This window comes from Agrococcus sp. SGAir0287 (assembly GCF_005484985.1).
Taxonomy (GTDB): Bacteria; Actinomycetota; Actinomycetes; order Actinomycetales; family Microbacteriaceae; genus Agrococcus.
In genome coordinates this window covers 1,397,216-1,452,408 of sequence record NZ_CP027942.1, presented here as the reverse complement: position 1 = coordinate 1,452,408, position 55,193 = coordinate 1,397,216, and the positions used below count along the sequence as shown (strand labels likewise).

Annotated in this window: 58 protein-coding genes and 4 pseudogenes (2 of these 62 running past the window's edge); 37 read left to right on the top strand and 25 right to left on the bottom strand. The window is 70.5% G+C overall.

The window, feature by feature from the left end:
- Positions 1-121, bottom strand: a pseudogene (locus tag C1N71_RS06975) (SPFH domain-containing protein) (its annotated part extends 782 nt beyond the left edge of the window); the annotation flags it as partial.
- A 39-nt stretch (positions 122-160) separates the two neighbouring features.
- On the bottom strand, positions 161-619 hold the full coding sequence (locus C1N71_RS06970) for an NfeD family protein (protein WP_137755732.1): 459 nt from the start codon (positions 617-619) through the stop codon (positions 161-163).
- 139 nt (positions 620-758) lie between these two features.
- Here C1N71_RS06970 and C1N71_RS06965 point away from each other — a divergent pair, with 139 nt between their 5' ends.
- Both C1N71_RS06965 and C1N71_RS06960 read left to right on the top strand, forming a co-directional pair.
- A complete protein-coding gene (locus tag C1N71_RS06965; RefSeq protein WP_137755731.1) occupies positions 759-1,523 on the top strand; it encodes an SDR family oxidoreductase in 765 nt (254 codons plus the stop codon).
- Entirely contained in the window at positions 1,523-3,508 is a 1,986-nt protein-coding gene (locus tag C1N71_RS06960; RefSeq protein WP_137755730.1) for a S9 family peptidase, read from the top strand. Before C1N71_RS06965 ends, C1N71_RS06960 begins: the two co-directional genes overlap by 1 nt.
- Before the next feature lie 59 nt (positions 3,509-3,567).
- Here the strand turns inward: C1N71_RS06960 and C1N71_RS06955 are convergent, their stop codons facing one another.
- Positions 3,568-4,923 carry an MFS transporter gene (locus tag C1N71_RS06955; RefSeq protein WP_175414136.1) on the bottom strand — a complete coding sequence of 452 codons (1,356 nt, stop codon included), beginning with the start codon at positions 4,921-4,923 and terminating at the stop codon, positions 3,568-3,570.
- Between the two features lie 114 nt (positions 4,924-5,037).
- Between C1N71_RS06955 and C1N71_RS06950 the strand changes: the two genes are divergently transcribed.
- The 5 genes from C1N71_RS06950 to C1N71_RS15435 are packed head-to-tail and all read left to right on the top strand — an operon-like array spanning position 5,038 to position 9,319.
- A complete protein-coding gene (locus C1N71_RS06950; protein ID WP_137755729.1) occupies positions 5,038-5,706 on the top strand; it encodes a response regulator transcription factor in 669 nt (222 codons plus the stop codon).
- Complete coding sequence (locus tag C1N71_RS06945; RefSeq protein ID WP_137755728.1) at positions 5,703-7,094, top strand: sensor histidine kinase; 1,392 nt, start codon at positions 5,703-5,705, stop codon at positions 7,092-7,094. The genes C1N71_RS06950 and C1N71_RS06945 overlap by 4 nt, the downstream gene beginning before the upstream one ends.
- Positions 7,091-8,032, top strand: a complete 942-nt coding sequence (locus tag C1N71_RS06940) for a TAXI family TRAP transporter solute-binding subunit (protein ID WP_137755727.1) — start codon at positions 7,091-7,093, stop codon at positions 8,030-8,032. The genes C1N71_RS06945 and C1N71_RS06940 overlap by 4 nt, the downstream gene beginning before the upstream one ends.
- A gap of 47 nt (positions 8,033-8,079) precedes the next feature.
- On the top strand, positions 8,080-8,289 hold the full coding sequence (locus C1N71_RS06935) for an LPXTG cell wall anchor domain-containing protein (protein WP_137755726.1): 210 nt from the start codon (positions 8,080-8,082) through the stop codon (positions 8,287-8,289).
- Positions 8,282-9,319: an NUDIX domain-containing protein gene (locus C1N71_RS15435; RefSeq protein ID WP_137755725.1), complete on the top strand. Its 1,038-nt coding sequence runs from the start codon at positions 8,282-8,284 to the stop codon at positions 9,317-9,319. The genes C1N71_RS06935 and C1N71_RS15435 overlap by 8 nt, the downstream gene beginning before the upstream one ends.
- Here the strand turns inward: C1N71_RS15435 and C1N71_RS06925 are convergent.
- The gene (locus C1N71_RS06925; protein WP_175414135.1) at positions 9,316-10,416 is read right to left on the bottom strand and encodes a phosphatase domain-containing protein; all 1,101 of its coding nucleotides are present in this window, start codon (positions 10,414-10,416) and stop codon (positions 9,316-9,318) included. The genes C1N71_RS15435 and C1N71_RS06925 overlap by 4 nt on opposite strands.
- A complete protein-coding gene (locus C1N71_RS06920; protein WP_175414134.1) occupies positions 10,413-11,303 on the bottom strand; it encodes a diacylglycerol/lipid kinase family protein in 891 nt (296 codons plus the stop codon). Before C1N71_RS06920 ends, C1N71_RS06925 begins: the two co-directional genes overlap by 4 nt.
- A gap of 100 nt (positions 11,304-11,403) precedes the next feature.
- On the opposite strand from C1N71_RS06920, the gene C1N71_RS06915 reads away from it, so the two are divergent.
- From C1N71_RS06915 to C1N71_RS06880, 8 genes and pseudogenes are all read left to right on the top strand, one after another.
- Positions 11,404-12,462: a trans-sulfuration enzyme family protein gene (locus tag C1N71_RS06915; RefSeq protein ID WP_137755722.1), complete on the top strand. Its 1,059-nt coding sequence runs from the start codon at positions 11,404-11,406 to the stop codon at positions 12,460-12,462.
- Positions 12,463-12,559: 97 nt separating this feature from the next.
- Positions 12,560-14,923 carry an ATP-binding cassette domain-containing protein gene (locus tag C1N71_RS06910; RefSeq protein WP_137755721.1) on the top strand — a complete coding sequence of 788 codons (2,364 nt, stop codon included), beginning with the start codon at positions 12,560-12,562 and terminating at the stop codon, positions 14,921-14,923.
- 35 nt (positions 14,924-14,958) lie between these two features.
- On the top strand, positions 14,959-15,165 hold the full coding sequence (locus C1N71_RS14935; RefSeq protein ID WP_175414133.1) for a hypothetical protein: 207 nt from the start codon (positions 14,959-14,961) through the stop codon (positions 15,163-15,165).
- A complete protein-coding gene (locus tag C1N71_RS06900) occupies positions 15,165-15,500 on the top strand; it encodes a hypothetical protein (protein ID WP_137755720.1) in 336 nt (111 codons plus the stop codon). The genes C1N71_RS14935 and C1N71_RS06900 overlap by 1 nt, the downstream gene beginning before the upstream one ends.
- A gap of 162 nt (positions 15,501-15,662) precedes the next feature.
- Positions 15,663-15,890, top strand: a complete 228-nt coding sequence (locus C1N71_RS06895) for a helix-turn-helix domain-containing protein (RefSeq protein ID WP_175414132.1) — start codon at positions 15,663-15,665, stop codon at positions 15,888-15,890.
- Between the two features lie 240 nt (positions 15,891-16,130).
- The gene (locus C1N71_RS06890; RefSeq protein ID WP_137755718.1) at positions 16,131-16,724 is read left to right on the top strand and encodes an SLATT domain-containing protein; all 594 of its coding nucleotides are present in this window, start codon (positions 16,131-16,133) and stop codon (positions 16,722-16,724) included.
- Between the two features lie 50 nt (positions 16,725-16,774).
- Positions 16,775-17,992, top strand: coding sequence for a nucleotide-binding domain-containing protein (locus C1N71_RS06885; RefSeq protein ID WP_217496046.1), 1,218 nt, complete (start codon positions 16,775-16,777; stop codon positions 17,990-17,992).
- A 186-nt stretch (positions 17,993-18,178) separates the two neighbouring features.
- Positions 18,179-18,982: pseudogene (locus tag C1N71_RS06880) on the top strand (hypothetical protein).
- On the opposite strand, the gene C1N71_RS06875 reads toward C1N71_RS06880, so the two are convergent.
- From C1N71_RS06875 to C1N71_RS06840, 8 genes and pseudogenes are all read right to left on the bottom strand, one after another.
- A complete protein-coding gene (locus C1N71_RS06875) occupies positions 18,933-19,412 on the bottom strand; it encodes a COG4315 family predicted lipoprotein (RefSeq protein WP_137755717.1) in 480 nt (159 codons plus the stop codon). The pseudogene C1N71_RS06880 and the gene C1N71_RS06875 sit on opposite strands and share 50 nt — an antisense overlap.
- A 79-nt stretch (positions 19,413-19,491) precedes the next feature.
- Positions 19,492-20,163: an anti-sigma factor family protein gene (locus tag C1N71_RS06870; RefSeq protein WP_137755716.1), complete on the bottom strand. Its 672-nt coding sequence runs from the start codon at positions 20,161-20,163 to the stop codon at positions 19,492-19,494.
- The gene (locus tag C1N71_RS06865) at positions 20,160-20,708 is read right to left on the bottom strand and encodes a sigma-70 family RNA polymerase sigma factor (protein ID WP_137755715.1); all 549 of its coding nucleotides are present in this window, start codon (positions 20,706-20,708) and stop codon (positions 20,160-20,162) included. Before C1N71_RS06865 ends, C1N71_RS06870 begins: the two co-directional genes overlap by 4 nt.
- Before the next feature lie 162 nt (positions 20,709-20,870).
- The gene (locus C1N71_RS06860) at positions 20,871-21,263 is read right to left on the bottom strand and encodes a fluoride efflux transporter FluC (protein WP_137755714.1); all 393 of its coding nucleotides are present in this window, start codon (positions 21,261-21,263) and stop codon (positions 20,871-20,873) included.
- Complete coding sequence (locus C1N71_RS06855; protein WP_137755713.1) at positions 21,260-21,712, bottom strand: fluoride efflux transporter FluC; 453 nt, start codon at positions 21,710-21,712, stop codon at positions 21,260-21,262. The genes C1N71_RS06860 and C1N71_RS06855 overlap by 4 nt, the downstream gene beginning before the upstream one ends.
- 192 nt (positions 21,713-21,904) lie before the next feature.
- Positions 21,905-22,078, bottom strand: a pseudogene (locus C1N71_RS15315) (cytochrome ubiquinol oxidase subunit I); the annotation flags it as partial.
- Complete coding sequence (locus tag C1N71_RS06845; RefSeq protein WP_137755712.1) at positions 22,078-22,662, bottom strand: uracil-DNA glycosylase family protein; 585 nt, start codon at positions 22,660-22,662, stop codon at positions 22,078-22,080. The pseudogene C1N71_RS15315 and the gene C1N71_RS06845, both read right to left, overlap by 1 nt.
- Complete coding sequence (locus C1N71_RS06840) at positions 22,659-23,837, bottom strand: TDT family transporter (RefSeq protein ID WP_254678132.1); 1,179 nt, start codon at positions 23,835-23,837, stop codon at positions 22,659-22,661. The genes C1N71_RS06845 and C1N71_RS06840 overlap by 4 nt, the downstream gene beginning before the upstream one ends.
- Positions 23,838-23,907: 70 nt before the next feature.
- On the opposite strand from C1N71_RS06840, the gene C1N71_RS06835 reads away from it, so the two are divergent.
- Complete coding sequence (locus C1N71_RS06835) at positions 23,908-24,813, top strand: LysR family transcriptional regulator (protein WP_137755711.1); 906 nt, start codon at positions 23,908-23,910, stop codon at positions 24,811-24,813.
- Positions 24,814-25,184: 371 nt separating this feature from the next.
- Here C1N71_RS06835 and C1N71_RS06830 read toward each other — a convergent pair whose 3' ends face one another.
- On the bottom strand, positions 25,185-25,925 hold the full coding sequence (locus tag C1N71_RS06830) for a hypothetical protein (protein ID WP_137755710.1): 741 nt from the start codon (positions 25,923-25,925) through the stop codon (positions 25,185-25,187).
- Between the two features lie 314 nt (positions 25,926-26,239).
- On the opposite strand from C1N71_RS06830, the gene cmtR reads away from it, so the two are divergent.
- The 3 genes from cmtR (at position 26,240) to C1N71_RS06815 (ending at position 28,177) form a co-directional block, all read left to right on the top strand.
- On the top strand, positions 26,240-26,593 hold the full coding sequence (gene cmtR / locus C1N71_RS06825; RefSeq protein ID WP_137755709.1) for a Cd(II)/Pb(II)-sensing metalloregulatory transcriptional regulator CmtR: 354 nt from the start codon (positions 26,240-26,242) through the stop codon (positions 26,591-26,593).
- Complete coding sequence (locus tag C1N71_RS06820) at positions 26,590-27,243, top strand: cation transporter (protein ID WP_035253547.1); 654 nt, start codon at positions 26,590-26,592, stop codon at positions 27,241-27,243. Before cmtR ends, C1N71_RS06820 begins: the two co-directional genes overlap by 4 nt.
- An 87-nt stretch (positions 27,244-27,330) precedes the next feature.
- Positions 27,331-28,177, top strand: a protein-coding gene (locus C1N71_RS06815) for an IS5 family transposase (protein WP_441297175.1) whose coding sequence is annotated in 2 segments (ribosomal slippage) — positions 27,331-27,636 and positions 27,638-28,177 — 846 coding nt in all. Because the reading frame shifts where the segments join, the coding sequence is not laid out codon by codon here.
- Here the strand turns inward: C1N71_RS06815 and C1N71_RS06810 are convergent.
- Positions 28,158-28,547: a hypothetical protein gene (locus C1N71_RS06810; RefSeq protein ID WP_368074142.1), complete on the bottom strand. Its 390-nt coding sequence runs from the start codon at positions 28,545-28,547 to the stop codon at positions 28,158-28,160. The two genes, C1N71_RS06815 and C1N71_RS06810, sit on opposite strands and share 20 nt — an antisense overlap.
- Positions 28,548-28,554: 7 nt before the next feature.
- Between C1N71_RS06810 and C1N71_RS06805 the strand changes: the two genes are divergently transcribed.
- Both C1N71_RS06805 and C1N71_RS06800 read left to right on the top strand, forming a co-directional pair.
- Positions 28,555-29,163: a cadmium resistance transporter gene (locus tag C1N71_RS06805; RefSeq protein WP_137755707.1), complete on the top strand. Its 609-nt coding sequence runs from the start codon at positions 28,555-28,557 to the stop codon at positions 29,161-29,163.
- A 98-nt stretch (positions 29,164-29,261) separates the two neighbouring features.
- Positions 29,262-29,723 (top strand): signal peptidase II, encoded by a 462-nt coding sequence (locus C1N71_RS06800; RefSeq protein ID WP_254678130.1) that lies wholly within the window; start codon positions 29,262-29,264, stop codon positions 29,721-29,723.
- 221 nt (positions 29,724-29,944) lie between these two features.
- Here C1N71_RS06800 and C1N71_RS06795 read toward each other — a convergent pair whose 3' ends face one another.
- Entirely contained in the window at positions 29,945-30,289 is a 345-nt protein-coding gene (locus C1N71_RS06795) for an ArsR/SmtB family transcription factor (protein ID WP_137755705.1), read from the bottom strand.
- A gap of 77 nt (positions 30,290-30,366) precedes the next feature.
- On the opposite strand from C1N71_RS06795, the gene C1N71_RS06790 reads away from it, so the two are divergent.
- The 5 genes from C1N71_RS06790 to C1N71_RS06770 all read left to right on the top strand — a co-directional run bounded on the left by C1N71_RS06790 (position 30,367) and on the right by C1N71_RS06770 (position 35,222).
- Positions 30,367-31,668, top strand: a complete 1,302-nt coding sequence (locus C1N71_RS06790; protein WP_137755704.1) for an NAD(P)-binding domain-containing protein — start codon at positions 30,367-30,369, stop codon at positions 31,666-31,668.
- A gap of 67 nt (positions 31,669-31,735) precedes the next feature.
- On the top strand, positions 31,736-32,695 hold the full coding sequence (trxB, locus tag C1N71_RS06785; RefSeq protein ID WP_374222103.1) for a thioredoxin-disulfide reductase: 960 nt from the start codon (positions 31,736-31,738) through the stop codon (positions 32,693-32,695).
- On the top strand, positions 32,692-33,813 hold the full coding sequence (gene arsB / locus C1N71_RS06780) for an ACR3 family arsenite efflux transporter (protein ID WP_302630605.1): 1,122 nt from the start codon (positions 32,692-32,694) through the stop codon (positions 33,811-33,813). Before trxB ends, arsB begins: the two co-directional genes overlap by 4 nt.
- Positions 33,810-34,796: a metalloregulator ArsR/SmtB family transcription factor gene (locus tag C1N71_RS06775; protein ID WP_026374374.1), complete on the top strand. Its 987-nt coding sequence runs from the start codon at positions 33,810-33,812 to the stop codon at positions 34,794-34,796. The genes arsB and C1N71_RS06775 overlap by 4 nt, the downstream gene beginning before the upstream one ends.
- A gap of 12 nt (positions 34,797-34,808) precedes the next feature.
- The gene (locus C1N71_RS06770) at positions 34,809-35,222 is read left to right on the top strand and encodes an arsenate reductase ArsC (RefSeq protein WP_137755703.1); all 414 of its coding nucleotides are present in this window, start codon (positions 34,809-34,811) and stop codon (positions 35,220-35,222) included.
- A gap of 690 nt (positions 35,223-35,912) precedes the next feature.
- On the opposite strand, the gene C1N71_RS06760 is transcribed toward C1N71_RS06770, so the two are convergent.
- The 3 genes from C1N71_RS06760 to C1N71_RS06750 all read right to left on the bottom strand — a co-directional run bounded on the left by C1N71_RS06760 (position 35,913) and on the right by C1N71_RS06750 (position 38,353).
- Positions 35,913-36,722: a M23 family metallopeptidase gene (locus C1N71_RS06760; RefSeq protein ID WP_137755701.1), complete on the bottom strand. Its 810-nt coding sequence runs from the start codon at positions 36,720-36,722 to the stop codon at positions 35,913-35,915.
- Between the two features lie 206 nt (positions 36,723-36,928).
- Positions 36,929-37,813, bottom strand: coding sequence for a hypothetical protein (locus C1N71_RS06755; protein ID WP_137755700.1), 885 nt, complete (start codon positions 37,811-37,813; stop codon positions 36,929-36,931).
- Between the two features lie 78 nt (positions 37,814-37,891).
- Positions 37,892-38,353, bottom strand: a complete 462-nt coding sequence (locus tag C1N71_RS06750; RefSeq protein ID WP_137755699.1) for a DUF6153 family protein — start codon at positions 38,351-38,353, stop codon at positions 37,892-37,894.
- 152 nt (positions 38,354-38,505) lie between these two features.
- On the opposite strand from C1N71_RS06750, the gene C1N71_RS06745 reads away from it, so the two are divergent.
- The 9 genes from C1N71_RS06745 to C1N71_RS06705 all read left to right on the top strand — a co-directional run bounded on the left by C1N71_RS06745 (position 38,506) and on the right by C1N71_RS06705 (position 46,544).
- On the top strand, positions 38,506-38,718 hold the full coding sequence (locus C1N71_RS06745) for a heavy-metal-associated domain-containing protein (RefSeq protein WP_137755698.1): 213 nt from the start codon (positions 38,506-38,508) through the stop codon (positions 38,716-38,718).
- Positions 38,715-39,620 (top strand): heavy-metal-associated domain-containing protein, encoded by a 906-nt coding sequence (locus C1N71_RS06740; RefSeq protein ID WP_137755697.1) that lies wholly within the window; start codon positions 38,715-38,717, stop codon positions 39,618-39,620. The genes C1N71_RS06745 and C1N71_RS06740 overlap by 4 nt, the downstream gene beginning before the upstream one ends.
- 12 nt (positions 39,621-39,632) lie before the next feature.
- Entirely contained in the window at positions 39,633-41,912 is a 2,280-nt protein-coding gene (locus C1N71_RS06735; RefSeq protein WP_137755696.1) for a heavy metal translocating P-type ATPase, read from the top strand.
- Positions 41,909-42,130: a YHS domain-containing protein gene (locus C1N71_RS06730; protein WP_137755695.1), complete on the top strand. Its 222-nt coding sequence runs from the start codon at positions 41,909-41,911 to the stop codon at positions 42,128-42,130. The genes C1N71_RS06735 and C1N71_RS06730 overlap by 4 nt, the downstream gene beginning before the upstream one ends.
- Before the next feature lie 22 nt (positions 42,131-42,152).
- Complete coding sequence (locus C1N71_RS06725) at positions 42,153-44,315, top strand: heavy metal translocating P-type ATPase (protein ID WP_137755694.1); 2,163 nt, start codon at positions 42,153-42,155, stop codon at positions 44,313-44,315.
- A complete protein-coding gene (locus tag C1N71_RS06720; RefSeq protein ID WP_137755693.1) occupies positions 44,312-44,614 on the top strand; it encodes a metal-sensitive transcriptional regulator in 303 nt (100 codons plus the stop codon). Before C1N71_RS06725 ends, C1N71_RS06720 begins: the two co-directional genes overlap by 4 nt.
- A 4-nt stretch (positions 44,615-44,618) precedes the next feature.
- Positions 44,619-45,050 carry a DUF6153 family protein gene (locus C1N71_RS06715; RefSeq protein WP_137755692.1) on the top strand — a complete coding sequence of 144 codons (432 nt, stop codon included), beginning with the start codon at positions 44,619-44,621 and terminating at the stop codon, positions 45,048-45,050.
- Between the two features lie 74 nt (positions 45,051-45,124).
- Positions 45,125-45,715, top strand: a complete 591-nt coding sequence (locus C1N71_RS06710; protein WP_175414271.1) for a DUF305 domain-containing protein — start codon at positions 45,125-45,127, stop codon at positions 45,713-45,715.
- A gap of 130 nt (positions 45,716-45,845) precedes the next feature.
- A complete protein-coding gene (locus C1N71_RS06705; protein WP_137755691.1) occupies positions 45,846-46,544 on the top strand; it encodes a CAP domain-containing protein in 699 nt (232 codons plus the stop codon).
- A gap of 192 nt (positions 46,545-46,736) precedes the next feature.
- Here C1N71_RS06705 and C1N71_RS06700 read toward each other — a convergent pair whose 3' ends face one another.
- From C1N71_RS06700 to C1N71_RS06680, 6 genes and pseudogenes are all read right to left on the bottom strand, one after another.
- Positions 46,737-47,051 carry a DUF4913 domain-containing protein gene (locus C1N71_RS06700; RefSeq protein WP_217496045.1) on the bottom strand — a complete coding sequence of 105 codons (315 nt, stop codon included), beginning with the start codon at positions 47,049-47,051 and terminating at the stop codon, positions 46,737-46,739.
- Positions 47,048-48,829 carry a type IV secretory system conjugative DNA transfer family protein gene (locus tag C1N71_RS06695; RefSeq protein ID WP_137755690.1) on the bottom strand — a complete coding sequence of 594 codons (1,782 nt, stop codon included), beginning with the start codon at positions 48,827-48,829 and terminating at the stop codon, positions 47,048-47,050. The genes C1N71_RS06700 and C1N71_RS06695 overlap by 4 nt, the downstream gene beginning before the upstream one ends.
- Positions 48,826-50,343 carry an ATP/GTP-binding protein gene (locus C1N71_RS06690; protein WP_137755689.1) on the bottom strand — a complete coding sequence of 506 codons (1,518 nt, stop codon included), beginning with the start codon at positions 50,341-50,343 and terminating at the stop codon, positions 48,826-48,828. The genes C1N71_RS06695 and C1N71_RS06690 overlap by 4 nt, the downstream gene beginning before the upstream one ends.
- The gene (locus tag C1N71_RS15305) at positions 50,343-50,756 is read right to left on the bottom strand and encodes an SCO6880 family protein (RefSeq protein ID WP_254678129.1); all 414 of its coding nucleotides are present in this window, start codon (positions 50,754-50,756) and stop codon (positions 50,343-50,345) included. Before C1N71_RS15305 ends, C1N71_RS06690 begins: the two co-directional genes overlap by 1 nt.
- Positions 50,757-50,820: 64 nt before the next feature.
- Positions 50,821-51,834 (bottom strand): annotated as a pseudogene (locus C1N71_RS15495) (SCO6880 family protein); the annotation flags it as partial.
- Between the two features lie 3 nt (positions 51,835-51,837).
- A complete protein-coding gene (locus tag C1N71_RS06680; RefSeq protein ID WP_137755688.1) occupies positions 51,838-52,812 on the bottom strand; it encodes a hypothetical protein in 975 nt (324 codons plus the stop codon).
- Between the two features lie 405 nt (positions 52,813-53,217).
- Here C1N71_RS06680 and C1N71_RS06675 point away from each other — a divergent pair, with 405 nt between their 5' ends.
- Positions 53,218-54,096 carry a UbiA family prenyltransferase gene (locus tag C1N71_RS06675; RefSeq protein ID WP_137755687.1) on the top strand — a complete coding sequence of 293 codons (879 nt, stop codon included), beginning with the start codon at positions 53,218-53,220 and terminating at the stop codon, positions 54,094-54,096.
- Positions 54,093-55,193, top strand: partial view of a phytoene desaturase family protein gene (locus C1N71_RS06670; protein ID WP_137755686.1) — the 5' portion only. 321 nt of this gene lie beyond the right edge of the window; the window shows 1,101 of its 1,422 coding nt (coding positions 1-1,101); the start codon lies at positions 54,093-54,095; the stop codon falls past the right edge of the window. The genes C1N71_RS06675 and C1N71_RS06670 overlap by 4 nt, the downstream gene beginning before the upstream one ends.

The following is a 55,193-nucleotide window of genomic DNA, read 5'->3' as shown; positions in this document are numbered from 1 at the left end:
GGCGCTCCACGATGCCCGTGAATCCCTGCTTGATGATGCGGATCGACCTGGCGATGATCACGACGACGACGATGACGACGATCGCGACGATGATCAGCAGGACTGGGCCGATGAGGTCCATGTCGTGCGCTCCTAGCGGTTGGGGATCGGGTTCTTGGGGTCAGCGCTCGGCGGGCACGACGACGACCGTCGCGCCCTCGACGGCGGTGACGACGACGCGCTCGCCGACGTCGAGGTCGCGCGGGCGGGTCGCGGGGGAGAGGCGAGCCGTCCAGGTCTCGCCGTTCGTGAGCGTCACCTCGCCGACGAGGCGCACGAACTGCCGCGTCACCTCGCCGCCGAGGCCCGTGATGGCGTCGACGTTCGTGCGGGCGCCCTGGCCCGAGCGATGCAGTCGCTCGAGCAGCGAGGGACGGACGAGGAAGAGCAGCGCGGCGGCTGCGACGGCGGCGATGAGCACCTGGGCCCACAGCGGCAGGCCCGTGAGGCTCGCGACCATGCCGACGAGCGAGCCGCCGCCGAGCATGAGGAACGTCAGCTCGAGCGTCAGCAGCTCGATGACGAGGCAGATGAGCGCGATCGCGAGCCAGCCGACCCACGCCCACATCCAGATGTCCATCCACCCTCCTCGCCGCCCATCGTAGGGGTCGCATCCCTGCCTTCCCTGGGTGCGTGCAGCATGGCGGGACGCGCCACCGGATGCCCGGGCCCGGGGTACCCGCGAAGGTAGGGTCGAGGGTCGAGAAGAAGGAGCACTCGTGGACAATCCGCTGCAGCCGGGATCGCTGGCAGGCAAGGCCGCGCTCGTGACGGGATCGAGTCGCGGCATCGGCGCCGCGACCATCGGCTACCTCGCCGGCGCCGGCGCCGACGTCGTCGTGAACTACCGCAACAAGGCGCCGCGCGCCGAGAAGGTCGCGGCCGCGGCACGCGAGGTCGGCGTGCAGGCGCTCGTCGTGCAGGCCGACCTCACGGACGCCGCGAGCGTCGAGGCGATGTTCCAGGCCGCGAAGGACGCCTACGGCGGGCTCGACGTGCTCGTGATGAACGCCTCGGGCGGCATGGAGGCCGGCCTGGGCGAGGACTACGCGATGCGCCTCAACCGCGACGCGCAGGTCGCGCTGCTCGACGCCGCGATCCCCGTGCTGCGCCAGGGCGCACGCGTCGTGTTCGTCACGAGCCACCAGGCGCACTTCATCCGCACGACCCCGACGATGCCCGAGTACGAGGCCGTCGCCCTCTCGAAGCGCGCGGGCGAGGACGCGCTGCGCGAGCGCATCGTCGAGCTCGAGGCGCGCGGCATCGAGCTCGTCGTGGTCTCGGGCGACATGATCGAGGGCACGATCACCGCGACGCTGCTCGAGCGCGCCAACCCCGGCGCCATCGCGGGCCGCCGCGAGGACGCCGGGCGCCTGTACGACGTCGACGAGTTCGCCGCCGAGGTCGCCTCGGCCGTCGTCGACCCCGTGCCGCACGACCACACGCGCCTCGTCGGCGACGTGTCGAGCTTCCAGGGCCGCTGATGCGCGCGGAGCACATCGAGCACCTCGTCGAGCTCTCGCGGCCGGCCGTCCACCCCGACGGGTGGGCGGTCGTCGCCGCATCCCGGCCGGACGTCGACGCCAACCGCACCGTGGGGCAGCTGTGGCGCGTCTCGCTCGCCGACGGCGGCCGCACGCGCATCACGCAGGGCGTGTCGGACTCCTCGCCCCAGCTCACGCCCGACGGCACCCGCATCCTGTTCGTGCGCGCCGACGCGAAGGGCCGCCCGCAGGTGTGGGTCATGCCCGCCGACGGCGGCGAGCCGGTGCAGACGACGGACGCGCCAGGAGGCGTGACGGGCTTCCGCATCTCGCCGGACGGCGCGCGGCTCGCGCTCACCGTGCGCGAGGTCGAGCCCGGCCGCGGCTCCACCGTGGAGGGCCTGACGCCCGAGGCGCAGTCGCCGCGACGCATCGTCGACCTGCACGCGCAGCGCAACGGCGTCGGCTACCGCATCGACGCGCGCAGCCGCGTCGCGGTCGCCGACATCCTCGACCCCGGCCTCGAGCCGGACTACGAGCGCGCGCCCGCGCCCGGCGACGCGGGCGCCGAGCACCCGCCGACGCCCACCTCGCGCATCCCCGAGGCCGCGACGCTCACGTCGGGGGACGTCGAGCACGTCGGCGCCGTCTGGAGCGCCGACGGCACCGAGGTGCTCGCGATCCGCGTGGACTCGGACGCTCGCACGGATCTGCGGAACCCGATCGTCGCCATCCGGGTGGACGGCGGCGAGGAGCGCGAGCTGCTCGGCATCGACGCGAACCTCTCGGTCGCGCAGATCGTGGCGGACGCGCACGGCGTGTGGGCCATCGCGCAGGACGTGGGGGAGTCCGGCATCGACTTCGTCGCGCGGAACGCCGGCCTCTACCGCCTCGTCGGGTCGACGCTCGAGCGTCGCACCGACGAGGAGACCATCGACCTCGCGGCCGGCGACCTCACGCTCGTCGACGACGGCGTGCTCGTGCAGGACACGCACCGCGGACGCGTGCACGTGCTGCACGTCGGCGTCGACGGCGTCACGCGACTGACGGGCGACGCGACCGAGGCGACGGGCGTCGCCGTCCACGGCGATCGCATCGTCGTGACGGTGCAGACGCCGACCTCCTTCGGCGAGCTCGGCCTCGTCGAGCCGGGCGAGGACGGCCCGGGCGGCGTGCGCATCCTCACCGACTTCGGCGCGGCGCTGCAGGCGGCGGGCGTGACGGTGCCGACGGAGCACGACCTCGTCGCGCGCGACGGCTCGCGCGTGCACGGCTGGGTGTGGCTGCCCGAGGGCGAGGGTCCGCATCCCGTCCTGCTCAACATCCACGGCGGACCGTTCGCGCAGTACGGCGTGCACGTGTTCGACGAGGCGCAGGTCGCCGTCGATGCCGGCTACGCCGTCGTGCAGTGCAACCCGCGCGGGTCGGCGGGCTACGGGCGCGCCCACGGCCTGGCGATCCGGCAGCGGATGGGCACGGTCGACCTGCACGACGTGCTCGACTTCCTCGACGGCGCGCTCGCGGCGCATCCGAGCCTCGACGGCGACCGCGTCGGCATCATGGGCGGCTCGTACGGCGGCTATCTCACGGCGTGGACGATCGCTCACGAGCACCGCTTCCGCGCCGCCATCGTCGAGCGCGGGTTCCTCGACCCGGAGTCGTTCGTCGGCACGAGCGACATCGGCTCGTTCTTCGGCGACGAGTACGTCGGCACCGACCCCGAGCGCGTGCGCGCGCAGAGCCCCATGGCGGTCGTCTCGCAGGTGCGCACGCCGACGCTCGTCGTGCACGCCGAGCGCGACCTGCGCTGCCCGCTCGAGCAGGCGCAGCGGTACTTCGCCGCCCTGCACCGGCAGGGCACCGAGGCCGAGCTGCTCGTCTTCCCCGGCGAGGACCACGAGCTCACGCGATCGGGCCAGCCACGGCACCGCATCGAGCGCTTCGCAGCGGTGCTCGACTGGTTCGGCAGGCACATCCCGGCCTGACGCAGTCCGCACGACGAGGCCCCGCACGCGCATCGCGTGCGGGGCCTCGTCGCGTCGGGTCAGCGCTCGACGCCGACGCGCTCGGCGATGCGCTCGCGCATGCCGTGCTCGTCGTCGAGCCAGTTCTGCCCCTTGTTGCGGAGGAAGACGACGTAGACGACGAGGGACGCGGCGATCACGACCGTGACGTAGCCGATGAACAGCGGCACCTGGTCGGCGCCGTTCGCCGCCTGGAAGAGCAGCGGCGCGGTGCCACCGAACATCGAGTTCGCCAGCGCGTAGCCGAAGCCGACGCCGAGCGCGCGGATGTGCGTCGGGAAGAGCTCCGCCTTCACCACCGCGTTGATCGACGTGTAGCCGGTGAGGATGACGAAGCCGCCGACGAGGATCGCGAACGCCGCGACGGCGCTCGTCTGCTGCGGCAGCCACGTGATGAGGAACCACGTGTAGAGGACGCCGCCGATGCCGAAGAAGACGAGCAGCGTCTTGCGGCCGACGATGTCGGAGAGCCAGCCGCCCAGCGGCTGCAGCAGCATGAGGATCGTGAGGGCGACGAGGTTGATGACGGTGCCGGTCACGACGTCGTCTCCTGCGAAGGCGCCCTTGACGATGCTCGGACCGTTGACGGAGTACGTGTAGAACGCGACCGTGCCGCCCATCGTGACGAGGAAGCACAGCAGCAGCGGGCGCCACTGGTGCGTGAGCAGCTCGCGCATCGAGCCCGATTCGCGCGACTCGCCGCTGCGCGCGGCCTCGATGGTCTCGGTCGTGAGCGACTCGTCCATCGTGCGGCGCAGCCAGAACACGACGATCGCCGCGACGCCGCCGATGCCGAACGCGACGCGCCAGCCCCACTCGGAGATCGCCGACGCGTCGAGCGTCAGCACCATGACGAGCAGCGTGGCCTGCGCGAGCACGTGGCCGCCGACGAGCGTCACGTAGTGGAACGACGAGAGGAAGCCGCGCCGACCGGGGATCGCGGCCTCCGACATGTAGGTCGCCGACGTGCCGTACTCGCCGCCCGTCGCGAAGCCCTGCGCGAGGCGGCAGAGGACGAGGATGACGGCGGCGCCGACGCCGATCGTCGCGGCGGTGGGCGTGATGGCGATGACGAACGAGCACGCCGCCATGACGGAGACGGAGACCGTGAGGGCGAGGCGCCTGCCGTGCCGGTCGGCGAAGCGACCGAAGAACCAGGAGCCGATGGGCCGCATGAGGAACGTGACCGCGAAGATCGCCCACACGTACAGCGTCGAGTTCTGATCGTCGTCCGCGAAGAACTGCGACTCGAAGTACGAGGCGAACACGGAGTAGACGTAGACGTCGTACCACTCGACGAGGTTGCCCGCCGAGCCCTTCAACGTGTTGGAGACGGATCTGCGGAGGCTCACGGGAGCGTGGGTCGTCGTCGACATGCGCCCCATCCTGGGGGTGCGGCGCGCATCCGTCGCCACCCTGGCGCGGATCCTTACGCGACCTTTACGTTCCGCCTGCACGGGCGCCGGCGAGCGACGTGCCTACCATGCAGGGTGCGTGTGCTCATCGCGGAGGACGACGCCTCGGTCGCCGGGGCGCTCGCCGCCGTGCTCGCACGCGCAGGCCACGAGACCGTCGGCGTCGCACGCGGGGGCGACGTGCTGCTGCGGCACCGCGACGCCGACCTCGTGCTGCTCGACCTGGGCCTCGAGGACATGGACGGGCTCGAGGCGCTGCGCCGCCTGCGCGCCGTGAGCGACCTGCCCGCGATCGTCGTCACCGCTCGCGGCGACGAGCGCTCGACGGTGCGGGCGCTGCGGCTCGGCGCCGACGACTACCTCGTGAAGCCCGTGCGGATGCACGAGCTGCTCGCGCGCATCGAGGCCGTCGCACGCAGGCGTCGCGGCCCGGACGCGGAGCCCGCCGACGTCGTGACCGTCGGCGACGTGCGGATCGACCTCGCCGCACATCGGGTGACGACGCCGTCGGGCGAGGTCGCGCTGACGCCGACGGAGCATGCGCTCGTCGCGGTCCTCGCGCGCCGCGTGGGCGTCGCGGTGAGCAGGCAGCAGATCCTCGACGAGGTGTGGGGCGACGCGTACGCGGCGCGGTCGCGCTCGTACGACGTGCACCTGGCGCAGGTGCGCCAGAAGCTGCCCGGGCTCACGATCACGACGATCCGAGGCTTCGGCTGCCGACTCGAGGACGGGAGCGGTGGATGAGGCTGCGGGTGCTGCTGCCGCTGCTCGTGCTCGGGCTGCTCGCCGTGTGCGCCGTCGTCGTGCCGGTCGCCGAAGGCATCGCCGTGTCTCGCACCCAGCAGCTCGTGCTCCAGCGCGCGAGCGCGATGGATCAGATCGTGCAGCGTGCCGCGACCGCCGTGCGGAGCGACGACGTCGACGGCCTCGCGCGCTACGTCGATCGCATGCACGCCACGTACGGCGAGGCCGTGCTGGTCGTCGACGCCGGTGGCGACGTGCTGGCGTCGACGGGCGTGATCGAGCGGGGCGGCGAGCTCGATCGGCTCCTGCTCACGGCGTCCCGCGCCGTCCCGCAGTGGTCGCTGCCGACCGTCGTGCCGTGGAGCCGGGACGTCGCGCTCGTCGCGGAGCCCGTGCTCGCCGACGGCGACGTGCCGGTGGCCGCCGTCGTGCTCGCCGTCGACCTCTCCGCCGCGCGCTCCGACGTCGCGGGCGCCTGGACGCTCGTCGGCCTCGCCGGGATGCTGCTGCTCGCGACGCTGCTCGTCGCGTCGCTGCAGTGGACGCGATGGGTGCTGCGGCCGGTCCGCGCGCTCGACGCCGCAGCCACGGCGCTCGCCGAGCACCGCGATCCCGACCTGCGCGCGGCGTCCGGCCCGCCGGAGCTCCGCCACCTCACCGACTCCTTCCGACGCATGGCCACGAGCGTCGAGGACGCGCTCGAGCAGCAGCGGGGCTTCGTCGCCGACGCGTCGCATCAGCTCCGCAATCCTCTTGCCGCCGTGCGGCTCCGGCTCGACGCGTCGCCGAGCGGCGCGCTCGAGCCGGAGACGCTCGCGGCCCTCGACCACGACCTCGATCGTCTCGAGCGCACGGTCGACCGCATGCTCGAGCTCGCCGATGCCGAGCATCGCGCCACGGCGGAGGCGAGCGGGCGGCGCTCGGGCTTCGCGGAGGCGTCGCCGCGCACCAACGTCACCTCGGCGGCCGCCCTCGCCGAGCCGTGGATCGGCAGGCTCGCCGACGCGGGCCAGCATCTCGTCGTCGAGGGCGACGCGAGCGTCGAGGTCGCCTGTCGTCGCAGCGACCTCGAGGAGATGGTCGAGATCGCGCTCGACAACGCGCGCAAGTACGCAGGTGCCGGCGCCACCGTCCGCCTCGCGCTCGCGCGCGTCGACGATCGCGTCGTGGTGTCGATCGCCGACGACGGGCCGGGGCTCGCTCCCGAGGAGCGCGCGCTCGCAGGGACGAGGTTCTGGCGCGCATCGGCGCACGGCGGCGTGTCGGGCACCGGTCTCGGCCTCGCCATCCTCCGTGAGCTCGCTCGCGCGAACGACGTCGCCGTCGCCGTCGATCGCGCCACCGAGGGCGGCCTGCGCGTCGCGCTGACCATGGGCACGGCACCGTGACCCCCGGCGCACCCCTCACGCGACGCGCCGTGCTCGCAGCGGCCGTCGGAGCAGCCGTCTCGACGCTCGCCGGATGCACGCTCGGGCAGTCGCCGCCGAGGCTCGCCATGGCCTGCGGCGAGCGCGGCGGCACGTACGTGCAGTTCGGCGACCTGCTGCGTGCCGTGCTCGCGCGCAGGGGCGCGGCATCGCTCGCGGTGCTGGAGTCCGGCGGCAGCATCGACAACCTCGCGATGCTGGGATCGCGCGAGGCCGACCTCGCCATCGCCCTCGCGGACGCCGTGACGGGGCACGAGGGCGAGGTCGTCGCGATCGGCCGGATCTACCAGAACTACCTCCAGTGCGTCGTGCGCGCCGACGGCGACGTCCGAGCGCTCGAGGACCTCGCCGGTCGCGTCGTCGCGGCCGGCGCGCCCGGATCGGGTGCCGCGCTCACGGCCTCCCGCGTGCTCGACGCGGCGGGGCTGCGCACGGGCCCGGCCGCCGTCGGATCCGTCGCCCTGCTGCTGCCCGACGCGATCGCGGCGCTCGCCGACGGCACGATCGATGCGTTCTTCTGGTCCGGGGGCGTGCCGATCCCGGAGGTCGAGCGCCGTCGCGGGACGCTCGCCGTGCGGCTCCTCGACCTCACGCCGACGCTGCCGACCCTGAGCGCCGAGCACCCGGGCGTCTACGCGTCGACGTCGGTGCCGAGCGGCGTCTACGACGCGCCGGCACCGGTCCCGGCGATCGGCGTCTCGAACCTCCTGCTCGCGAGTCCCGATCTCCCCGACGCGACGGCCGCGGGCCTCGTCGACGCCCTCGTCGAGGACGCGCAGGCGCTCGTGCCGGACGACTCGGTGGGGGTCCAGTACCTCTCCGCCCCGAGCCTCATCGACACCGATCCCGTCCCGCTGCACGACGCCGCCCGACGTCGGTACCGCGAACGCTACGGCTGAGCCGGACGCGCTCGGTCGCGGCGGCCGATCGTCCTAGGATCGTGATCGTGGACGCCCTCGCCGTGGATCGACTGCCCGTGACCGCCACCGAGATCGCCTCCTGGGCGATCGCGCTCATCGCCGTCGCCATCGTGGTGATCGGCGGCATCGTGCTGCTCGTGTCGCGCCGTCGCAAGGCCGCGCGCGCCGAGCAGGCAGCGACCGCCGACGGCGCCGACGCGCCCTCCACGGGGTCCGACGGCCCCGCGGATGCCTGAGCCGCGCGCCGACGAGACCCGGGGCGTGCGCCGCACGGCGCGCGTCCTGTGCCTCGACGAGACGGGAGCCGCACTGCTGCTGCGCACCCGCTGGGACGGCGACGTCGCGCCGCCGCGCTGGCTCACGCCCGGCGGCGGCATCGAGGCGGGCGAGACCGAGCGCGAGGCGGCGGTGCGCGAGCTCTTCGAGGAGACCGGCCGCCGCGTCGCGCCGAGCGAGCTCGTCGGTCCCATCGGCCATGCGCGCGTGCCGCATCCCGACGGCCACCCGTACGCCGCGACGGACGCCGTCACGTTCCTGTGGCGCACGACGCGCTTCGCGCCGGGCGACGAGCATCGGATGCCCGACGAGCTGGACGACATCCTCGAGCACCGCTGGTGGAGCGCCGCCGAGATCCGCGCCTCCGGCGAGGAGTTCAGCGCCGAGGACGTGCTCGCGGCGCTCGACAGGCTCGCAGGCGGCGCGCCGCATCCGGGCGACGCCGTGCGCGTCGAGGGCGCGAAGTGGAACGGCAAGCCCCACTGGCGCTACGACGCGCGCGTGCTCGGCACCGACGAGCACGGCCTGTGGATCGGCGTCGACGCCGGTACGACGGTGCAGAAGGGGTGGCGCAAGGAGTACCTGACTGGCCACGCCTTCGTGCGGCTCGTGCCGCCGACGACCGTGGGCTGGGACGAGGGATCGTGGATGCTCCCGGGCTGGTGGGACGGCGCCGACGTCGACGCGTACGTCGACGTGACGACGCCGCCGACGGTGCGCCGCGACGCGTCGGGGGAGGGGTGGATCGTCGAGTACGTCGACCTCGACCTCGACCTCGTCGTGCCGGCGAGCGGCCTCGCCCCGTGGCTCGACGACGAGGACGAGTTCGCCGCGCGCTCGGTGAGCCACGGCTGGCCGTCGTGGCTCGTCGAGCACGGGCGCGCCGCGGCCGACGCGCTGCTCGCGCGCGCCGCGACCGGCGCCGCCGTGCCGATGGATGCGGGCCACGCGTGGCTGGCGCGCCACCTCGCGGACGCCGAGGGACGCTAGCCGGCCTGCACCTCGCGCTCGGCGGTCGCGACGAGCGCGTCGCGATGCCCGGGGCGGACCGCATCCGTGTCGAGCCCCTCGAGCACGGCCGCGTGCACGCGCGCGACGCCCTCCTCGGAGACGAGGCCGAGGCCGTGCGCGATGCGTGCGGCGCCCGAGTACGTCTCGAACGTCGAGACGCCGCGGCGCGCCCACCGCGCGCGGCGCTGCGCGTCCACGCCCGTCACGTCATGGATGAGCACGCGCGCGACGAAGTCCGGGGCGCGCGCGACCATCGCGGCGCCGACCTGCGGGTCGGCCTGGCCGGAGTCGCCGACGAAGACGTAGCGGCACTCGGGGAAGAGCATGCGCTCGTGCTCGAAGTTCTGCAGCTTGCGGGCGGCGATCGACGCCTTCGTCGCGATGTTCAGGAACGCGCCGCCGAGCACCGTGTGCGGCGGCAGCCCGAGCGGCGCGAGCGCATCGCGCGTGTACTGCTCGATGAGGCCTCGTGGGCCCTCCGGCCGCGCGGTGACGAACGTGAGGTCGCCGGGTCGGCCGGGCTCCGCCGCCGCGCCGTCGTCGAGCTCGCGCAGGAACTGCACGACGCCCGGGTACACGCGGCCCCGCGCGAAGCGACGGTCGTGCAGCATCGACTTCACCGTGTCGTCGATGTCGCTGAGGATGCGCAGCTCGTGGTGGGAGCGGGCCGCGGCCTCCTCGCGGATGCGGCGCAGCACGTGGTGGCGGTCGATGTGCGTGAGGCGCTCGAAGACGAGGTGCTCGAGGTCGTGCCGGTCGCCCGTGGCGTTGAGCAGGTACTTGAAGTCGCGGAAGTCCTCGCCCGTCAGCCCGTCGAAGACGCCGCGGATCGCGCCGGAGAACGTCGCGCGATTGCGCACGGAGCGCAGCGCGTGCACGACCTCGGCGAGCACCCTCGGCGAGAGGTCGTGCGCGCGGTCGAGGCACAGCAGCGCGGCGAGCTCGGCCCTCCGGTCGCGAGCGAACGGTCCGTCGAACGCTCGCAGCAGCCGCTCGAGGTCGAACCCCGACAGGACGGCGTCGAGGTCGCCGCTCGTCGCCAGCGTGTGCAGGATGCGCGTGCGGGGGTCGGTCATCGCTCTCCTCCTGGTCGGCGCACGAGCAGCGCGCCGGGATCGATCCATGCCTCGAGCGCCACGATGCGCCCGAGCGCGTCGCCGTCGACCTGCACGGGGATGCGGTCGGCCTCCAGCCGCACGCGATGCCCCGTGCGATGCGACAGGACGCCCTCGGCGCGCGCGAGCCCCATGCCGGACGCGGCGATGCGCCCCCAGTGCAGGATGCGCCGCGGCGACACCGCGGCGAGGTGCAGCAGGCCGTCGTCGGGTCGCGTGCCCGGCACGACGCGCAGCCCGAGCGTGATGCGGGCGGTGTTGTGCACGAGCACCGTCCACGCCTGCGTCCGCATCGGCGGCTCGTCGTCGAGCCGCGCACGCACGGCGTGCAGGGGAGCGGCGAAGCGGCGCACGCCCGAGAGCACGTACGCACCCCATCCCAGCCGTCGCTTGCGGGCGAGCGACGCCGCCTCGACCGCGGTCGCGTCGTGGCCGATGCCGACGACCACGAGGAACGCGTGGGCGGCCGCGTCGCGTCCCTCGGCGTGCAGGACGACGCGGCCGAGATCGGTCGGCAGCGCTGCGGCGTCGAGCCCGAGGGCGATGCGGGCCGCGGCGTCCGCGGAGCGCAGCGGCAGGTCGAGGTTGCGGGCGAAGAGGTTGGCGGTGCCGGCTGGCACGACGCCCATGGGCACGCTCGTGCCGGCCAGCACGTCGGCGACGTCGCGGATCGTGCCGTCGCCGCCGACGACGACGACGGCGTCCGCACCCTCGGCGAGCGCATCCTGCGCGTGCTCGGTGGCGCGACGCTCGCCCGTCCATCGCACGTCGCGCGCGCCGTGGGCCTCGAGCGCCCGCACGCCGCGCATCGACGCGCGTGCGATCGGATTCGCGATGACCACCGGCACGCGCGTCAGGCTAGCCGCGCCACCTGGAGGCGGCGTCCAGCGAGCCGCGGGCAGCCGGGTGGATGCCGCCCGCGCCGGCGGGAGCGCATAGCGTAGGGGAGTGACCCACGCGAGCCAGCACCCCGCCACCATCGCCGTCACCGCGGGCCGCCCCGCGGCCGAGCCCGACCAGCCGCTCAACGCGCAGATCATGCTCGCGTCGTCGTTCGTCGCGGGCGGCGACCTCGAGTACGCGCGCTTCCAGAACCCCACGTGGACGGCGCTCGAGGATGCGATCGGCGGCCTCGAGGGCGGTCGCGCCCTCGCGTTCGCCTCCGGCATGGCCGCCGTCGCCGCCGTGCTCGACCAGGTGCCGCACGGCGGCCGCGTCGTCGTGCCCCGGCACGCGTACCAGGGATCCCTCGGGCTGCTCGAGCAGCACCGGCTCGCGGGACGCGTCGAGCCCGTGCTCGTCGACGTGGAGGACGCCGACGCCGTGATCGCCGCGATCGAGGGCGCGGCGCTCGTCTGGCTCGAGACGCCGACGAACCCGGCGCTCGAGGTCGCCGACGTGCCGCGCGTCGTCCAGGCCGCGAAGGCCGCGGGCGTGCCGGTCGCCGTCGACAACACGTTCGCGACGCCGCTGCTGCAGCGTCCGCTCGACGACGGGGCCGACGTCGTCGTGCACTCGGCGACGAAGCTCATGTCGGGGCACTCCGACGTCATCCTCGGCGCCGTCGTGACGCGCGACGACGCCTGGCACGAGCGGCTGCACGCCAACCGCTCGCTGCACGGTGCCATCCCCGGCCCGTTCGAGGCCTTCCTCGTGCTGCGCGGGCTGCGCACCCTCGACGTGCGACTCGAGCGCGCGCAGGCGAACGCGAGGGCCGTGGTGGCGGCGCTCGAGGCGCATCCGGCCGTCGTGCGCGTGCGCTACCCGGGGTTCTCGACCGTCGTCTCCTTCGAGCTCCCCTCGGCCGAGGCCGCGGACCGAGTGGTCGCCTCCGTGCGGCTCGCCCGGCACGCGACGAGCCTCGGCGGCGTCGAGACGACGCTCGAGCGGCGCCGCCGCTGGGCGTCGGAGTCGAAGAGCATCCCCGAGGGGCTCGTGCGGCTCTCGGTCGGCATCGAGCACGGCGACGACATCGTCGCCGACCTGCTGCAGGCGCTCGACGCCTGAGCGTCCGCGCACGGGTGCGTGCCGCCGGGGAGCGTCCTAGGCTGGATCGCGTGCCACGCCGCCGGTGGCGCACGGCCATCCAGAGCCCCGGAGCACCATGAGCGACGCGACGCATCCCGCCGACCGCCACGACCGCATCCGCGTGCTCGGCGCCTGCGAGAACAACCTCAAGGACGTCTCGCTCGACATCCCGAAGCGGCGCCTCACGGTGTTCACCGGCGTCTCCGGATCCGGCAAGTCGTCGCTCGTCTTCGGCACGATCGCGGCCGAGTCGAAGCGCATGATCGACGAGACGTATCCCGCGTTCGTGCAGGGCTTCATGCCCTCGCTCGCGCGGCCCGAGGTCGACCGGCTCGAGGGCCTCACGACCGCCATCATCGTCGACCAGGAGCGGCTCGGCGCGAACCCCCGCTCCACCGTCGGCACCGCGACCGACGTGCACGCGATGCTGCGCATCCTCTTCTCGCGGATGGGGGAGCCGGCGATCGGCTCGCCGAACGCGTTCTCGTTCAACGTGCCGAGCGTGCAGGTGTCGGGCACGATGACGATCGAGCGCGGCGACGGCTCGGAGTCGATCGAGCGGTCCGAGACGATGCTCGGCGGCATGTGCCCGCGATGCCAGGGGCTCGGCCGCATCGACGACATCGACCTGAGCGAGCTCGTCGACGACTCGAAGACGCTGCTCGAAGGCGCGATCCGCGTGCCCGGCTACACCGCCGACGGCTGGCTCGTGAAGATCTTCGTCGCCTCCGGGTTCGTGCCCGGCGACGTGCCCATCCGCGACCTCACCGAGCAGCAGCGGCAGGACTTCCTGTACAAGGAGCCCACGAAGGTCAAGGTCGAGTCGATGACCATGACGTACGAGGGCCTCGTGCCGAAGATCCAGAAGTCGATGCTGTCGAAGGATGCCGACGCGATGCAGCCGCACATCCGCGCCTTCGTCGACCGCGCCGTGACCTTCCAGCCGTGCCCCGACTGCGACGGCACGCGGCTGTCGGCGCCAGCACGCTCGTCGCTCGTCGCCGGCCGCTCCATCGCCGACGTGTGCCGGATGCAGATCTCGGACATCCTGCCGTGGCTGCGAGGCATCGACGCGCCGGCCGTCGCGCCGCTCGTGGAGGCGCTCGCCGAGACCCTCGACTCGTTCGTGGCCATCGGCCTCGGCTACCTGTCGCTCGACCGCTCGTCGGGCACGCTCAGCGGGGGAGAGGCGCAGCGCACGAAGCTCATCCGCCACCTCGGCTCGGCGCTCACCGACGTGACCTACGTCTTCGACGAGCCGACGATCGGCCTGCACCCCCACGACATCCAGCGCATGAACGACCTGCTGCTGCAGCTGCGCGACAAGGGCAACACGGTGCTCGTCGTCGAGCACAAGCCCGAGACGATCGCGATCGCCGACCACGTCGTCGACCTCGGCCCGCGCGCGGGCTCGGACGGCGGCACGATCCAGTTCGAGGGCACCGTCGAGGGGCTGCGCGCCTCGGGCACCCTCACGGGCACGCACCTCGACGATCGCGCGGCGCTCAAGGATGCGGTGCGCTCGGGCTCGGGGGCCATCGAGGTGCGCGGGGCGACGGCGAACAACCTCGAGGGCGTCGACGTCGACGTGCCGCTGGGCGTGCTCACGGTGGTCACCGGCGTCGCCGGCTCGGGCAAGTCGTCGCTCGTGCACGGCTCGATCGGCACGCGCGACGGCGTGGTGACGATCGACCAGACGTCCATCCGCGGCTCGCGTCGCTCGAATCCCGCGACCTACACGGGCCTCCTCGAGCCGGTGCGCAAGGCGTTCGCGAAGGCCAACGGCGTGAAGCCCGCGCTGTTCAGCGCGAACTCGGAGGGCGCGTGCCCGACGTGCAAGGGCGCCGGGCTCATCTTCACCGACCTCGGCCCGATGTCGACGGTGTCGACGACGTGCGAGGACTGCGGCGGCAAGCGCTTCATGTCGTCGGTGCTGGAGTACACGCTCGGCGACCTCGACATCAGCGAGGTGCTGGGGCTGTCGGTCGCCGAGGCGCGCGAGTACTTCGCCGCATCCGCGTCGAAGGTGCCCGCCGCGCTCTCGATCGTCGAGCGCCTCGCCGACGTGGGTCTCGGCTACATCAAGCTCGGGCAGCCGCTCAACACGCTCTCGGGCGGCGAGCGTCAGCGCCTCAAGCTCGCGGTGCAGATGGCCGAGGAGGGCGGCGTGTACGTGCTCGACGAGCCGACGACGGGCCTGCACCTCGCCGACGTGCAGCACCTGCTGGGGCTGCTCGACCGACTCGTCGACTCGGGCAAGACCGTCATCGTCATCGAGCACCACCAGGCCGTCATGGCCCACGCCGACTGGATCGTCGACCTCGGCCCCGGCGCCGGCCACGATGGCGGTCGCATCGTCTTCGAGGGCACGCCCGCCGACCTCGTCGCCGCACGCTCGACGCTCACGGGGCAGCACCTCGCCGAGTACGTGGGGGCGTGAGTGGCATGCAGGATTCTCACAGGTTCGGGGGAGCGGTGAAACGGCGCAGCAGGCTTCGCACCCTATTCCTCTGCCTCGCAGCCGCGTTCGGCATCCTCACCTTCGTGCTGCTGCCGCTCGGCCAGGTGCTCTGGATCGTCGCCATGCCCCTCGCGGCGGCGTTCGTCGTGATCGCGGTGCGCCTGCGCGACGAGGGCGAGTCCGACGAGGACGTCGAGGACGCGATCGACGAGCGGCGCTGATGGGCGCCTTCGCGCGCGGCGCGCTGCGACGCAGGATCCTGCGCGACGCTCGTGGGCTGACGCCGTCGATCGAGCTGCCGTGGTCGCCGCCGTTCGGCGACGAGCTCGATGCTGCGCTCGTCGACCTCGTCGCCGACGTGCTGGTGCTGCAGGCGGACGTCGTGGATGCGCGCACGTGGCACGACGACGGCGCGCGACGACGCGTCCGTGTCGTCGACGCGTCCACATCGATCGCCGAGCGCGCCGATGCGCTCGCATTGCGCGCGACAGCCCGCGCGCTGCGCGAGATCGCCGCATCGGTGCGCGCGTGGGAGGCGTTGGCGCCGCAGCGCTGAGCCACGGCCGCGCCATGATAGAACGCCGATAATGCACATTATGTCGCGTTTGTCAGCGCCGACCCCTCCCCAGGGCTCGTTGAACGTGCGACGCTGAGGCTGGATCGCGCAGCGATTCCGGTGGCGGAAGACAAGCCCGGGAGGTCCATCAGCATGTCGCTCGTGGCGTCGTGGCGGTTGCCCGAGCTCATGGCGCGTGCCGGCTACCGCCGCACGAGTGACCTGGTCAAGCCGCTCGCGGCCCGAGGCGTCGTGCTGTCGCGTTCTCAGGTCTATCGCCTCACACGGGATCCAGATCGAGTCTCGCTGCGTGTGCTCGCTGCGCTGTGCGACATCTTCGGCGTCGGAGTCGAAGAGTTGATCACCCTCGGCCCACCGGGCGAAGGCTGAGTCCGCCGTCCCGTTCGTGGTCCCTCCACCGGGCGCTTCACCGGGCGGGTCTTTCGGGCCTTCGCTCCCCCAGTCCCCACGCGGGTCATCTAGACCCGGGCGGGCGCTGCGAGGTGTCCCACTGAGGGATCGGCTTGCGGGAGTGGCGCGACTGCACTCGCTGTCGGTCGTGACACCTACAGTCTCAAATTGGAGACATGGCTCCGGCGACCAATCTTGACTCGAGGAGCGCGCACGACGATGGGGACTTCGACTCCCGGCGAACGGGACTTCCTGCTGGCCCAGGCCCGCGAGCTCTACGGCCGGGTCGTGTACTCGCACAAGGCTCATGAGAAGCAAGCCGACATCTACGACGCGCGGCACCGACGCTTTCAGTGGTGCAAGGTGAGCCTCGCTGCCGCAAGCTCCGGGACTTTCTTGGCGGCCTTGGCTGGCGTTTTCCTCGAGGCTCAGATCTCCTCGCTGGTGATCTCGTTCGTCGCGCTTCTCCTATCAGCTGCAACCCTCGCCGGGGATACCTTCGAGTACGGCGAGGCAACGCAAAGGCACCGGGATTGTGCCGCGCGCCTGTGGAGCGTGCGGGAGTCCTATCTCTCGCTTATCGTGACTCTGCAGTCGAGCGGCGCCGATCTTCCTGCGGCTCGCGAGCGGAGAGACGATCTTCAGGCCGAGCTCAAGGAGGCGTACGGCAACGCGCCGCGCACCTCCCCTCGCGCGTATCGCAAGGCTCAGCGAGGCTTGCAGAATCAGGGAGACATCAGCTTCGATCCAGGCGAACTCGACCGCCTTCTGCCAGAGCAGCTTCGACAGGGCCGTGATGACGCAGACGTCTGAGATCTTTGACGGCTTCTTGACGAACCTGGGCGTCGACAACGGAGCCACGATTGCGGTGCGACGAGATCACCAAGGCGCTGAACAAGGACTTCCGCGGCATCGAGAGTTCGACCGATCACAAATTGATGGTCGGCTCCTACGGCCGTTGGACCGCCATCCGGGGCGTGTCCGATCTTGACCTGCTTTTCATCGCGCCCGCGTCGCTCCGAAGCGACTACGACAAGGACGGCGGGGCGGCGCGCATCCTGCAACGGACAAAACGAGCGATCCAGAACCGCTACCCCGCGACGACCGTCCGCGTCGACCGACTCGTCGTCGTCGTCGAGTTCACCTCGTTCTCCTTCGACGTGCAGCCCGTGTTCGCGAATGACGACGACTCCTACTCGTACCCGGACACCTACTCCGACGCCTGGAAGGTGACGAAGCCCCGCGCCGAGATCAGAGCCATTCGGGAGGAGAACGAGACAGCGCGCGGCAACCTTCGCAGGCTGTGCCGAATGACCCGTTCCTGGAAGAACAAGCACGGTGTCGTCATGGGCGGGCTGCTGATCGACACCCTCGCGTCACGATTCTTCAAGGCGGAGCCAGACTGGGCCGCGGAGGGCTCCGACGGATTCGGCCTCATGTGCGAGGCGTTCTTCGACTTCCTCGCGCAGGAACCCGACCACGAGTTTTACGCGGCAATCGGCAGCGGCCAGCGCGTCAAGGTCAAGAAGCGCTTCCAGCCGGCGGCAGCCGACGCGCGCGATCTTGCCAGCATCGCTATCGGAGCTCGTGACCAGAGGAACGAGTACGCCAAGTGGCGAGCTGTCTTTGGCCGCTCCGTACCGAAGATCCAGCACGCTGGCGAGGAAGCTTCGTTCTCGAAGTTTCGCCACACCGAGGAGTTCGTCGAGGATCGGTTCCCCGTCGACATCCGCGCGTCGCTCGAGATCGACTGCACCGTCACGCAGGACGGATTTCGGCCCCAGTTCCTGCGGACGCTGCTCCGGAAGGCCCTACCTCTGCGCCCGCGGAAGAAGCTGCAGTTCACCATCGTGGAATGCACGGTGGTGGAGCCGTATGACGTTCGATGGAAGGTCCTCAACCGCGGCACCGAGGCGGAACGACGAGACTGCATCCGCGGCACGCTCGTCGAAGCCAACGAGGGGCGTGATCGTACGGAGTACACCGTGTTCAGAGGCGAGCACGTCGTCGAGTGCTACATCATCAAGACCGGTGTGGTCGTCGCGCGCTCCTCAATCGAGGTACCGATTTCAGGCAGCTAGCCGCGCCGCGGTCAGCACCTGCGCGAGGTGGAGCTGCAGTTCTAGGCTCACGACCGAAGTTGGTATCCCCGATATCCAGTCCGGCGGCGCTGCCCTCTCCCCAGAGCCCGTCGAACGTGCGACGCTGAGGTTGAATCGCGCAGCGATTCCGATGGCGGAAGCCGAGCCCGGGAGGTCGATCAGCATATCGATACCCCTGAGGAGGCTCTGGACCTCATCCTCGCCGCGATCACGGCAACCGGTCGTCGCGCCGCACCCGATGACGTGGCCATCGCGCTCGATCCCGCCGCGAACGGATTTGGCGATGGCGACGGCCACTACCGGATCGCTGGCGACGACCTCGACCGCGCGGCATTGGTCGATCGCTACGGCGCACTCCTCGACGTCTACCCCATCCGGAGCATCGAGGATGGGTTCGACGAGGATGACCACGTGGGGTGGTCGCTCATGGCTGACCGATTCTGGGGCCGGGTGCAGCTCGTCGGAGATGACCTCTACGTCACGGACTCTGCCAGGATCGCCGAGGGCGCGGACCGCGGCTGGAGCGATGCTGCACTGATCAAGCCGAACCAGGTCGGCATCGTGAGCTAGACCCTCGACGCGATCGCCACCGCGCGGTCCCACGGCATGGCATGCATGGTGTCCCACCGGTCCGGCGAGACAACCGACACGTTCATCGCCGACGTCGCGGTCGGTACGGGCGTCGACCAGATCAAGGCGGGTGCCCCCCGCCCGCGGCGAGCGGGTCGCCAAGTACAACCGGCTCACCGAGATCGCAGCCGACGATCCCGATCTGTCCTACGGGCTGGGCCGACCGGCACAGGAGAGCGTGTGAGTCGACCACTCCGTTCGACGAAGGCAATCGGCGACGTCCCACCGCCTTCTGCGTCCATAGAGGCGGCCGGGTCGTCGTCGGCTAGGACGACGACCCTGCCGTGCTTCAGCGGATCGGCGTGCCCGTGGGGTCCACGACCCACCACACGTCCATGACGCCCTGGCCGAGGGTGTCGCCGGGCTCGGCGTCCTGCGCGAAGTAGTAGAGCGGCCAGCCGTCGAGCGTGAGCTGCGGCTCTCCGTCCACGCCGGTGATCGTGCCGACCTCCCCCGTGACGCCGTCGAGCTGCACGTCGTCGCTGCCCGGCACGGCAGGCCACATGTCGGCGCAGTTGCCCTCGCAGGTCGAGGACCCCGAGCCCTGCTCGTCGGAGTCGAACTGGTACACGACGGCCCCGTCGCCATCCACGACGATCGTGCCGAGATCGGTCTCGGTCGTCTCGAGCGTGAACGCGTCCGTCGGTGCGTCAGTGCCGGTCGATGCGGGGTCCGCCGGTGCGTCGTCGCTGGCGGTGCTCGAGCATGCGGCGAGCGCCAGCGCGGCGAGGGCCGCGGCGGCGACGGCGATTCCGGTCCTGTGCTGCATGGTGGTTCCCTTCGGTCATGGTCGCGATGTGCGATCTGCGGAGGACACGACGGCGGGCGACGATCGGTTCACCGTGATCTCACGGGCTGTCGACATTCGCCACCAAGACGTCGGAGCCCGACGCGCTGCGGATGATGATCGTGGCGATGTCGGCGAGGTCGAGCGCTGTCCCGGCAGGCAGCGTGATGCTGGCTCCCGGCACGGCGGACCAGGAAGAGACGCTCGCGGCATGACCGTCGAGGTCGACGACCACGAGCTCGTAGGTCCACAGCCCGTCAGGCCCCGACCACGATTGCCCCGTCGGGTAGTCGCACTCGAGGGCGATGCGTGTTCCCCACGGGACTCGCTGCAACGACACGTCTGCGGTCATGCTGGTGTCGGTCACGGGCGCCATCGCGACGGCGAGGTCTGTCGGAGCATCGCGCGCACCGACCCAGACGCCGACGACGATCACGGTCGTCGCGACCAACGCAGCTGCGACTGCGGCGACCGCGCGCCGTGGACGACGACGTCGTCGGCGCCGCGCCGTCCGCAGCGATGCGTGCGTCAGGAGGTCGCCGGGCGGATCCGCGGTCGTCTCCGCGTACGCTGCACGCGAGAGCAACCCTGGCATCGCGGCGAGCTCTGAGACGGCGCGCGTGCAGATCTCGCACGTCGCGAGGTGCGCTTCGAACTCGTGCCGCTCCCCCGATGACAGCACACCGAGCACATAGGCCGCATCCCAGTCGGCGAACCGGTCATGGTCGTTCATCGGGTGATCCCCCTTTCCTGGAAGGCGAGCCGTAGCGCGCGCATGCCGTAATGCAGTCGTGACTTCACCGTGCCTTCTGCGACACCGAGCACCTCGCTCAGTTGCGCGACCGAGTGTCCTCCGTAATACGCGCGCACGATGACCTCGCGGTGCTGTTCGGACAACGACGCGATCGCATCGCGCAAGAGCATCGCGTCGAGCACTGCGTCGTCTTGGGCCGAGAGGAGCACGTCGTCTCGATCCGACAGCGGACGCTCGGGCCGCCTGCCCGCCCGGCGAGCTCGATCGACGACCTGGTTGCGCGCGACGGTGAAGAGCCATCCACGCACAGCCTCGGGCGGATCCTTCAGGAGGCTGTCGTGCCTCCACGCGCGGATGAGCGTCTCCTGGACGACGTCGTCGGCGTCAGCCGTGGACCCCGTCAGCGAGACCACGTAGCGCCAGAGCGGTCCAGCATGGAGGTCCCGGAGTCGGACGAGCGCAGCATCGACGCCAGCAGCAGCATCGATCGCGTCGTCTCGGTTCGATGTCACGGGATCCTCCATGTCGAGGACACGCTGGCCGCACGCATTCGGTTCAGCAGTCATGGACGGCGCAGCGCGCACCCAGGCGACGCGGCCGGTCCAATCATGAGCGAGCGGGCGGCCGTGGACAAGGCGGCCGCCCGCTCTGGCCCGCCGCGCTTCGCAGGTCGCGGCGGGATCCTGTCAGCCGCTGCCGAGAGCGAGTCCGAGTCCGAGCGCGAGGCCGGCAGCGGCGAGGGCGATGCCTCCCACGAGCAGGCCGACGCTGTTCGCGAGCGCGGACAGCGGCTTGCGGTCGAGCAGGAGACGGACGATCTCGACGGTCGTCGTGCTGAAGGTCGTGTATCCGCCGAGGAAGCCGACGCCGATGATCGTGGTGGCCTCTGCGCCGACGGCGTTCGCGCCTGCGAGGCCGGTGACTACGCCGAGAGCGGCCGATCCGGTGAGGTTGATGACGGCCGTCGCGATCGGGAAGCGTAGGCGAGTGCGGGCGGTGATGGCGGCATCGACGAGGTAGCGCGATGCCGCGCCTGCACCGCCGGCGAAAGCGGTGAGTGCCACCAGCAGTGCGGTCATGCTGCCCTGCGTCCTGCGAGACGGATGCCGAGCCATGCTGCTGCGACGCCAAGCACGGTCTGGCCCAGCGCGAACAGGATCAGCGACAGGGGGCCGACTGCCGCGAGCTGCGCGGCGTCGACCGCGATGGCGCTGTAAGTGGTGAATCCTCCCAGCACGCCTGTGCCGAGGAGCATGCGCACGTCTCGGGGTCGGCCGACGTCGGGACCTCGCATGCTCAGTCGCTCGAGCAGGACGCCGAGGGCGAAGGCTCCTGCGACGTTGATCGCGACGACGGTCGTCAGCGCCGCCGCCTCGGGCGTCCATAGCGTCACGCCCGCGCGAGCACCGGCGCCGATCGTGCCACCTGCGAAGACGAGCGACGCATGTCGCAACGACGGTCGCCCATGCCGCGGAGCGGGCTCCTGGTCCGAGTCGAGCGGACTCTGGACGATGGGGTCGGTGCTCATGGTCTCCCTATCTGCGCGCACACGAATGCATCAGATAGGGACCGTTGTCGGACGCGACGCCCGAGGTTGGTGACGGTGGGCCCCACCACCGTGACCGAAGCCGTCTCCAGCCTGGCACTCGCGGCCGAACTGCGCAATGGCTCACCAAGCATCCCAGTTGCCGACAGGCGTTGAGAGGAGATAAGGGAGCCGCTACTTGACCTTGCCTTCGGGGATGTCGAGCACGGGCCGCTCGGGAGCGTCTTTGAAGGGTCCGACGCCGACCTCGGGGTGGTGCAGGTCGAACGCCGGCGACTCGCTGCGGATGCGGGGAATCGACGTGAAGTTGTGGCGCGGCGGCGGGCAGCTCGTGGCCCACTCGAGTGTCAGTCACCATCGCCTCGCCTCGCGATCTCGCATGCGAGCGCCAGCGCATGCTCTGCGCGGGTGCGCTGCTCGTGGCGGTGGCGCCCGTTGGCGGGCGACGGATGCGGGGCCGCGAGCACGGGGACGACGGTGGGGTCGTCGGCGAGGGTGAAGTGGCGCATGACGCCGTCCAACGCGATGGTGCCGAAGGTCACGATAACGCGCAGGTATGGCAACGTGTCGAGGAGTTCGGCGAGTGCTGCGCGCCCGGCTTCTCGCTCTGCAACGGTCGCGCGACCGTGCACCTGCCACGGGATGAGGTTCCACCGCAGCATCCATGAGCGCGGGAGGCCCACGGCGTGGCGGGCGTCTCGCAGCGCAGCCGCGGTCGGGCCGGTGTTGTCCTCGCTGCAGATCGCCGCTGCGCCCGCGGCGATGGTCGCCGGTCCCGGCGACTCCATGAGCACGAGGACGCGGCTGCGAGCACCTCCGGAGCGCGGGTCGAAGCCGGGCACGAATCGGGGCGCGCCCGTCGAGTCGGTGCGCCATCGCGCGGCGAGCGCGTCGAGGGCTTCGATCGGTCCGAAGTCGGTCTCGTCGTTCATGCGGTCCTCGGTGGTGCCAGGAGGGTGCCGTGGATGACGGATCCGTGGAACGTGCGCACGGCGACGATCAGCCAGGCTGCGACGAGCGCGACGTAGGCGGCGACTGCGAGGACCTGCACGAGCACGAGTCCGGAGTGCAGCGCGAGCCCGTTGAGACCGGTGACGCAGGTGCCGACGGGGAACGTGAACGACCACCAGGTGAGGCTGAACGGTAGATGCTCGCGGGCGGTGCGGATCGTGATGGCGGCGGCGATGGTTGCCCAGAGGAGCGCGAAGCCGAGCATCGCGAATCCGTAGACGAGCGCCACGATGGTCAGTGCGTGCACCGTGTGGTCGTCGACGACGCTGGAGGCGTTCGTGGCGAGCAGGTTGACGGCCGTGATCGACTGGCCGACGGGTCCGAGCACGATCCACAGCGTCGGGACCATGCCGGCGGGTCCGACCTTGTGCTGCACGAGTCGGTTCCAGATGAGCGTGATGACGACGAGCGAAGCGATGAGGCTCAGCCCGAAGAAGCCGTAGCAGGCCCAGAGCAGCGTCTCGCGCAGCTGCCCCGCCGGCGTGTGCGGCAGCAGCAGCGCGCCCGTCGAGGCTGACACCATCGGCGGCACGATCGGCATCAACCATCCCCCGAACGCTGACTCCGGTGCGTAGTCGTGGCGGGTGAAGGCGAGGAACGGCACGAGCACGGCCGTGGCCAGTCCCGCGACCGTCCCGACGGTCCAGAGCACCAAGTCGATCGCGATCGCAGCCTCCATGCCGATCCAGTCCGAGCCGAGCAGCAGCGTGCCGGCACCGACGGTGAGGAACGCCATCGCCGGCGCGCCGTAGAAGTGCGAGATCACCGGGTGCAGGTGATGCCGTGCCGCCGTCGACCGATAGCGCACCCAGTGCAGCACGGTCGCGATCGTCAGGGCCACGAGCAGCAGCGCGCTGAGCGCCCACACCACGGTCGCCGCGGTCCGCAGGCCAGGTACCTGCACCGGCAGGGACGCCGCCGCGACCGCCACGATGCCCGTGCCCATGATCGATGCGAACCAGTTCGGCGTGAGGTTCGAGACGATCTCGCCGGGATGCTCGAGTGCGCGCAGCAGCGTCCGCTGCGCACGCGCCGGCTCGCGCAGCGTCTGCCCGGCGGGCTCCTGCGGCAGCTTCGAATGCTCAGTCGAGATCACCAGCCCACCCTCCTCCCGCCGAGGGGCGCCCGCTACGGCGGACCTGCTGGATGCGTCACAATCATTGACTGTGGCAACGCGCAGGCTCACCGACCATGTTCTCGATCTCGACACCCTCGAGGTGCTCCGCGCCGTCGGCAGCACGCGATCGCTCTCCGCAGCGGCACGCGAGCTCGGCGTCACGCAGCAGGCGGTGTCCGCCCGCATCCGCGTCGCGGAACGCCTCGTCGGAGTGCCACTCGTCGTGCGCTCGTCGACAGGATCGACGACCACCGATGCGGGCCGTCGACTCGTCGAGCTCGCGGAGCCTGTCCTGCACGCCGCGCGGGCCCTGGACGAGTGCGTCGCGGCGCTCCGAGCGCCGCGCGGGGAGCTCGCCGTCGCCGCGTCTCACACGATCGCCGAGCTGCTGATGCCAAAGTGGCTGTCCGAGCTGCGCCGTTCCTTCCCAGACGTCTCGGTGCGTCTCACGGCCGCCAACTCGACCACCGTGATCGAGCTGGTCCGGCATGGCCGCGTCGACGTCGGCTTCATCGAGGGGTCCACCGCACCCGCCGACCTCGCCACGCTGCCGCTCCTCGATGACGAGCTGGTCCTCGTCGCGACATTGGACCACCCTTGGACCGAGGAGCAGCCCGTCGCTCCAGTAGACATTGCAGCGACGCCGCTGCTGATGCGCGAACCTGGCTCCGGGACACGCGCCACCATCGAAGCCTGGTTCGCCCACATGGGGCTCGCGCCCGCGGCGCCCGCAGCAGAGCTCGAGACGACCGCGATCATCCGGGCCACCGCACGCGCAGGTGTCGCCCCGGCGGTACTCAGCCTCAGATCCGCCGAGCCCGACCTCGCTACCGGAGAGCTGGCCCGCATCGCGCACTCCGGGGACCCGATCCTGCGCACGTTCACCGCCATCTGGACAGGAGAGCGATCGCCCGCAGCTCGAGCCTTCACGAACCTCGCACGCGCCCTTGCGTGAGATTGTGGCACCGCGGATCTGCATCTCGAGCACGACGGCTCGGGCCATGCTGCTGCTCTCAATCACTCGACGCGTGCCGGCTCACGACCTAGGTTGATATCCCCGATATCCAGTTGAGGAGGGATGACGCACTCACGCCCTCCTGATGCGCCTCCCCGCACGCCGGAGTGGATCTGCCGAGATCGGCTTTCGACCGGGGCTTCCTCTGAGCGAACCGCGTCGCGCGATGCCAGCGCGCCAGCTCGGATGGTGCAGATCTTGCAACATCCGGAACTACGTCCTGGCCGCAGATTTCGTCTGATGACTTGCAGAAACTGCACCAATGGTGCAGATCTCGAAACCGGTGGTCCTCGGCCACGCCGTTTGATCGTCTAGAGCGTCTCGTTCTGACCTGGCAGACGATCGCGGTAGCGATCAATGAGCCAGTCGACGGCCGCGTCGACATCGAGGTCGCCATCATCACCTGTGGTCAACTGCGCCGAGAACGTCTCGATGATCACTTTGACGTCTTCCTCTGAGACGGGGACCAAGGCGGACGCCGTCATCGCTGCGCTGAGTGGGTCGACTCCAGCTTCGCTCCGTCCCTCCCAGTGGTTCCATTGGTTGCGGAGTTCATGAGTCAGACGGGCCGCGAGTTCTACACGGGTCGCAGGTGCGTCTGGGCCCGACCACGGGATTGCCTCGCGGCGGTTGTGATCGTCCCACCAGGGTCGGGAGTACCTGATCGCCAGCGGGGATCGTGCCAACGATCGCGCCTTCTCAGCAGTGTCGGGGATCACGAGCTCGAGCAGAGGTAGCCGCCGGAACGCGCCCCACTCGATGAGCCAAGTGAGCTGGGTGAGAGCCCAGTCGAAGTGAAGCGCCGGATCCTGCGGACTATCACCGTCGTTGACGTCTGCGAGCGCGACGTCGCTCTCCGCGGTGAATGGTCCAAAGCCGATGAAGGCGCCCCCTCGAAGGAAGGAGACATGCACGTTCCGGCGGGGCTGAGAGACCGGAGTCAGACGTAGTTCCCCGGGCGCGGGAGAGGTCGACATGAACGTCCCGCCCGCGAACGCGCGCAAAGCAGTAAGGAGCGCGTGCGCCGTCTGCTGGTCCGGGTCTGTGGGCACGTCGCGAGCGTAGCCTCGACCGCTTTCCTGTCGGAGATGGCTCGCGACGCTCCTTCACGACCTAGGTTGATATCCCCGGTATCCAGTCAAATCGGGTAGTACCTCCACTCGCACCACTGGTATCGCTCCTCCAGGCCGCGGCGGAACGCTCCAGCAAGCCGCCTGGCCGGTGTGTTATGCCGGAATCGCGAGGGTCTGGTCGGCGCCCGAGCGCTTCAGTTGCTGCAGCAGCTGCACCAACCGGATGCGCCGCGTGCCGTCCGTCTGCGCCTCCATGATCGTCGACACGACAGCGTTTGCTGTATAGTCAGTGTGTGCCGACTATTGCGAACCGACTGGACGTCATGCATCGGCTGGGCCGGGCGATGGCGGATCCGACCCGCTCACGCATCTTGCTGACCTTGCTGCAAGGACCGAACTATCCCGCGGTCCTTGCGCGCGCGCTCGAGCTGACGCGCTCGAACGTATCGAATCATCTCGCCTGCCTACGTGATTGCGGCATCGTCGTGACCGAGCCTGAGGGCCGCCAGACGCGGTACGAGATCGCCGACCCGCACCTCGCACGGGCGCTGACTGCGCTGGTCGAGGTGACATTGGCCGTGGACGAGCAAGCGCCATGCCTCGACCCGGAGTGTTCGGTCCCCGGCTGCTGCGAGTCGGTCCGATGAGCGCGGGGACGCTGACCGAGGCACGACGGAGCACCCTGCATCGCCGCGTGCGGTTCATCGTCGGCTTCACGATCACCTACAACGTCATCGAGGCGATCGTCGCGATATGGGCGGGCTCGATGGCCTCCTCGGCCGCGCTGATCGGGTTCGGGCTTGATTCGATCGTCGAGGTGCTCTCCGCGGCCGCAGTCGCGTGGCAGTTCACACGCAAGAATCCGGAACGGTGGGAGAAGGCCACCGTCCGCGCGATCGGCATCGCATTCTTCGCCCTCGCCGCCTACGTCATCATCGACGCGGTCCTCACGCTGACCGGCGTGGAAGAGGTTGACCACAGCCCGCTCGGCATCGGCATCGCCACCCTCAGCCTGCTCGTCATGCCGGCGCTCGCCTGGTTCGAGTTCCGCACCGGCCGCGAGCTCGGCTCGCGCAGCGTGCAAGCGGACGCCAAGCAATTGCTCCTCTGCATTTACCTGTCGGGCACGGTGCTCATCGGCCTGCTGCTCAACCTGCTCTTCGGCTGGATGTGGGCAGATTCCGTGGCTGCCCTCATCGTCGCTGGGCTCGCGATCCGCGAAGGCATCGAGGCGTGGCGCGGCGATGTCGAATCGCCCTTCGAAGTCCTGGGCGAGCTCGAAGCGAAGAACGACTAGGGCGTGTTGATCAAGAGGTTCCGCTCCTCGGTGGGTGAGTCTTGAACGGTGACGCGACAGGAGATCTCTGACGAGGTGTGGGCCGTGATGGAGCCGTTGATGCCGACGGTGACCGGTCGGTCGCGGCCGTGGGCGGATCACCGGCTCGCTATCGAGGGGATGGCGTGGAAGTACCGGACCGGTGCGCCGTGGCGTGACGTTCCGGAACGGTTCGGGAAGTGGAACTCGATCTACAAGCGGTTCAACCGGTGGGCCGGGGACGGCACCTGGCAGAAGCTGCTCACCGAGGTGCAGAAGCAGGCCGACGCCGCTGGGGAAATCGACTGGGTCGTCGCGATCGACTCCACGATCGCGCGCGTGCATCAGCACGGCGCGACCCTCGCCCGGGACACAGGGGGCTGTGCCGAATCACAAGAATCCGTGGTCCGAGCCGCCTGATCACGGGATCGGACGCTCCCGCGGCGGGCTGACGACCAAACTGCACCTGGTCTGCGACGGCCGCGGCCGGCCGCTGAGCATGATGATCACCGCCGGGAACATCAACGACACCACGATGATGAGCGCGGTGCTGGAGAACATCCGCGTTCCCCGCGACGGGAAGGGCCGCCCCCGCACCCGCCCCGACCGGGTGCTCGCCGACAAGGGGTACCCCTCAAGGGCGAACCGCGCCTGGCTCCGCGACCGGAGGATCGCGGCGACCATCCCCGAGCGGGACGACCAGATCGCGCACCGCCGCAAGAAGCCGGGCCGGCCGATCGCTTTCGGCGACAAGCAGAAGGAACGCTACAAGGGACGCAACGTCGTAGAACGCTGCTTCAACCGTCTCAAGCAGTGGCGCGGCATCGCGATGCGCTCGACCAAACTCGCCCGCAACTACCGAGCCGCCGTCAGCCTCGCCGCGGCGCTGATCTGGATCAAGACCGATCTCCGCTGAGCGCTTCGCGCTCCTGCAGCGTGCGCTCAAGCTGTCCCACCGTCGGCGCACCCGCAATGCCGCGCTCGGTCAGATAGACCCTGCACGCCAAGTCGGCAGTGTTCCCCTGGGACGGGAACAAGTCCTGACCGTCCAGAAGAATCGTGGGCGAGCCCGCGAAACCAGAGCTCACCGCCTCAGCCTCGGTGCGGATCAACACGAACTCCACCGGAACATCGCCCCGTCCGATCGAGTCGAGCACCAGCCGTACTCGATCGCCCGCCTCCTGCCAATTCGGGCAATCCTCGATATGCAGCACCTGGATCTTCACACGCCCATTCTCCCGCGCAACTCGCGGCGGCTGGCCACCCCGCACCTTCTTGATCAACACGCCCTAGATGCTCGCGACCATCGCCTCCGCGATCGGCATGTTCGCGGCAACCAACATCGACGACATCGTCATACTCACCGTGCTCTTCCTCGCATCATCCCGCGGCGGGCCGCGGCCCTGGCAGAGCGTCCTCGGCCAATACCTCGGATTCGCGACGCTCGTTGCGATCAGCGTGGTCGCGGCACTCGGGCTCACGATCATCCCGGACGAGTGGGTCGGCTTCCTCGGGCTCATCCCGCTGCTGATCGGTGTAATCGGACTCATCCGGGGACTGCGCGATCGTGACGATGCAGATCCTGACGAGTCGGCGATGAAAGACCTCGGCTTGCTCGGCGTCGCCGGAATCACCATCGCAAATGGGGCGGACAACATCAGCCTCTACACGCCGGTGTTCCGAACCATCTCGCCCGCGGACACCGCGATCACCATCGTCGTGTTCCTCGCTCTGGTGAGCGTCTGGTGCCTCTTCGGCAAGCTCATCGGCACACACAAAGCCGTCACCGAGACTCTCGAGCGGATCGAGCACTGGCTGGTCCCCGCCGTGTTCATCGGTCTCGGCCTGTTCATCCTGATCGAGTCCGGCGTCATTCCGCGCCTATTCGAGGTACTGGCCTGATGTCGACGACTGGCAGCAGCGCACCAGGTCCCTCGGCGGCACAGACAGTCGTCGAGGGGATCGCCCCCTCACCACACACGAGACCTCGACTGTGGAGGGTGACACTGCTCGGCTACGTCGCCGCGCTCGCAGCCGTGGCGATCGATCAACTCAGCAAGGTCTGGGCAGAGGCGAGCCTCGCTGTCGGCGAGCGTCATCCACTACTGGGCGACATGCTCGCGATGCAACTCACCTACAACCCTGGGGCGGCATTCTCTCTCGGCGCCAGCGCAACGCCGCTCATTACCGTCCTCGCCGCCGGAGGCACGATGTTCGCGGCTTGGCTCACCTGGAGAACCACGTCGTTGCCATGGGCACTGAGCCTTGGCCTCATCCTCGGCGGCGGCCTCGGGAACGTCATCGACCGCCTGGCACGACCCCCTGGTCCCGCCCGTGGTCACGTCGTGGACTTCATCGCCTACGCCGACTGGTTCATCGGAAACGTCGCCGACGTGTTCGTCTTCGGTGGTCTGGCGCTGTGCATCGTCTTGGCCTTCATGGGTAGACCCATGCGGCCCTAGTCCTCAGTGCCTGGCGGGAGCTCACGACGTAAGTTGATATCCCCGATATCCAGTCGTAAACAGGGATGAAGTACTCACGTCGTGGCGATACGCCTCCCCGTGCGACCGGGTAGGCACGAAGGAATCAACCGCTGACCGGCGCTTAGCCCCAGCTGATGACCTGGCCGACGGCGAGGGCGGCGAGACGCCAGTCGAGGCGCTCGTCGACGGAGGCGGTCACGTCAGAGTGCGCGGAGGGACGCCGCAGTGGCGTCAAGGGCACCGGGTGCGATCGCGTAGTACGCCCAGCGCCCGCGCTGATCCCGAGTGACGAAGCCCGCCTCGGCGAGGATCTTCATGTGGTGCGACACCGTGCCCTGGGAGAGTCCCACCGGCTCGGTGAGGTCGCAGATGCACGCCTCTCCCCCGTCGCTCGCAGCGATCAGCGACAGCAGACGCACACGCGTCGGGTCACCGAGCGCCTTGAAGCGCACTGCGAGCTGCTCAGCGGCGGCGGCATCGATCGCCGCCTCTCCCACAGGAGTGCAGCACGCGTCGGCGGCGGTCGTGGTCGTCACGCGCACCATCCTGACACATTGATTGACGTTCGTCGATGGATGCTGCATGCTCATCGCATCGACGTTCTTCGATCCTAGGAGTGGTGATGGCTGAGCAGCCGGTGGTCGTGATCGGTGCGGGTCCGCAGGGACTTGCGATGGCGGCGCATCTGACGGAGCGGGGTGTCGAGGCGGTGGTGCTCGAGCGCGGCGGATCTGCTGGCGCAGCGGTGGCCGAGTGGGGCCATGTTCGGCTGTTCTCGGCATGGGATGAGCTCGTGGACGCCGCAGCGGTTCGACTGCTCGAGCGGTCTGGGTGGGTCGCTCCCGAGCGCGCCTACCCGACAGGTGCGCAGTGGGTGGAGCGCTACCTCGCACCCTTGGCTACCGCCCTGGGCGAGCGGGTGCGCACCGGCCAGAGGGTGACGGCGGTGACGAAGCAGGGCCGAGACAAGGTCGTCTCGCAGGGTCGCGTGGAGGTTCCGTTCATCGTGCATGTCACCGGCGCAGACGGCAGCGAGGAGCGCATCAGCGCACGCGCCGTCGTCGACGCGAGCGGCACGTGGGGGCAGCCGGGTCCGATGGGCGCGGATGGCGTGCCCGCCATCGGCGAGCGTGCTGCAGCCGACCGGATCTCGTACCGGATCCCGGACGATGTTCAGGCGTTCGCCAGTCAGCACGTCGTGGTCGTCGGCGCCGGCCATTCGGCCACGCATGCGCTGCTGCAGCTCGATCGCCTCGCGCGACGCGCACCCGATACGCGCATCACCTGGCTGCTGCGCCGCGGCTCGACGGCGAACGTGTTCGGCGGCGGCATCGGCGACGAGTTGCCCGAGCGGGCGGCGCTGGGCGCGCGGGCGCGTCGCGCCGTCGACGCCGGCCGCGTCGACCTCGTCAGCGGGTTCCGGGTCGCTGAGGTGCGGCAGAGCGGCGACGGGCTCGCGATCGTCGGCGAGGACGGACGCGTCATCCAGGACGTCGGCCATGCGTTCGCGCTGACGGGCTTCCGCCCCGACCTGTCGATCCTGTCTGAGCTGCGACTGGCGATCGACTCGTCGCTGGACGCCGTCGACGGGATCGCCGCGTCGATCGACCCGAACCTCCACTCCTGCGGCTCGGTCGGTGCCACCGGCGCGGCCGAGCTCGCCCAGCCCGACGCGAACCTCTTCGTCGTGGGCGCGAAGTCCTACGGTCGCGCCCCGACGTTCCTCGCGCTCACCGGATACGAGCAGGTCCGCAGCGTCGCAGCGCACATCGCTGGCGACCATGAGGCTGCAGCCCGCGACGAGCTCGTCCTGCCCGACACCGGCGTCTGCGGCGGCGCGAGCGCGTTCGACGCGCCTGCCGCCTCCGGATGCTGCGCGCCCGCGCCCGCCCTGGTCCAGATCGGCGCGCGCCCCGTCACCTGATGTTCATCCGGCGCGACTTGCGCGCTGATTCGACAAACCTCAATATAGAGGCATGTCGAATCAGATCATGGATGTCGTGATCATCGGATCGGGGCCGGCCGGCTATACCGCAGCGGTGTACGCCGCGCGCGCGGGCCTGGAGCCGGTGGTGCTGGCCGGGTCGGTGACCGCCGGCGGCGCGCTCATGACGACGACCGAGGTGGAGAACTTCCCCGGCTTCGTCGACGGCATCCAGGGCCCTGACCTGATGGAGTCGATGCGTGCGCAGGCCGAGCGGTTCGGTGCGCGCATCGTGTTCGACGACGCGGTGCGGGTCGATCTGGCGGGCGATGTGAAGCGCGTCGAGACGGGGCTTGGCGAGGCGGTCCTCGCTCGCACTGCGATCCTCACGATGGGGTCTGCCTACCGCAAGCTGGGGCTGGCCGACGAGGAGCGCCTGACCGGTCACGGCCTGTCGTGGTGCGCGACCTGCGACGGATTCTTCTTCCGCCAGCAAGAGATCGTCGTCGTCGGTGGCGGCGATTCGGCGATGGAGGAGGCGCTGTTCCTGACCCGGTTCGCGTCGAAGGTGACGATCGTGCACCGCCGCGACACCTTCCGCGCGTCGGCGATCATGGCTGCTCGTGCCCTCGCCGACCCGAAGATCGAGGTTGCCTGGAACAGCGAGATCGCGGGGTTCGTCGGCGATGCGAAGATCGAGGGCGTGACGCTGCGCGACACCGTCACCGGCGCCGAGCGCGTACTCGACGCGACCGGCGTGTTCGTCGCGATCGGTCACGACCCGCGCTCCGAGCTCGTCGCCGACCAGGTCGACGTCGACGCCGACGGCTACGTGCTCGTCGACCACCCCTCCACCCGCACGAACCTGCCGGGCGTGTTCGCCGCCGGCGACCTCGTCGACCACACCTACCGGCAGGCGATCACCGCAGCCGGCACCGGCTGCGCCGCCGCGCAGGACGCGCAGCACTACCTCTCCGCCCTCGACGCCGACGCTCCGGCTGCAGCCCCTGAGGCGGTCGTGGCATGACCGACGCGACCGGGACGGGCGCGATGCGTCGCCTATCTACGCTCGACCGCTGGCTGCCCGCGTGGATCGGCCTGGCCATGGTCGCCGGGCTCGTCATCGGCTCCGCGTTGCCGGGCGTGTCCGACGTGCTCGCCGCGCTCGAGGTCGGCGGGATCTCGATCCCGATCGCGCTCGGCCTGCTGGTGATGATGTACCCGGTGCTGGCGAAGGTCCGTTACGACCGCGTCGCCGCGGTCACCGGCGACCGGAAGCTGCTGCTGGCATCGCTGCTGCTCAACGGGATCGTCGGGCCTGCGCTCATGTTCGCGCTCGCCTGGACGTTCCTGCCGGACCTGCCCGAGTACCGCACCGGCCTCATCATCGTCGGCCTCGCCCGCTGCATCGCCATGGTCGTCATCTGGAATGACCTCGCATGCGGCGACCGAGAGGCCGCCGCGGTGCTCGTCGCCATCAACTCCGCCTTCCAGGTCGTCGCGTTCGCCCTGCTCGGCTGGTTCTACCTGACCGTCCTGCCGGGCTGGCTCGGCCTCGACTCGCAGGGTCTGAACGTCTCGATCGGCGAGATCGCCCTGAACGTGCTGATCTTCCTCGGCCTGCCGCTGCTGGCCGGATTCGCGTCGCGGTGGATCGGCGAGCGCCGCCGGGGACGCGCCTGGTACGAGGACCGATTCCTGCCGAAGGTCGGACCGTGGGCGCTCTACGGTCTGCTGTTCACGATCGTGCTGCTGTTCGCCCTCCAGGGCGACGCGATCACCTCGCAGCCGCTCGACGTGGTGCGCATCGCGCTGCCGCTGCTGGCCTACTTCGCGCTCATGTGGACCATCGGCATCGTCACCGGCAAGCTGCTCGGCCTCGGCTACGCCCGCGCCACCACGCTGGCGTTCACCGCCGCCGGCAACAACTTCGAGCTCGCGATCGCCGTCGCGATCGGCACCTTCGGCGCGACCTCCGGCGAAGCGCTGGCAGGCGTCGTCGGCCCCCTCATCGAGGTCCCCGTGCTCGTGGGCCTCGTCTACGTCTCGCTCTGGATCGCCCGATCCTGGTTCCGCACCGACCCCACCGCCACCGACCCGGATTCCACCGCGGCCGCGCGGCCCATCGAGAGGACTCGACGATGAGCACTCCCACCACCACGGACGCCTGCGTCGCCGCCGACACGCACGCCATCAGCGAGGCCGCTGCCGGATCGCTCGCGACGACGCTGAAGGCGCTCTCCGACCCGCTGCGGCTGCGGATGCTGTCCGCGATCGCCACCGACGGACGCGGCGAGTCGTGCGTGTGCGACCTCGCCGAGCTCGCTGAGGTGTCGCAACCGACCGTCTCGCATCACCTCAAGGTCCTCAAGGACGCCGGCGTCGTCACCTCCGAACGTCGCGGCACCTGGGTCTGGTACCGCATCACCCCCGCACTCCAGCCCGCCGTCACCACACTGCTCGACTCGTTCGCGCCCGCCGCCGTGAATCCCGCCGTCCGCGACGGCTACCGCGGCCTGGCAGACGTCGACGAGGCGCTCGACCACCTCGCCCACACCCTCGCCGCCACTCATCCAGCCCTCAGCGCAGACGTCGTCGCATCCATCGTCCGAGAGTCCTACACGGGACTCGCTCGCACGGCTCGCGTCACCGCGCACCTGGTGCCGCTGACGGAGCGCTTCGCCAGGCAGCGCCTGAGCGACCTCGAGCGCGATCGCGGTGGCTCGGTGCCGCAGGTGCTGTTCGTGTGCGTAGCGAACGCTGGCCGCTCCCAGCTCGCGGCCGCGCTCGTCAATCAGTACGCCGGCGGTCGCGTCGTCGCACGCTCCGCCGGCTCGACGCCCGCCGCCGACGTCCACCCGAACGTGCGACCCCTCCTCGAGGAGATCGACGCCCCCACCGCGGCGACCGCCTTCCCGAAGCCGCTGACCGACGACGCAGTCCGTGCCGCGGACGTCGTCATCACGATGGGCTGCGGCGACGTGTGCCCCGTCATTCCCGGCGTCCGCTACGAGGATTGGGCCGTGGGCGACCCCGCCCTTGCCTCCCCCGAGGGCGTTGCAGCGATCCGCGACGACATCGCAGCCCGCGTCCAGCAGCTCCTCACCGACCTCTCCCCCACCCGCTGAACGGAAAGACCCATGACCGATTCCAAGCCCACCGTCCTGTTCGTCTGCGTTCACAACGCCGGCCGCTCGCAGATGGCCGCCGGCTACCTTCGCAGCCTCGGCGAAGGCCGCATCGACGTCCGGTCGGCAGGCTCGATGCCTGCTGAGCAGATCAACCCGGTTGCCGTCGCCGCGATGGCGGAGGAAGGCATCGACATCACCGCGGAGCAGCCGAAGGTGCTGACCGTCGACGCCGTGCGCGAGTCCGACGTCGTCATCACGATGGGCTGCGGCGACGCCTGCCCGATCTTCCCGGGGAAGCGCTACGAGGACTGGGAGCTCGACGACCCCGCGGGTCAGGGCATCGAGGACGTGCGCCCCATCCGCGACGAGATCCGCGGACGCATCGCCAGCCTGATCGAGGAGATCGCCCCCGCTCGTCGATAGCGCGTCGAGGGTTCATGCGCGTGGAGCGCGTCGACCTCAGAACCAGAGGACTTCGCGAAGGAGCTCACGACCTAGGTTGATATCCCCGGTATCCAGTCGTTCCAGACGCTGAAGGCGGATGTGACGGCTCCAGCGCCACTACCGGGCCATGAGTTGCTTCGGCGTATGCGAGGTGGGATTCCCTGGTGCTCAGAGCGTCTGAAGTAGCCGCTCGCACGCAGCCTCGCACCGTCGGCAGGCGTCAGCGCAGATTCGACAGTGCTCGTGCATGTCGGCATGAGAGTCGCATTCCTGCGCGCAAGCTCGGGCGGCGGCGAGCGCTGCCTCCACTGCGGCTCGCGCTCGGGCCGGATCGGCCACGTTGCGAGCGAGGGTTCGTGCCGCGGTCGAGCACGCGTCCGCGCAGTCCAGGTTGGTGCGGATGCACGCTGTGAGCTCCGCGACCATGGCTTCCGACAGGCACGCGTCTGCGCACGTGGTGCATACCTGAGCGCATTCGACACATGCCTCGATGCACTCGGCCAGCTCGCTTGCGTCGGCGCTCTGCGATGCCTTTGGGTGAGTCGTGATCATCTCCGTGATGGCAGTCATGCTGATCTCTCCTTGCGTTGGTGGTGCCGAGGCTACGGAAGGTCGGGGTGCTCCCCGAGGCGCTTGTACGCCGTCCGGTGCGCTGGTACTGGTGGCGGCCTAGTAGCCGCCGGGTGCGGTCACCTCGGCTCGAGACTCCATCCAGGCGATGGGGTCGATCGATTCGTAATCGGGATTCTTGATCTCCAGGTGCAGGTGCGGTCCAGTCGAGTTGCCGGTCGAACCGACGGCGCCGAGCTGGGTGTCGAGCGTGACGACGTCGCCGAGGGCGACGTCGATCGAGCCGGCCTGCATGTGGGCGTACCAGGACTGGAAGAACCTGCCGTCGATGTTGTGCTCGACGACGACCATGTAGCCGCCTCCGCCGGGCTCGTCCCCCTGGAACACGGCGGTCACGACGCCGTTGGCTACAGGAAAGATCGGCTCCCCTTGGGCCAGCGGGACGTCGAGGCCATAGTGGAACTTCCCCCACCGTGGAGCGAACGGGCTCGAGATCGGCAGTTCCGCTCGGGACGGGAAGGGTGTCTGCACGTAGGTCGTCGACAGCTGCGACCAGACCTCGTCATACGCCGGGTTCGCGTCGAAGTAGTTGCCGGCGGCGGCGGACGTCGCTGCCTCTAGGGATGCGGTCTGCTGAGGATCGAGCAACGCTGCGGCGTAGGGGTCCTGGACGACGCCGAACGACTCTGGCCCGGCGAGGTCTGCGGCGGCCTGTCCTTGGACCTGGAGCTCCTGGGTGGTGGCCCACATCTGCAGCGGTTGTGCCGCGTTGTTGTCGTTCACCGCAGCGACGGCGGGGAGGCTGACGGTCAGGGTGAGTGCGAAGGCGAAGCTGGCGGCAACGGCGGCGAGCGTCCGGCGTCGCGCATCGGTTCCCCGACCCGTAGCTACCGGGGGCTGCACCGTCATGACCCGCTCGGGACGCGGCCCTACGGGTCGAGGTCGAGCGTGCGCGATCGCTCCCGCGACCGCCGGTCCGTCGTGGTCGCTTGCCGCTTTGATCCCCTGCCTTGCTATCAGGGCCGCTTCGCGCTGGCGACGCTCTCGCCGCGTCAGCGGGGAGGGAAGGTCACTGATGCGGGATTCCGTGGGGACAGGGGTCTGCGTTGCGGCGGTCACGCGGTGAGCTCCACCGGCGACCAGGTCGCGCCGGCATCGGTCGACAGCAATGCGGAGCTCTCGTAGGCGATGGCGAGGGTGTCTGCGCCGTCGTCTGCGGCGATGGCGACGACGCCGGGTTCGACGGTGCCGACCTCCTGCCACGTCGCGCTTCGGGGCTCTGCGCGCCAGATGGTGCCGTCGGGGTCGACGCCGATCATGGCGCCGGGGCCGGCGGTCGCGGCGACGACGAGCAACGGGGCCTCGGGCAAGGCGCCGAACGTTGCGCCGCCGTCGACGCTGAGCACGGGCCCGTCTGCTGTGGTGGCGAGGACCACGTCGGGGTCTCCGTCGTCGACGACGAGATCACGGGCGGCGAGCGCCGCACCAGATGACCACGACGCGCCTCCGTCGGCCGTGATCTGCAAGGTGGGTGAATCCGAGCGCAATCCCACGAGGCGGCTCGGGTCGGCGTCGCCAGCGGCGAGCGCGTGGAAGTCTGCGCCGTCGGCAGGCGACGTCGTCGTCCACGCGTCGCCATCGAAGGTGAGCAAGCCCACGTTGGGGTAGGCGAACTCGGGTGTGGACGCGGAAGGATGCCCCGATGCGTGGATGGCGTCGCTCGTCGCGACGAGGCCCATGGCGTCGAAGGACGTGTCGCCGAGCAGCGAAGCGGGTTCACCCGGTGCGGTCACCAAGACGCCGGTGTGAGTGCCGACCAGCAGGGTGCCGTCGGCGGAGAAGGCGACGTCATGGATGTGGGTTGGCGCCTGCGGGACTGCGAGAGGCTCGGGCTCCGTGGAGCAAGCCGTGAGCGCGACAAGGGTTAGCGCCGCAATGGCTGCAGGAGCGAGTCGGGTGAGTTGTCGATTCGATGAGGGCGCGAGAGCGCGAGAGAGCACGGTGGGGTTCCTTCAGGGTCGATCGGTGCAGCGCGCGAGCGCATGCAAGGGGCGAAAGTCGGCAGGCCGACCCGCCCCTCACGTTCGACTGAGACCGAGCTCCTGCAAAGAGCGCGCGGCGCGCGGCAGCACCGGCAGCACCGACCTCGCGTGCATCCAGGGCGCCCGTGACATGGCGACCGACCCTGTCGGCCGCACCAAGAGCACGACGGCCAGCGCGATCAGCGCAAGCGAGCACAGGGCGCCCGCCATCGCCGCGTGATGGCCGCAGTCCTCACACCCTGCGGCATTGCCGCCGGGGTCAGGGGCCGCGGCGAAGTCAGCGATCTCCGCGGACGGAGCGTGCGCGGACGCATGCTCGTGCTGCCCTGCGGCCCCGGTCAAGGAGTGCATGGCGACCAACCCGACCGCGGTCGCCGCGACCACGAGCGCCAGGGCAAGGAATGATGCAGGCCGACCCAGCGCCGAGCGCAGCACCTGCTCCAGGGGTCGGTGGATGCGATGCGCGGCGCGGAAGCGCCAGCCATCGCGGACGGTCATGGGCGCCGACAGTACCAGGTGACACTATTCGCCCCGCCAGGGGTGCAGCATCGCGCACCACCTTTCGGGGGTTGCGCCGCATACCCCCTATGGGTATCGTGGCGTGCGCCGTACCCCCTGGGGGTATCCAAGACGTCAGCGAGGAGCACGACATGAGCACCATCGAGTACACCGTCACCGGGATGACCTGCAGCCACTGCGAGGGGTCCGTGCGCGAGGAGGTCTCGCAGATCGATGGCGTCAGCGTCGTCGACGTCGACGCGCAGTCCGGCCGCCTCGTCATCGACGCCGAAGGCCCGGTCGATGACGCGGCAGTGCTGGCCGCCGTGGATGAGGCCGGCTACTCCGCCACGCGAAGCCAGTGAAGCCGCTCGCGCGGCTGGGCCTCTACGGGGGCGTCCTCGCGCTCGTCTTCGCCGTCGCGACCTTCGCAGGCAAGGCCGTCGTGCCTGACTCGGTCGTCGGCGAGTGGGAAGCAGCAGCAGGCGCCGACGCCGAGCATGCAGACGCGCATGGCTCGTCGGTGGCCGAGCACTCGGATGGTCTGGCGATCGAGTCCAATGGGTATCGCCTCGACGCTGTCAGCGCGCCAGCAACCGTTGCCGTCGTCGGCACCCTGCAGTTCCGGGTGCTGGATGCTCATGGGAGCGTGCTGACTGACTACGTCGAGGAGCACCAGCAGGACCTGCACGCGATCGTCGTTCGTGACGATGGCACGCAGTTTCGTCATGTGCACCCGGAACGTGGCGAGAGCGGCACATGGTCGCTGCCGTGGCAGTGGAGTGCTCCGGGCAGCTACCGCATCTTCGCCGACTTCATCGCTGGCGATGGCGACGCAGCGGCATCCGTGACCCTCAGCCAGACGGTGTCGGTCGCAGGCGACGTCACCCCCGAGGGTCCTACCTCGGACATCGCCTCGACGACGGCGGGCCCGTTCGACGTCTCCGTCGACGGCACGCTGACCGCAGGCGAGCAGAGCACGGTGACCCTCTCCGTCCAGCGAGATGGAGAGCCCGTCACCGCGCTGCAGCCCTACCTGGGCGCATTCGGCCACCTGGTGGCACTGCGCCAGGGCGACCTCGCCTACCAGCACGTGCATCCGAACGATTCGGCGAGCGGCGGGACCGCTGGACCCGATGTGGCGTTCACCGCATCGGTGCCGACTCCGGGGCTATACCTCCTCTACTTCGACTTCCAGGTCGACGACGAGGTGCACACCGCAACGCTCGCGCTCACCACCGACTCCCCCACGACCGACTCTCACTGAGGAGCGGACATCATGACCGTGTCGAACACCACCGCAAGCACCGGCTCGACGATCGAGCTCGAGATCGGCGGGATGACCTGCGCCTCCTGCGCGATGCGCATCGAAAGGAAGCTGAACAAGCTCGACGGCGTCGAGGCGTCGGTGAACTACGCGACCGAGAAAGCGCAGATCCGATCGGTCGATCCAATCGACGCCGCTGCACTCATCGCCGAGGTGGAGAAGACCGGTTACACCGCGACGCTGCCTGCAGTCGTCGACGACGAGCGCGCCGAGCCGGACGCCGAGGGCGACGAGCTTCGGTCGCTGCGTCGCCGTGTCCTCATCTCCCTCGCGCTGTCCGTGCCGGTCGTTGCCATGGCGATGGTGCCCGCACTGCAGTTCACCTACTGGCAATGGGCGTCACTGACGCTCGCAGCACCCGTCATCGTGTGGGCGGCGTGGCCGTTCCACCGCGCCGCGTGGCTGAACCTGCGCCACGGCGCCGCGACGATGGACACCCTCATCTCGGTCGGCACCACAGCGGCATTCCTGTGGTCCCTGTACGCCCTGTTCTTCGGCACCGCCGGCATCCCGGGGATGACGCACCCGTTCGAGCTCACCATCGCACCCTCCGACGGCGCCGCGAACATATACCTCGAGGTCGCAGCGGGCGTAACGACGTTCGTCCTCGCGGGCCGCTACTTCGAGAAGCGGTCGAAGCGGCAAGCCGGCGCCGCCCTGCGCGCCCTGCTCGACATGGGCGCGAAGGACGTCGCCGTGCTCCGCGACGGCGTCGAGCGACGCATCCCCATCGCCGAGCTCGCCGTCAACGATGAGTTCCTCGTCCGGCCCGGCGAGAAGATCGCGACCGACGGCGTGGTCGTCGACGGCACCTCCGCCGTCGACGCGTCGATGCTCACCGGCGAGTCCGTGCCCGTCGAGGTCGCAGCGGGCGATGCCGTCACCGGCGCCACCGTGAACGCTGGTGGACGGCTCGTCGTGCGCGCCACCCGCATCGGTGCTGACACGCAGCTCGCGCAGATGGCCCGCCTGGTCGAGGACGCGCAGTCCGGTAAGGCGGAGATGCAGCGGCTCGCCGACCGCATCTCGGGCGTCTTCGTGCCGATCGCGATCGCGATCGCCGTCGCCGCACTGGGCGCGTGGATCGGTGCCGGGTTCCCGCTCAGCGCCGCCTTCACCGCGGCGGTCGCCGTGCTGATCATCGCCTGCCCATGCGCGCTCGGCCTCGCGACGCCGATCGCACTGCTCGTCGGCACCGGCCGCGGCGCGCAGATGGGCGTGCTCATCAAGGGCCCCGAGGTGCTCGAGACCAGCCGCGGCATCGACACGATCGTCCTGGACAAGACCGGCACCGTCACGACCGGATCGATGGCGCTGACCGCGGTCGAGACCGTCGCCGACACGTCGGAGGTGGACGTCCTGCGCATCGCGGGAGCGCTCGAAGATGCGTCGGAGCATCCGATCGCGACGGCGATCGCGACCGCGGCCCGCGACCGTCTCGGAGCGTTGCCCGCGGTCGAGGGCTTCCAGAACGATGAAGGTCGTGGCGTCACAGGCGTCGTCGACGGGCATGCCGCGGTCGTCGGCCGCGCCACGCTGCTCGCCGACTGGGCCGTCGTGATTCCGAACGAGCTCCGCCAGGCGCAAGAGCGGGCACAAGCCGCCGGCAGCACGGTCGTGCTGGTCGCCTGGGACGGGCAAGCGCGCGGCGCGCTCGTCGTCGCCGACGAGGTGAAGGCCACCAGCGCTGACGCCATCCGTCGCCTGCGCGCCTTGGGTCTGCGGCCCGTGCTGCTGACCGGCGACAACGAAACGGTGGCGAGGCGCGTTGCCGATTCGGTCGGGATCGACGAGGTCATCGCCGAGGTGCTGCCGGCAGAGAAGGTCGACGTCATCGCCCGACTCCAGCAGCAGGGCCGCAAGGTGGCGATGGTAGGCGACGGAGTGAACGACGCCGCCGCGCTCGCGCGGGCCGACCTGGGACTCGCGATGGGGTCGGGCACCGACGCGGCCATCGAGGCCGCCGACATCACGCTCGTCCGATCGGACCTGCTCGGAGCCGTCGACGCCATCCGACTGTCACGCCGCACGCTCACGACCATCAAGACCAACCTCTTCTGGGCGTTCTCGTACAACGCCGCCGCGATCCCGCTGGCAGCCCTCGGCCTGCTCAACCCCATGCTCGCCGGCGCAGCGATGGCGTTCTCCAGCGTCTTCGTCGTCGGCAACAGCCTGCGGCTGCGCTCCTTCCGAAGCATCACCGCCACACTCACCGAAAGGACCACCCGATGACCAACGGATCCGCCTGCCACGGACACAGCCACACGCCCGAGAACACCGACACCGACATGGCCGAGTGCCCCATCATGCCCGGCAGCTTCATCGCCAAGGCCGACGCCGAGGCCGCAGGACTGGTGCGCGACCACGACGGCACCCGCTACTACCTCTGCTGCGCAGGCTGCGGGCCGAAGTTCGACGCCGACCCAGCACGGTACGCCGCCGCCCACTGAACCCTCCACCCGAGGAGCCGCCATGAGCAACGCCCAGCACGAGCACGCCGGCCACCACGGCCACGACGAGCACGCGCACCGCGCGCGCGCGCACGACGCATCATCTGCGGACGCCGCCTCGAGCGTTGAGGCGCATCACCACACGCCCGACCAGCACGCCGGGCACGGCGGCCACAGCGGTCATGGCGGGCATGTGGCGCAGTTCCGTCGCCTGTTCTGGATCATGCTCGCGCTGGCTGTGCCGACGGTGGCGCTGTCGAGCATGTTCTCAATGCTGCTGGGCTATGCCCTGCCCGACATCCCGCTCGTCCAGTGGGTCTCGCCAGTCCTCGGCACCGTCATGTACCTGTGGGGCGGCTGGCCGTTCCTCACGGGCGCGCTCTCCGAGCTGCGCGCGAAGCAGCCGGGGATGATGCTGCTGGTGGCGCTGGCGATCACCGTCGCCTTCGTCGCCTCCTGGCTGGCCAGCCTCGGCGTCGTCGACCACCACCTCGACTTCTGGTGGGAGCTCGCGCTGCTAGTGGTCATCATGCTGCTCGGCCACTGGATCGAGATGCGTTCCCTCGCGCAGACGACCTCTGCACTCGACTCCCTCGCCGCGCTGCTGCCCGACGAAGCCGAGCGCATCGAGGGCGACGACATCGTCACCGTCGCCCCGGGTGACCTGCGCGTCGGCGATCTCGTCATCGTCCGCCCCGGCGCCAGCATCCCCGCCGACGGCACGATCGTCGACGGCACGGCCGCCGTCGACGAGTCGATGGTCACCGGCGAGTCGCGAACCGTGACCCGCTCGACCGGCGACGCCGTCACCGCCGGCACCGTCGCGACCGACTCCAACCTGCGCGTGGAGATCACCGCCGTCGGCGACGACACCGCGCTCGCCGGCATCCAACGCCTCGTAACCGAGGCGCAGTCGTCGTCATCCCGCGCGCAGCGCATCGCAGACAAGGCAGCCGCGCTCCTGTTCTGGTTCGCGCTCGGCGCCGGCGTCATCACCGCGAGCGTGTGGACGCTTGTGGGATCGCCGGACCAGGCCGTCATCCGCACCATCACCGTCCTTGTCATCGCCTGCCCCCACGCGCTCGGCCTCGCGATCCCGCTCGTTGTGTCGATCGCCACCGAACGCGCCGCCCGCGGCGGCGTGCTCGTGAAGGATCGTCTCGCGCTCGAGCGGATGCGCACGGTCGACGCCGTGCTGTTCGACAAGACCGGCACTCTCACCAAGGGCGAGCCGACCGTCACCGCCGTTTACCCGGTCGCCGGACGCTCGGAGGATGACGTGCTTGCGCTCGCCGCCGCCGCCGAGGCCGACAGCGAGCATCCGCTCGCCCGCGCGATCGTCGACGCCGCCCGCCGCCGCAGTCTCTCCCCGGCTCGTGCCACGAGCACGAGCTCCTCCCCCGCCGTCGGCGTCACCGCCACCGTCGACGGCGCCACCGTCCGTGTCGGCGGCCCGCGTCTGCTCGACGAGGAAGGCGTCGACGAGGTCGACGCCGCCGAGCTGTGGCGCAGCGAAGGGGCGATCATCCTGCACGTCATCGTGGACGGCGCCGTGATCGGCGGGCTGCGCCTGGCCGACGAGATCCGACAGGAGTCGCGCGACGCCGTAGACGCGCTGCATGCTGCAGGCGTGCAGGTCGTGATGATCACCGGCGACGCCGAGGCGGTCGCCCGCTCCGTCGCCACCGAACTCGGCATCGACCGTTTCTTCGCCGGAGTGCGACCCGAGGACAAGGCCGCCAAGGTCGCAGAGCTGCAGCGCGAGGGGCTGTCGGTGGCGATGGTCGGCGATGGCGTCAACGACGCCCCCGCGCTCGCGCAGGCCGACGTCGGCATCGCAATCGGCGCCGGCACCGACGTCGCGATCGCCAGCGCCGGCGTCATCCTCGCCAGCGACGACCCCCGCTCGGTGCTGTCCGTCATCGAACTGTCGCGAGCGAGCTACCGCAAGATGCAGCAGAACCTCTGGTGGGCAGCCGGCTACAACCTGCTGTCCGTCCCGCTCGCCGCCGGCATCCTCGCCCCCGTCGGCTTCATCCTGCCGATGTCGATCGGCGCGATCCTCATGTCGGTCTCGACCATCGTCGTCGCACTGAACGCGCAGCTGCTGCGCCGCCTCGACTTGCGCCCAGATCGCAGCGCCACGGCCGCTCTGGCACACTCGAAGACGGAGCAGCACGCATGACGACCACCACCGAGCACCACGAGCACGGGTACATCTCCGACAAGGACCGGTACCTGCGGCGCATGAAGCGCCTCGAGGGTCAGGCTCGCGGCATCTCCCGGATGATCGACGAAGAGCAGTACTGCATCGACATCCTCACGCAGATCAGCGCACTCACCAGCGCGCTGCAGTCCGTCGCCATCGGGCTCGTTGACGATCACCTGCGCCACTGCGTCGCCGACGCGGCAGCAGAGGGCGGAGACGTCGCCGAGGCACGCATCGCCGAAGTCTCACAAGCCATCGCACGGCTGGTGCGCTGAACCCATGCGCCCGCTGCGAGCGACCCTCCACCCACGCCTGTTGCTGTGGTTGGCGGTCGCTGTCGCCATCATCGGCGGCCTGCTCGGGATGCACGCGCTCAATCTCCACGGTGGCGGTCCGCAGCACGCAGTCAGCGGCCACGCCATCGACGCGCAGCACGAGGCTGAGCCCCCGATCGCTTCGAGCAGCACGCACGATCACGCCGCCTCGCCCGCCGTACCTTGCGACGACTGCAACGAAGCGGGAGGCGCCGGGCACGACGCTGCTGCAGCCTGCGTCCTCGCGCTCCTCGCCACGCTGCTCCTCCTGCCACGCGCGACCACCTCCTGGCTGAACGCCGTACTCGTGCACTCCTGGACGGCGACGCGCGCGCCGACAGTCCGCGGCACCTTCCCGCTCCCCTCGCTCTACGAACTCTCGGTGATCCGTACGTGATGCGTGCGGAGCAGACCTCCGCACCACATCACGCCCACTCGGGCACCCCATTCGTAGACGCAAAGGAACACACAATGACGCGCAAGCTCGCACTTGCAGCGGCCGCAGCAGCGGCCGTCATCGCCCTCGCTGGTTGCTCGCAGGGCTCCTCCTCCATGGAGGGTATGGACCACGGCTCCAGCGCCCCGGCTGAGTCTTCGAACGCCGACTTCAACGATGCGGACGCCATGTTCGCATCGATGATGATCCCCCATCACGAGCAGGCCGTCGAGATGTCGGAGATGCTGCTCGCCAAGGACGACGTCCCTGCCGACGTCGCCGATCTCGCTCAGCGCATCATGGACGCCCAGGGTCCCGAAATCGACACCATGAACGCCTGGCTCGAGGACTGGGGCGTCGACGCGTCCGTCCACGAGGGCATGGATCACGGCGAGGACGGGATGATGAGCGAGGAGGACATGGCCGAGCTCGAAGACGCCACCGGCGTCGACGCCTCCCGCCTGTTCCTCGAGCAGATGATCCAGCACCACGAGGGCGCGATCGACATGGCTCAGGACGAGGTCGACAACGGCCAGAACCCCGACGCCGTCGAGCTCGCGCAGACGATCGTCGACACCCAGCAGGCCGAGATCGAGGAGATGCAGGAGCTGCTGACCGCTCTCTAGGACCTCACGACGTGGTGCGCCGCGGACGCGACGCCACCACCCGGTACCTAGGGAGGCACGAGCTGCGGTGCAGCGCTGAGCCGACCCATCGGCGACTCAGCGCTGCACCGACGCTCCCGCGTCGCTCATCATGAGAATCAAGACCTCACCCCTGTTCGCCGTCCCGGCAGCCGCCGCGACCGTCGTCCTCGTGCTTGGCACGAGCGCGCCCTGGCAGATCGCCCCAGCCTGGGCGAACGAACCCGCCGCACTCGAAACCACCAGCATCGACGCGAGCGTCGGTGTCGACGGCAGCTCGCCCGAGACCGTCGACCGAGACGAGCTGACGGTCTGGATCGAACCCGAACCAGAACCAGCACCCGCTCCCGAACCCGCTCCAGCACCGACCGCCGCGCCGACCGGTGGAACTGCACCGGCGCCGCCACAGCCCCAACAAGCTGCGACCGGGGCGCTCGCACCCGTCGCCGGCGGTGTCTCGCCCGGAGCCATCCTCGCCGACCTCAACGCGCAACGCGCAGCCGCCGGACTGCCGCCGTTCACTGCGCACGACGGCGTAACAGGCGTCGCACAGCGATGGTCCGTCAGCCAAGCGCAGTCCGCCAGGATGTATCACAATCCGTCGTTCGCATCCGAGGTTGGAGCGGTCGGCTGCGGCGGCGCGACCGAGAACGTCGCATCCGCCATGGGCAACGCTTCCCCCGTCGGACCCTGGATGGACTCCCCGCCACACCGCGCAAACATCCTTGGCAATGCGACCCACATCGGCGTCGGCGCCGCCACCTCCAGCAACGGCCTCACGTATTACACGCTGAACTTCGCCAACTGCTGAGCCGGTGCGAGCGGGCCGGTACCAGGCCCGCTCGCACCGGAGAGACCGAGCGGCTGCTGGTGCAACCAACGCTCGGTCGTCGAGCCAGCGCTCCGCTTACAATCGCTCGTCAGGAAACATGCCCTCCGGCGGCGCCTCGTGCGGGATCGGGCCATCCTTCGCGCTATGCCGGGTGTCGTCGTGGGCGAATGGTCAGCCGGACGACGTCAGTATCCCCATGTGGTAGTCCATGTGGTCGCGTAGCCAGGTCGAGGCGCCGAACGCGGCGTCGAGTCGCAGTGCTTCCCATGCGCGCCAGAGCGCGTCGATCCGGTAGATGGCTTCGGCGCTCTCCCACCAGCGGGCCGACCAGTGGGTGTCGCGGCCGTTAATGGTGCGCACGTAGATGCGGCGCAGGAATGCGTCGGAGAACTCGACGCAGTTGCCGTAGACGAGACTCGGCACCTCCGGCGCCGCATCCTCGCCGACCTCGCCCGTCGCGAGGTTCGCGTCGACGTCGTCGCTCATGCTGCCTCCTCCACCTTCTCAGCCGTCTGCACGCTCGCGAGGCTCACGTACGCGTCCTCGAGCGTCGATGCGCTGTGCGGGTCGTGTGCCTGGATCGACGCGCGGATCGCGTCGGCGTGCCGCCCTGCCATCCACGGCAGGGTGCGCACGAGCGTCGCGCGCGAGCCGGACGCGAGCACGATCGCACGGCCCTTGGGGAGGGCTGCGAGCTCGTCGACGTCGAGGATGCGGTCGCGCTGCAGCGACCTGGACACCGACGTGCGCTGGCCCGACGTCACCGACGAGGTGACGCGGTCGTAGGAGCCGACGAGTTTGGAGAGGTCCTCGAGGAAGCCCGTCTCCTTCACGCCGCCGAGGTAGGTGGCGACGTTCGCAGCCGACCACAGCTTGCGCATGCCCGACTCGGTCCAGACGTCGACGCCCTGCGACCACGACTGCAGCACCGTCATGAGGATGATGCCCCGCGAGCCGTAGTGCGAGTAGAGCGAGGGCAGGTCGCGCCAACGGCACACGTTCGCGGCCTCGTCGAGCACGCCGAGCATCGGCGCGACGAGCCGGCCGTTCGGCGAGCGCTTCGCGAGCTCTTCGGCCGCCTCGATCACCGCGACGGTGAGCGCGGTGACGAGGGGGCCGGCGTTGCCGGCGCCCTCCTTCGAGAGCGCATAGAGCGTGTCAGAGTGCTGCACGAACGTGTGCGGGTCGAACGCGGCCCGAGTCCACTTGTCGGCGCCCTCGGGCGGCGTCACCCACGGGAGGATGCGCGAGTTGGTCAGGCACGCGGCCATCTGCTGCGCGGTGCCGTAGATGCCGCCGCGCTGCTTCTCGGGCGATTGCATCGCCCCGAGCAGCTGGTCGGCGATCACGGGGTAGGGCTCGCGCAGCACATCCGCGGCTGTCTCGTCGGTGGGGCGCGTGAGCCATCGGTACACGTCGGTGATCGGGCGGCGGTCGACGGCCGCGGCGAGCAGGAGACCGGCGAGCAGGTCGAGGCCGGCGCCGTCGAAGTACGCATCCGTCTTGGCGCCGGCGTCGCGGCTGCCGGTGGCGAAGTGCGTCGCGAGCGTGCGCGCCTTCTCGTCGTCGGTGACGTACGACAGCGGATCCCACCACCACGTCGCGGGCTCCTCGGCGACACCCTGCGGGTCGAACACCCACACCTGGCCGTGCATGGCGCGCACGTCGCGCGTCGCGTCGACGACGTCGCGCTTGTTCGACGTCGTTACGACTGTGCCCGGTGCGTCGACGACCGCCGGGACGACGAGCGACGTCGTCTTGCCGGTGCGAGGGCCGGCGATTGTCACGTGCAGGTCCTCCCACGAGCCGTAGAGCGTGGCCTTCGTGGCCACGGACTCGCCGACGACCACGCCGGGCGAGCCTGCGACGCCGAGCCGCTTAGCGATCGCCACGGCGTTCTGCCGCGTCAGGCCCTCGACGTCGCGGCCGTGGCCCATGTGCCGTGCTGCGGCGTCGACGCGCGAGCGCTTGCCGCGTGCGCGGCCGATGAGGAACGCGCCACCGATCACGACGACGGCGACGACGATCGTGGCGGCGATGCCGAGCATGAGCGCCGACGGCGCCCATGCCAGCGAGCCCGTCGCGATGGCCGCGACGAACTCGATCGGGTTGATGGGGACCTCTGCGCCCGTGCCGTCGACCTGGTGCGACAGCGCCATGACACCCCACACCGCGGCGTAGAGGGCGAGCCCGCCGAGCACGAGGATGAGGAGCACCGCTCCCCCGGCGTCGCCTCCGGGCGACGACTTCCGAGTGCTGCTCATCGGGCACCGATCCTGGATGCTTCGGTCCAGCGACGGTTCGAGTTGGCCAGGCGTAGCTCGTGCGACGTCAGCTTCACCTCGATCGGGATGCCCGGTCGGCCACCGACCTTGATGAGGAAGCGCCCGCGACCAGGCGGCGGCGGGGCCTCTCCCCCGAACTGGTCGAGGGTCCACGGCGGAGCGTCGTTCCACGACACGAGCAGATCCTGCTCGGTCTGCGAGAAGTCGACGACCGACGTCAGCCGCGCCATCTCCGAGCGCGGCAGAGCGCCGCACATGACCATGCCGGCGCGCTCGACGAAGCCGCGCGCGATCGCGCGGTCCTCCTCGTTGCTAAGCGAGTCGAGGTCCTTCATGGTGTGGAAGATCATGATCTGGCCGATGCCCTCGCGCCGGTTGAGTCGCGTGAGAACGTCGATGCGCTGCGCCATGCCGTGGCCGACGCGGAGCGCCTGCCAGAGCTCGTCGAGGACCACGACGTAGTGCCGACGCCGCTCGAGGCCGGCGTCGGCGAGCGCCTGCGCCACCGAGACGGTGCCGAAGCCTGCCGACCAGCACGCCATGAGCGCTGCAGCGCGCACGTCCGTGTCGGTCTCGGCAATGGCCGAGAGGTCGTACACGGCCGGACGATCGCGGCGCATCGGCTCGCTCGTGCGGCGCGAGAACATGCTGCCGAGCGTGCCGCCGCCCGTGAGGCCCGACAGGCTCAGCACGAGCCCGCGCGTGCGCATCCGGTAGTCGGCCTCATCGAGGGCGAGCACCGCGGCGCGCAGCGGCTCGGGCGCCTCCTTCACGAGCGCGAGCAGGTCGCCGAGCACCGGGGGCACGTACGACGCGCGCTCGAGCAGGAGCCGGATCGCCCGGTCGAGGACGATCGTCTCCTCCTCGTTGACCGGGCCGGCGCGGTGGATCGTGATGAGCGCGTTGACCATCGTCGTGATGCGCGAGAGCGCATCGCCCATGACGGCTTCGTACTCGGCGTGCTTGCCCGCGTCCTGCAGCCGCTTTGCCGCTTCGAGCGCTTCGCCGGGGTCGAGCACGTTGAGGCTGCCGCGGCCGGGACCGATGGAGATCACCTGGCCGCCCAGCGCCCGAACCGTCTCGACGTAGTCGGGGCGGGTGTCGCCCAGCACGAGCGGGATCGTGCCGAATGCCGACAGCCCGATCAGCTGGTGCGCGACCGTCGTCGACTTGCCGACGCCGGGGTTCGACAGCACGACGGCCGAGGGGTTGCGGATGATGCCCGCGCGGAACCACGAGATCGGGTCCGCGCACACCGCGGCGCCGGTCGAGAGGTGGTGTCCCAACGGGGCACCCTCGATGGGTGCGCCGGCGCCGACGGCGAACGGCCACAGGCCGCACGCCTGCATCGTCGACGCGCGGTACTCGGTGGGTGCCTGCACGAGCCGCATGCGGCCGCCTCCCCTGCCGGCCAGGCCGAAGGCCGGGTCGACGAGGGGCTGCGGCTCACGCGTGGGGCGCGGCTTCGCCTTCGACTTCGAGCGTCCGAACATCACGCGTCCTCGAGCGACGGGGCGGCCATGAACTTCGCCAGCACGAGCCCGATGGGCAGTGCGCCGAGGAAGCCGGAGTCCTGTCTGCCGTACATGCGGCGGATGCGCAGACGCGCCTCCGCGGCGAGGTCGTCGACCATCGCCGCGGCGTCCGACAGGTCGGTCTCCTCGAGCACGGTCGCCGTGATGAGGGTGCCGAAGTTGACCAGGCCGGCGCCCTGCGCCTCCTCTTGCGCAGTCGCCTGCGCCGCGCGCACCGCGCGCGACGCGCGCGCCGACTCGGCGCGCTTGGCCGTGTTGCGGAACGACGCTGCAGCGACGTCGCGATCGACGATCTTCGCCGCCTCTGCCGGCGACTTCGGCCGGTAGAGCATCGTCACGCGCTTGCGGAGGATGTCGGGGGTGCGGTGCAAGCAGCGGCGCGAGCACGTCGGCCTGCACGATGCCCTCCGGGGCTCCGATCATCGACCAGGTGATGCTCTTCGCCTCGTCGTGGCGGTACCAGGAGTAGTGCGCATCGGCGGCCATCGGACCGGCGTCGCTCCACGTCGCCACGTTGCGATCGCCCTGCGCTCGCGCCTGCTCGAACAGCAGCGCGTCCGTGGGGCTGTACGCCACGCGCACGACCTCTGCGAGCTGCGACGCCGACAGCGGCGCCGACGCGCCTGCGCCGGTCGCCTCGAGCGCGGACGTGAGGCCGTAGATGCGCGAGGCGAGATCCCGCGCGACCGCGTCGTGGTCACGCTCGCGGCCGCGCGTGCGGCCCTTGAACGTCAGCGCCACGTACGCGCGCACCGTCGACGACGACGCCGGGTACGTCACGGCGACCTCCTCGAGCACGTCGAGTGCGAACGCGGGCGCGTCCGTGTCGGTAGCCGCGGCGAGCTGCGTCGTGAGACGGGTGCCCGGATCGGGCGCCGTCTCGACGGTCACCGAGGCGGCCTCGAGGCCGGGCTCGCGGCCGAGGCGTGCGAGGTAGTGGCCCCACTTCGCCACCCAGGAGTCGATCTGATCCTGGTCGACGAGTGCGGCGCCGTCAGGCTCGGTGCCGATCACGACGGTGTACGACCACTGCCCGCGTGCGCGCAGGCGCAGCATGGCGAACGGTCGACGGAACGAGTCGTAGTGCTCGGTGACCTCCGTCGTCGAGCCGAGGCCGGGCAGGCGGTTGCTGCCGTCCTTCGAGCCGCGGCCGATGGGCGATGCTCGGTACACGTTCGCTCCCTCCATGACGGTGCGCATCCACAGCAGGCCGTTCAGGCCACGCGTGGCGAGGTTCTGGCCGGATGCGTCGCGCACCAGCAGCAGGAGCAGCACGATCGCGACGCCAGCCGCGACCGATGCTGCGACGTACAGCGGGGCGAACATCATCACGACGATCACCGTGAACGCTCCGAGGAACAGCAGCACCGTGCCCGACTGGCCGAGGCCGAACACGCCAGCCGTCGAGGGCTTTCGCCAGTTGCCGTAGCCGCGAACCGTCTCGTTCATCACTCACTCCTCGTCGCCGGTGGCGCCGCGCGCCATCTTCTGTACGCCGTCGGCGCCGGCCTTGCCGACCTTCGACGCGACCTCTGCGGCCGCGAGCACGGCGGTTGCCGTGCCTGCCGTCGCGGCGCCACCGGCGATCGCGGCACCGCCCTTCACGGCGGCTCCGACGCCGGCACCTGCCGCGGCACCAGCGCCTGCGCCAGCCGAGCCCGAGCCGGCGGCCGCGGTCGACGTCGTCGACGAGCGCGTGGCGCTCTGCAGGCCCCCGGAGGGGCCCTGGCCGGAGGAGGGCGACGGCGTCGCTCCGGGCGGCGCTACCGTCGCGCTGCGTCCGCCCTTGCCGGTGAGCTCGGTGATGGCCGAGGCTCCCGCGGGGATCGCGGCCATGCCCGCGACCGCCAGGCCCATGCCTGCACTGCCGCCGACGATCGGCGACACGGCAGGCATCATGAGCCGCATGAGTGCGGGCAGCGCCACGACGCCCAGGCCGAAGATGATGAGGCCGAGCACGACGCGGATCGCGAGCGTGACCTGCTCGGGCAGGCCCTCGCCGCCGAACACGTCGGTGCCGACCATCCGCATCGCGGTGCCGAAGATCAGCGCGGCGACGGGCTTGTAGAGCAGGAACGCGAGCGTCCACGCGACGATGCGACGCATCCACTGCATGCCGAGCTCGGTGTTCGTGAAGCTCGAGGCGAGCGGCAGCACGCCCACGAGCAGGATGAGGATCGCGACGCGGCCGAGCATGAGGGCGAACTGGATCGCGCCGAACAGGCCGAGCAGGATGCCCAGCACGATCGTTGCGACCGCAGGCAGCGGGTTCGATCCCCCGCCCGTGATCCAGAAGAGCTCGACCATGCGGCTGCCGAGGCATTCGCCGTCGGCCCCGCAGTCGGTGGCCGAGAGGATGTAGCTGCGGGAGAAGCCGAGCTGCGGCGCGTGCTGCGTCCGCAGGGTGCGCTGCTCGTGGGGTTCCATGTCGGCGACGACGTCCAGCGCAGCACGCAGGGGTACACGGGTCGGCCGATCGCGGTCGACACCCATCGACGACCCCCCGAGCGGGTCGAGAGGTGGATGCGCGATGCCGGGTTCGCGATCGACGCGACGCTCGTCATGGCACCGCACGGCGATCGGCCAGGAGCGCTGATCTTCGCGCCGCGCGACGCGGATCCACGCGTCGACGACGTCGGCTGACGTCACGGCGCGCCCGGCGGATGCTCGAAGCCTCGCCGACGCCGTACCGCACGTTCGCAGCGCGGTCCAGCATCGGCGTCGCGCAGGCTCCGGCGGTACGATCGTGACGGGCGCTCGCCCCGTCGTCCCGCACCATCCGAGGAGCTCCGCCATCCACGATCGCCGCGCATCCTCGCCGCGCAGGGCACGATGACGCCCGTCGCCGATCGCGCCGGAGCGTGGTCGACGCTGCGGCGACTCGTGCACATCTCACGCCCCGTGCTGTGGATCAACACGATCGGCACCGGCCTGCTCGGGATGTGGCTGACGGGCGAGCTCCTCGACCCGACCGCGATCCCGATCCTGCTGTGGCTCACGCTGCCGTTCAACCTGCTGATCTACGGCGTGAACGACATCTTCGACCAGGACACGGACGCGCTGAACCCGCGGAAGGGGTCGATCGAGGGCGCGCGCATCGAGCCGCGGGAGGTGCGCGCGATCGTCTGGGGCGTGGTGGCGACGAACGTGCCGTTCCTCGTGTGGTTCGTCATCGTGCTCCCACCGGCCGCCATCGTCGTCATCGCGCTCTACGCCGCCGTCTTCGTCTTCTACTCCGCTCCCCCGCTGCACTTCAAGCGGCGCCCCTTCCTCGACTCGCTGAGCAACGCCGCGTACGGCCTGCCGCTGCTCGTCATGCCGCTGGCGCTCGGCGCGCCGCCGGTGTGGCCGGCGGTCGCCGGGCTCCTCGTGTGGAGCGTGGCGAAGCACGCCTACGACGCGGTGCAGGACATCGAGGAGGATCGCGCGGCCGGCATCACGACGACGGCCGTGCTGCTCGGACCGCGCGGCACGGCGATCTGGAGCGCCGCGTGGTGGGCGGCGTCGACGGCGCTGTTCGCGATCGTGAGCATCCCGGTCGCCGTCGTGAACCTGCTCATCGCCGGCGCGCTCGTGCTGCTGCTGCTGCGACGACCCACGCCGGCCACGGCGCACCGCCTCTACCGCCTCTCGGTGGCGTTCCCGTACGTCGCGGGCGGCATCGCCAGCATCCTCGTGCTCGCGGCGATCGTGCTCGGGACGTGGCCGTGAGCCGCATCGTCGTCGTCGGCGCCGGGCTCGGCGGCCTCGCGGTCTCCGCGCTGCTCGCCCACGCGGGCCACACGGTGACTCTGCTGGAGGCGCACGACGCCGTCGGCGGCAAGAGCCGACGCATCGAGCTCGACGGGCAGCGGATCGACACCGGCCCGTCGCTCGTCACGTTCCCCGCCGTCTGGGAGCGACTCCTGCGACGGCTCGACGCCGGACCGCGCGCGATCGCCGACGTCGGGGCCCTCGACCTGCTGCGACTGCCGGAGGTCGGGCGCTACTACCTCGACGGCGAGAGCACGACGCTGCCGGTCGAGGCAGGCCACCCGTGGGATGCGGCCTGGCAGCGGTTCAGCGAGCTGCACGCGCCGCTCGCCGACGACGTCACGGCGCTGCTCGTCGCGGATCCCCTCGATCGCAGGTCGCTGCCGGCGCTGCGGCGACTGCTCGCCGTCTACGGCCCCAGGCTGAGCACGCGCGCCTACCTCGACAGCCTGCCCTGGCTGCCCGACGGCCTCCGCGAGATCATCGCCATCCACACGCTGAACGCCGGCGTCGCCCCGCACCGCACGCCTGCGCTGTATGCGAGCATGCCGGCGATCATGGCCTCTTCGGGCGTCTGGGTGCCGCGCGGCGGCGTGTTCGAGATCGCCCTCGCGCTGCGCCGGCTCGCGGAGGCGGCGGGCGTCGAGGTGCGCACGAGCGAGACGGTCGTGCGCATGGAGCGCGGCCGCGTGCGCACGACCGAGACGGTGCACGCCGCCGACGTGGTCGTGAGCGCGCTCGACGCGGATCGGGCGGAGGCGCTGCTCGGCGGCGACCGCCCGACCCCCAGGCCCGCGAGCCGCCTGTCGTGCTCGGCCGTCGCGCTCTACGGCGTGCTGCGGGAGCCGCTGCCGGCGTCGTACGCCGCGCACAGCGTCGTGCTGCCGCGGGATCCTGCCGCGCTGCATCGCAGCCTCGCCGCCGGCGACGAGCCCGCCGAGACCATGGCGTTCGTGAACCACTACCGTGCCGGCGAGGTCTACCCGAACGACCGATCCACGCTCGCGATCCTGCTCACGAGCCCCGCCGACGGTCGCTCCTACGGGCCGGAGCAT

What these genes read in the sequence shown, in the direction of transcription:
- C1N71_RS06970 (WP_137755732.1), bottom strand. Translation starts at nt 619, where the DNA reads ATGGACATCTGGATGTGGGCGTGGGTCGGCTGGCTCGCGATCGCGCTC.
- C1N71_RS06960 (WP_137755730.1), top strand. Translation starts at nt 1,523, where the DNA reads ATGCGCGCGGAGCACATCGAGCACCTCGTCGAGCTCTCGCGGCCGGCC.
- C1N71_RS06955 (WP_175414136.1), bottom strand. Translation starts at nt 4,923, where the DNA reads ATGTCGACGACGACCCACGCTCCCGTGAGCCTCCGCAGATCCGTCTCC.
- C1N71_RS06945 (WP_137755728.1), top strand. Translation starts at nt 5,703, where the DNA reads ATGAGGCTGCGGGTGCTGCTGCCGCTGCTCGTGCTCGGGCTGCTCGCC.
- C1N71_RS15435 (WP_137755725.1), top strand. Translation starts at nt 8,282, where the DNA reads ATGCCTGAGCCGCGCGCCGACGAGACCCGGGGCGTGCGCCGCACGGCG.
- C1N71_RS06925 (WP_175414135.1), bottom strand. Translation starts at nt 10,416, where the DNA reads ATGACCGACCCCCGCACGCGCATCCTGCACACGCTGGCGACGAGCGGC.
- C1N71_RS06910 (WP_137755721.1), top strand. Translation starts at nt 12,560, where the DNA reads ATGAGCGACGCGACGCATCCCGCCGACCGCCACGACCGCATCCGCGTG.
- C1N71_RS06900 (WP_137755720.1), top strand. Translation starts at nt 15,165, where the DNA reads ATGGGCGCCTTCGCGCGCGGCGCGCTGCGACGCAGGATCCTGCGCGAC.
- C1N71_RS06890 (WP_137755718.1), top strand. Translation starts at nt 16,131, where the DNA reads ATGGGGACTTCGACTCCCGGCGAACGGGACTTCCTGCTGGCCCAGGCC.
- C1N71_RS06875 (WP_137755717.1), bottom strand. Translation starts at nt 19,412, where the DNA reads ATGCAGCACAGGACCGGAATCGCCGTCGCCGCCGCGGCCCTCGCCGCG.
- C1N71_RS06870 (WP_137755716.1), bottom strand. Translation starts at nt 20,163, where the DNA reads ATGAACGACCATGACCGGTTCGCCGACTGGGATGCGGCCTATGTGCTC.
- C1N71_RS06865 (WP_137755715.1), bottom strand. Translation starts at nt 20,708, where the DNA reads ATGGAGGATCCCGTGACATCGAACCGAGACGACGCGATCGATGCTGCT.
- C1N71_RS06860 (WP_137755714.1), bottom strand. Translation starts at nt 21,263, where the DNA reads ATGACCGCACTGCTGGTGGCACTCACCGCTTTCGCCGGCGGTGCAGGC.
- C1N71_RS06855 (WP_137755713.1), bottom strand. Translation starts at nt 21,712, where the DNA reads ATGAGCACCGACCCCATCGTCCAGAGTCCGCTCGACTCGGACCAGGAG.
- C1N71_RS06845 (WP_137755712.1), bottom strand. Translation starts at nt 22,662, where the DNA reads ATGAACGACGAGACCGACTTCGGACCGATCGAAGCCCTCGACGCGCTC.
- C1N71_RS06820 (WP_035253547.1), top strand. Translation starts at nt 26,590, where the DNA reads ATGAGCGCGGGGACGCTGACCGAGGCACGACGGAGCACCCTGCATCGC.
- C1N71_RS06805 (WP_137755707.1), top strand. Translation starts at nt 28,555, where the DNA reads ATGCTCGCGACCATCGCCTCCGCGATCGGCATGTTCGCGGCAACCAAC.
- C1N71_RS06795 (WP_137755705.1), bottom strand. Translation starts at nt 30,289, where the DNA reads ATGGTGCGCGTGACGACCACGACCGCCGCCGACGCGTGCTGCACTCCT.
- C1N71_RS06790 (WP_137755704.1), top strand. Translation starts at nt 30,367, where the DNA reads ATGGCTGAGCAGCCGGTGGTCGTGATCGGTGCGGGTCCGCAGGGACTT.
- trxB (WP_374222103.1), top strand. Translation starts at nt 31,736, where the DNA reads ATGGATGTCGTGATCATCGGATCGGGGCCGGCCGGCTATACCGCAGCG.
- arsB (WP_302630605.1), top strand. Translation starts at nt 32,692, where the DNA reads ATGACCGACGCGACCGGGACGGGCGCGATGCGTCGCCTATCTACGCTC.
- C1N71_RS06775 (WP_026374374.1), top strand. Translation starts at nt 33,810, where the DNA reads ATGAGCACTCCCACCACCACGGACGCCTGCGTCGCCGCCGACACGCAC.
- C1N71_RS06770 (WP_137755703.1), top strand. Translation starts at nt 34,809, where the DNA reads ATGACCGATTCCAAGCCCACCGTCCTGTTCGTCTGCGTTCACAACGCC.
- C1N71_RS06760 (WP_137755701.1), bottom strand. Translation starts at nt 36,722, where the DNA reads ATGACGGTGCAGCCCCCGGTAGCTACGGGTCGGGGAACCGATGCGCGA.
- C1N71_RS06750 (WP_137755699.1), bottom strand. Translation starts at nt 38,353, where the DNA reads ATGACCGTCCGCGATGGCTGGCGCTTCCGCGCCGCGCATCGCATCCAC.
- C1N71_RS06745 (WP_137755698.1), top strand. Translation starts at nt 38,506, where the DNA reads ATGAGCACCATCGAGTACACCGTCACCGGGATGACCTGCAGCCACTGC.
- C1N71_RS06735 (WP_137755696.1), top strand. Translation starts at nt 39,633, where the DNA reads ATGACCGTGTCGAACACCACCGCAAGCACCGGCTCGACGATCGAGCTC.
- C1N71_RS06730 (WP_137755695.1), top strand. Translation starts at nt 41,909, where the DNA reads ATGACCAACGGATCCGCCTGCCACGGACACAGCCACACGCCCGAGAAC.
- C1N71_RS06725 (WP_137755694.1), top strand. Translation starts at nt 42,153, where the DNA reads ATGAGCAACGCCCAGCACGAGCACGCCGGCCACCACGGCCACGACGAG.
- C1N71_RS06720 (WP_137755693.1), top strand. Translation starts at nt 44,312, where the DNA reads ATGACGACCACCACCGAGCACCACGAGCACGGGTACATCTCCGACAAG.
- C1N71_RS06715 (WP_137755692.1), top strand. Translation starts at nt 44,619, where the DNA reads ATGCGCCCGCTGCGAGCGACCCTCCACCCACGCCTGTTGCTGTGGTTG.
- C1N71_RS06710 (WP_175414271.1), top strand. Translation starts at nt 45,125, where the DNA reads ATGACGCGCAAGCTCGCACTTGCAGCGGCCGCAGCAGCGGCCGTCATC.
- C1N71_RS06705 (WP_137755691.1), top strand. Translation starts at nt 45,846, where the DNA reads ATGAGAATCAAGACCTCACCCCTGTTCGCCGTCCCGGCAGCCGCCGCG.
- C1N71_RS06700 (WP_217496045.1), bottom strand. Translation starts at nt 47,051, where the DNA reads ATGAGCGACGACGTCGACGCGAACCTCGCGACGGGCGAGGTCGGCGAG.
- C1N71_RS06695 (WP_137755690.1), bottom strand. Translation starts at nt 48,829, where the DNA reads ATGAGCAGCACTCGGAAGTCGTCGCCCGGAGGCGACGCCGGGGGAGCG.
- C1N71_RS06690 (WP_137755689.1), bottom strand. Translation starts at nt 50,343, where the DNA reads ATGTTCGGACGCTCGAAGTCGAAGGCGAAGCCGCGCCCCACGCGTGAG.
- C1N71_RS06680 (WP_137755688.1), bottom strand. Translation starts at nt 52,812, where the DNA reads ATGGAACCCCACGAGCAGCGCACCCTGCGGACGCAGCACGCGCCGCAG.
- C1N71_RS06675 (WP_137755687.1), top strand. Translation starts at nt 53,218, where the DNA reads ATGACGCCCGTCGCCGATCGCGCCGGAGCGTGGTCGACGCTGCGGCGA.